This is a genomic window from Streptomyces sp. rh34, assembly GCF_002551245.1.
Classification (GTDB): Bacteria; Actinomycetota; Actinomycetes; order Streptomycetales; family Streptomycetaceae; genus Streptomyces.
The window spans coordinates 1-55218 of the sequence record NZ_NTGZ01000011.1; the positions used below are offsets into that span (position 1 = coordinate 1).

The 55218-nt window shown below is 71.7% G+C and carries 55 protein-coding genes and 1 pseudogene (1 of these 56 only partly in view); 17 read left to right on the forward strand and 39 right to left on the reverse strand.

Annotated features, from left to right (window positions below; genetic code table 11):
* Window positions 1–130: 130 nt before the first annotated feature.
* Window positions 131–1171, reverse strand: coding sequence for an NAD(P)-dependent alcohol dehydrogenase (locus CR470_RS04360; protein ID WP_097866252.1), 1041 nt, complete (start codon window positions 1169–1171; stop codon window positions 131–133).
* Window positions 1172–1333: 162 nt separating this feature from the next.
* On the opposite strand from CR470_RS04360, the pseudogene CR470_RS04365 reads away from it, so the two are divergent.
* Window positions 1334–2234, forward strand: a pseudogene (locus CR470_RS04365) (helix-turn-helix domain-containing protein); the annotation flags it as partial.
* On the opposite strand, the gene CR470_RS04370 reads toward CR470_RS04365, so the two are convergent.
* From CR470_RS04370 to CR470_RS04385, 5 genes are all read right to left on the reverse strand, one after another.
* Window positions 2141–2764: a class I SAM-dependent methyltransferase gene (locus CR470_RS04370; protein ID WP_257138414.1), complete on the reverse strand. Its 624-nt coding sequence runs from the start codon at window positions 2762–2764 to the stop codon at window positions 2141–2143. The pseudogene CR470_RS04365 and the gene CR470_RS04370 sit on opposite strands and share 94 nt — an antisense overlap.
* 264 nt (window positions 2765–3028) lie before the next feature.
* Entirely contained in the window at window positions 3029–3877 is an 849-nt protein-coding gene (locus CR470_RS04375; RefSeq protein WP_097866253.1) for an NmrA family NAD(P)-binding protein, read from the reverse strand.
* 12 nt (window positions 3878–3889) lie between these two features.
* Window positions 3890–4834 (reverse strand): 2-oxo-3-(phosphooxy)propyl 3-oxoalkanoate synthase, encoded by a 945-nt coding sequence (gene afsA, locus CR470_RS04380; protein ID WP_097866254.1) that lies wholly within the window; start codon window positions 4832–4834, stop codon window positions 3890–3892.
* Between the two features lie 73 nt (window positions 4835–4907).
* Window positions 4908–5219, reverse strand: coding sequence for a hypothetical protein (locus tag CR470_RS38635; RefSeq protein ID WP_143663765.1), 312 nt, complete (start codon window positions 5217–5219; stop codon window positions 4908–4910).
* A 125-nt stretch (window positions 5220–5344) separates the two neighbouring features.
* Entirely contained in the window at window positions 5345–5956 is a 612-nt protein-coding gene (locus CR470_RS04385) for a LysE/ArgO family amino acid transporter (protein WP_097866255.1), read from the reverse strand.
* A 67-nt stretch (window positions 5957–6023) separates the two neighbouring features.
* On the opposite strand from CR470_RS04385, the gene CR470_RS04390 reads away from it, so the two are divergent.
* Together CR470_RS04390 and CR470_RS04395 are read left to right on the forward strand one after the other, a co-directional pair.
* A complete protein-coding gene (locus tag CR470_RS04390) occupies window positions 6024–6944 on the forward strand; it encodes a LysR family transcriptional regulator ArgP (protein ID WP_097866301.1) in 921 nt (306 codons plus the stop codon).
* A 111-nt stretch (window positions 6945–7055) separates the two neighbouring features.
* Window positions 7056–7916 (forward strand): endo alpha-1,4 polygalactosaminidase, encoded by an 861-nt coding sequence (locus tag CR470_RS04395; protein WP_097866256.1) that lies wholly within the window; start codon window positions 7056–7058, stop codon window positions 7914–7916.
* A 24-nt stretch (window positions 7917–7940) separates the two neighbouring features.
* On the opposite strand, the gene CR470_RS04400 is transcribed toward CR470_RS04395, so the two are convergent.
* The 10 genes from CR470_RS04400 to CR470_RS04440 form a co-directional block, all read right to left on the reverse strand.
* Window positions 7941–8738: a VOC family protein gene (locus CR470_RS04400; protein WP_097866257.1), complete on the reverse strand. Its 798-nt coding sequence runs from the start codon at window positions 8736–8738 to the stop codon at window positions 7941–7943.
* A 395-nt stretch (window positions 8739–9133) separates the two neighbouring features.
* Window positions 9134–9799: a lysophospholipid acyltransferase family protein gene (locus CR470_RS04405; RefSeq protein ID WP_097866258.1), complete on the reverse strand. Its 666-nt coding sequence runs from the start codon at window positions 9797–9799 to the stop codon at window positions 9134–9136.
* Between the two features lie 140 nt (window positions 9800–9939).
* Window positions 9940–11541 (reverse strand): glycoside hydrolase family 13 protein, encoded by a 1602-nt coding sequence (locus CR470_RS04410; RefSeq protein WP_097866259.1) that lies wholly within the window; start codon window positions 11539–11541, stop codon window positions 9940–9942.
* Between the two features lie 162 nt (window positions 11542–11703).
* Window positions 11704–12657 carry a carbohydrate ABC transporter permease gene (locus CR470_RS04415; protein ID WP_179892137.1) on the reverse strand — a complete coding sequence of 318 codons (954 nt, stop codon included), beginning with the start codon at window positions 12655–12657 and terminating at the stop codon, window positions 11704–11706.
* Between the two features lie 17 nt (window positions 12658–12674).
* Window positions 12675–13643, reverse strand: coding sequence for a carbohydrate ABC transporter permease (locus CR470_RS04420; protein WP_097866260.1), 969 nt, complete (start codon window positions 13641–13643; stop codon window positions 12675–12677).
* 7 nt (window positions 13644–13650) lie between these two features.
* Complete coding sequence (locus CR470_RS04425) at window positions 13651–15003, reverse strand: ABC transporter substrate-binding protein (protein ID WP_097866261.1); 1353 nt, start codon at window positions 15001–15003, stop codon at window positions 13651–13653.
* Between the two features lie 701 nt (window positions 15004–15704).
* Window positions 15705–15866, reverse strand: a complete 162-nt coding sequence (locus tag CR470_RS39370) for a hypothetical protein (RefSeq protein WP_018956403.1) — start codon at window positions 15864–15866, stop codon at window positions 15705–15707.
* A gap of 174 nt (window positions 15867–16040) precedes the next feature.
* Entirely contained in the window at window positions 16041–16580 is a 540-nt protein-coding gene (locus CR470_RS04430; RefSeq protein ID WP_097866262.1) for a DUF6630 family protein, read from the reverse strand.
* Window positions 16581–16677: 97 nt separating this feature from the next.
* Window positions 16678–16893 (reverse strand): hypothetical protein, encoded by a 216-nt coding sequence (locus CR470_RS04435; RefSeq protein ID WP_097866263.1) that lies wholly within the window; start codon window positions 16891–16893, stop codon window positions 16678–16680.
* Entirely contained in the window at window positions 16890–17600 is a 711-nt protein-coding gene (locus CR470_RS04440) for an alpha/beta fold hydrolase (RefSeq protein ID WP_097866264.1), read from the reverse strand. The genes CR470_RS04435 and CR470_RS04440 overlap by 4 nt, the downstream gene beginning before the upstream one ends.
* A 227-nt stretch (window positions 17601–17827) precedes the next feature.
* On the opposite strand from CR470_RS04440, the gene CR470_RS04445 reads away from it, so the two are divergent.
* The gene (locus CR470_RS04445) at window positions 17828–19861 is read left to right on the forward strand and encodes an ATP-binding protein (RefSeq protein ID WP_097866265.1); all 2034 of its coding nucleotides are present in this window, start codon (window positions 17828–17830) and stop codon (window positions 19859–19861) included.
* A gap of 205 nt (window positions 19862–20066) precedes the next feature.
* Here CR470_RS04445 and CR470_RS04450 read toward each other — a convergent pair whose 3' ends face one another.
* Window positions 20067–21860, reverse strand: a complete 1794-nt coding sequence (locus tag CR470_RS04450) for an acyl-CoA dehydrogenase family protein (RefSeq protein WP_097866266.1) — start codon at window positions 21858–21860, stop codon at window positions 20067–20069.
* A 189-nt stretch (window positions 21861–22049) separates the two neighbouring features.
* Between CR470_RS04450 and CR470_RS04455 the strand changes: the two genes are divergently transcribed.
* Window positions 22050–22553 (forward strand): GNAT family N-acetyltransferase, encoded by a 504-nt coding sequence (locus tag CR470_RS04455; protein ID WP_097866267.1) that lies wholly within the window; start codon window positions 22050–22052, stop codon window positions 22551–22553.
* A 100-nt stretch (window positions 22554–22653) separates the two neighbouring features.
* Here the strand turns inward: CR470_RS04455 and CR470_RS04460 are convergent, their stop codons facing one another.
* Complete coding sequence (locus CR470_RS04460; protein ID WP_097866268.1) at window positions 22654–23469, reverse strand: PepSY domain-containing protein; 816 nt, start codon at window positions 23467–23469, stop codon at window positions 22654–22656.
* 197 nt (window positions 23470–23666) lie between these two features.
* Here CR470_RS04460 and CR470_RS04465 point away from each other — a divergent pair, with 197 nt between their 5' ends.
* From CR470_RS04465 to CR470_RS04490, 6 genes are all read left to right on the forward strand, one after another.
* Complete coding sequence (locus tag CR470_RS04465; protein WP_097866303.1) at window positions 23667–23915, forward strand: DUF6296 family protein; 249 nt, start codon at window positions 23667–23669, stop codon at window positions 23913–23915.
* Window positions 23916–24102: 187 nt separating this feature from the next.
* Window positions 24103–24864 carry a DeoR/GlpR family DNA-binding transcription regulator gene (locus CR470_RS04470; protein ID WP_097866269.1) on the forward strand — a complete coding sequence of 254 codons (762 nt, stop codon included), beginning with the start codon at window positions 24103–24105 and terminating at the stop codon, window positions 24862–24864.
* A complete protein-coding gene (gene pfkB, locus CR470_RS04475; protein WP_097866270.1) occupies window positions 24861–25808 on the forward strand; it encodes a 1-phosphofructokinase in 948 nt (315 codons plus the stop codon). Before CR470_RS04470 ends, pfkB begins: the two co-directional genes overlap by 4 nt.
* Window positions 25809–25949: 141 nt before the next feature.
* Window positions 25950–28013, forward strand: a complete 2064-nt coding sequence (locus CR470_RS04480; protein WP_097866271.1) for a PTS fructose transporter subunit IIABC — start codon at window positions 25950–25952, stop codon at window positions 28011–28013.
* A 50-nt stretch (window positions 28014–28063) separates the two neighbouring features.
* Window positions 28064–28333: an HPr family phosphocarrier protein gene (locus CR470_RS04485; protein WP_097866272.1), complete on the forward strand. Its 270-nt coding sequence runs from the start codon at window positions 28064–28066 to the stop codon at window positions 28331–28333.
* Between the two features lie 60 nt (window positions 28334–28393).
* Window positions 28394–28840 carry a protein-tyrosine phosphatase family protein gene (locus CR470_RS04490; protein ID WP_097866273.1) on the forward strand — a complete coding sequence of 149 codons (447 nt, stop codon included), beginning with the start codon at window positions 28394–28396 and terminating at the stop codon, window positions 28838–28840.
* On the opposite strand, the gene lepB is transcribed toward CR470_RS04490, so the two are convergent.
* The 11 genes from lepB to CR470_RS04545 form a co-directional block, all read right to left on the reverse strand.
* Window positions 28837–29541: a signal peptidase I gene (gene lepB / locus CR470_RS04495; RefSeq protein WP_097866274.1), complete on the reverse strand. Its 705-nt coding sequence runs from the start codon at window positions 29539–29541 to the stop codon at window positions 28837–28839. The genes CR470_RS04490 and lepB overlap by 4 nt on opposite strands.
* Window positions 29542–29633: 92 nt before the next feature.
* A complete protein-coding gene (locus tag CR470_RS04500; protein ID WP_097866304.1) occupies window positions 29634–29924 on the reverse strand; it encodes a hypothetical protein in 291 nt (96 codons plus the stop codon).
* A 111-nt stretch (window positions 29925–30035) separates the two neighbouring features.
* The gene (locus CR470_RS04505) at window positions 30036–30545 is read right to left on the reverse strand and encodes a mycothiol transferase (protein WP_097866275.1); all 510 of its coding nucleotides are present in this window, start codon (window positions 30543–30545) and stop codon (window positions 30036–30038) included.
* A gap of 83 nt (window positions 30546–30628) precedes the next feature.
* Window positions 30629–31657, reverse strand: coding sequence for an alpha/beta fold hydrolase (locus CR470_RS04510; RefSeq protein ID WP_097866276.1), 1029 nt, complete (start codon window positions 31655–31657; stop codon window positions 30629–30631).
* 161 nt (window positions 31658–31818) lie between these two features.
* Complete coding sequence (locus tag CR470_RS04515; RefSeq protein WP_097866277.1) at window positions 31819–32052, reverse strand: hypothetical protein; 234 nt, start codon at window positions 32050–32052, stop codon at window positions 31819–31821.
* 6 nt (window positions 32053–32058) lie between these two features.
* The gene (locus tag CR470_RS04520) at window positions 32059–32733 is read right to left on the reverse strand and encodes a TNT domain-containing protein (RefSeq protein WP_097866278.1); all 675 of its coding nucleotides are present in this window, start codon (window positions 32731–32733) and stop codon (window positions 32059–32061) included.
* Between the two features lie 243 nt (window positions 32734–32976).
* Complete coding sequence (locus tag CR470_RS04525) at window positions 32977–33492, reverse strand: lytic polysaccharide monooxygenase auxiliary activity family 9 protein (RefSeq protein ID WP_097866279.1); 516 nt, start codon at window positions 33490–33492, stop codon at window positions 32977–32979.
* Between the two features lie 276 nt (window positions 33493–33768).
* Window positions 33769–34473 (reverse strand): DUF4230 domain-containing protein, encoded by a 705-nt coding sequence (locus CR470_RS04530; RefSeq protein WP_097866280.1) that lies wholly within the window; start codon window positions 34471–34473, stop codon window positions 33769–33771.
* 133 nt (window positions 34474–34606) lie between these two features.
* Window positions 34607–35707, reverse strand: a complete 1101-nt coding sequence (locus tag CR470_RS04535) for a winged helix DNA-binding domain-containing protein (protein ID WP_097866281.1) — start codon at window positions 35705–35707, stop codon at window positions 34607–34609.
* 252 nt (window positions 35708–35959) lie between these two features.
* Window positions 35960–36751 carry a DUF4389 domain-containing protein gene (locus CR470_RS04540; RefSeq protein ID WP_097866282.1) on the reverse strand — a complete coding sequence of 264 codons (792 nt, stop codon included), beginning with the start codon at window positions 36749–36751 and terminating at the stop codon, window positions 35960–35962.
* Window positions 36752–36867: 116 nt separating this feature from the next.
* Window positions 36868–37452 (reverse strand): VanZ family protein, encoded by a 585-nt coding sequence (locus tag CR470_RS04545; RefSeq protein WP_373561388.1) that lies wholly within the window; start codon window positions 37450–37452, stop codon window positions 36868–36870.
* A gap of 147 nt (window positions 37453–37599) precedes the next feature.
* Here CR470_RS04545 and CR470_RS04550 point away from each other — a divergent pair, with 147 nt between their 5' ends.
* Window positions 37600–38100 carry a tetratricopeptide repeat protein gene (locus tag CR470_RS04550; protein ID WP_097866283.1) on the forward strand — a complete coding sequence of 167 codons (501 nt, stop codon included), beginning with the start codon at window positions 37600–37602 and terminating at the stop codon, window positions 38098–38100.
* 304 nt (window positions 38101–38404) lie between these two features.
* Here the strand turns inward: CR470_RS04550 and CR470_RS04555 are convergent, their stop codons facing one another.
* Together CR470_RS04555 and rpmG are read right to left on the reverse strand one after the other, a co-directional pair.
* Entirely contained in the window at window positions 38405–38665 is a 261-nt protein-coding gene (locus tag CR470_RS04555; protein WP_097866284.1) for a type B 50S ribosomal protein L31, read from the reverse strand.
* A 64-nt stretch (window positions 38666–38729) separates the two neighbouring features.
* Window positions 38730–38894: a 50S ribosomal protein L33 gene (gene rpmG, locus CR470_RS04560; protein ID WP_097866285.1), complete on the reverse strand. Its 165-nt coding sequence runs from the start codon at window positions 38892–38894 to the stop codon at window positions 38730–38732.
* Window positions 38895–39265: 371 nt separating this feature from the next.
* Between rpmG and CR470_RS04565 the strand changes: the two genes are divergently transcribed.
* Window positions 39266–40693 carry a PP2C family protein-serine/threonine phosphatase gene (locus tag CR470_RS04565; protein WP_097866286.1) on the forward strand — a complete coding sequence of 476 codons (1428 nt, stop codon included), beginning with the start codon at window positions 39266–39268 and terminating at the stop codon, window positions 40691–40693.
* 51 nt (window positions 40694–40744) lie between these two features.
* On the opposite strand, the gene CR470_RS04570 is transcribed toward CR470_RS04565, so the two are convergent.
* On the reverse strand, window positions 40745–42235 hold the full coding sequence (locus CR470_RS04570; RefSeq protein WP_097866287.1) for a DNA-binding protein NsdB: 1491 nt from the start codon (window positions 42233–42235) through the stop codon (window positions 40745–40747).
* Between the two features lie 231 nt (window positions 42236–42466).
* On the opposite strand from CR470_RS04570, the gene CR470_RS04575 reads away from it, so the two are divergent.
* The 3 genes from CR470_RS04575 to CR470_RS04585 all read left to right on the forward strand — a co-directional run bounded on the left by CR470_RS04575 (window position 42467) and on the right by CR470_RS04585 (window position 47214).
* Window positions 42467–43597, forward strand: a complete 1131-nt coding sequence (locus CR470_RS04575) for an aminoglycoside phosphotransferase family protein (protein WP_097866288.1) — start codon at window positions 42467–42469, stop codon at window positions 43595–43597.
* Window positions 43598–44162: 565 nt separating this feature from the next.
* Window positions 44163–44837 carry a transglycosylase SLT domain-containing protein gene (locus tag CR470_RS04580; protein ID WP_097866289.1) on the forward strand — a complete coding sequence of 225 codons (675 nt, stop codon included), beginning with the start codon at window positions 44163–44165 and terminating at the stop codon, window positions 44835–44837.
* A 163-nt stretch (window positions 44838–45000) separates the two neighbouring features.
* Window positions 45001–47214 carry a terpene synthase family protein gene (locus CR470_RS04585; protein ID WP_097866290.1) on the forward strand — a complete coding sequence of 738 codons (2214 nt, stop codon included), beginning with the start codon at window positions 45001–45003 and terminating at the stop codon, window positions 47212–47214.
* A 77-nt stretch (window positions 47215–47291) separates the two neighbouring features.
* Here CR470_RS04585 and CR470_RS04590 read toward each other — a convergent pair whose 3' ends face one another.
* The 7 genes from CR470_RS04590 to CR470_RS04620 all read right to left on the reverse strand — a co-directional run bounded on the left by CR470_RS04590 (window position 47292) and on the right by CR470_RS04620 (window position 53981).
* Window positions 47292–47849 carry a TetR/AcrR family transcriptional regulator gene (locus CR470_RS04590; RefSeq protein WP_097866291.1) on the reverse strand — a complete coding sequence of 186 codons (558 nt, stop codon included), beginning with the start codon at window positions 47847–47849 and terminating at the stop codon, window positions 47292–47294.
* Window positions 47850–47905: 56 nt separating this feature from the next.
* Window positions 47906–49165: an MFS transporter gene (locus tag CR470_RS04595; protein ID WP_097866292.1), complete on the reverse strand. Its 1260-nt coding sequence runs from the start codon at window positions 49163–49165 to the stop codon at window positions 47906–47908.
* Window positions 49166–49379: 214 nt separating this feature from the next.
* Window positions 49380–49880 carry a hypothetical protein gene (locus CR470_RS04600; RefSeq protein ID WP_003971159.1) on the reverse strand — a complete coding sequence of 167 codons (501 nt, stop codon included), beginning with the start codon at window positions 49878–49880 and terminating at the stop codon, window positions 49380–49382.
* Between the two features lie 76 nt (window positions 49881–49956).
* A complete protein-coding gene (locus CR470_RS04605) occupies window positions 49957–51123 on the reverse strand; it encodes a thiolase domain-containing protein (protein WP_097866293.1) in 1167 nt (388 codons plus the stop codon).
* Complete coding sequence (locus CR470_RS04610) at window positions 51116–52168, reverse strand: thiolase domain-containing protein (RefSeq protein WP_097866294.1); 1053 nt, start codon at window positions 52166–52168, stop codon at window positions 51116–51118. The genes CR470_RS04605 and CR470_RS04610 overlap by 8 nt, the downstream gene beginning before the upstream one ends.
* Entirely contained in the window at window positions 52169–53125 is a 957-nt protein-coding gene (locus CR470_RS04615) for a Zn-ribbon domain-containing OB-fold protein (RefSeq protein ID WP_097866295.1), read from the reverse strand.
* Window positions 53126–53180: 55 nt separating this feature from the next.
* Complete coding sequence (locus CR470_RS04620; protein WP_097866296.1) at window positions 53181–53981, reverse strand: crotonase/enoyl-CoA hydratase family protein; 801 nt, start codon at window positions 53979–53981, stop codon at window positions 53181–53183.
* A 167-nt stretch (window positions 53982–54148) separates the two neighbouring features.
* Between CR470_RS04620 and CR470_RS04625 the strand changes: the two genes are divergently transcribed.
* On the forward strand, window positions 54149–55218 hold the 5' portion of the coding sequence (locus CR470_RS04625) for an acyl-CoA synthetase (protein ID WP_097866297.1). Its footprint extends 553 nt past the window's final position; the window shows 1070 of its 1623 coding nt (coding positions 1–1070); the start codon lies at window positions 54149–54151; its stop codon lies beyond the right edge, outside the window.

Genomic DNA, 55218 nt, shown 5'->3' on the forward strand with positions numbered 1-55218 from the left:
GCCCGAGGCCGCGCAGCAGCGCCGGCGGCGCGCTGCTGCGCGACTCGGGCCCTACGCCGCCGGGAGCAGGCCGGCGGGTGGTGGTTCGGGACGGGACATGCGCGTGGGGGGCGCCTGTCGGCCCCGCTCCTCAGATCGTCGCCGTGTCGATCACGAAGCGGTAGCGGACGTCGCTGGCGAGAACCCGCTCGTACGCCTCGTTGACCTGGCCCGCGCCGATCACCTCGATCTCTGCGCCGAGCCCGTGCACGGCGCAGAAGTCCAGCATCTCCTGGGTCTCCTTGATCCCGCCGATCGCCGAACCCGCGATCGACTTGTTGCCCAGGATCAGGGAGAAGAGGTTCAGCGAGATCGGCTCCTCGGGGGCGCCCACGTTGACCAGCGTGCCGTCGGTGCGCAGCAGAGCGAGGTAGGCGCCGAGGTCCAGCGGCGCCGAGACCGTGGAGAGGATGACGTCGAACGTGCCGGCCAGCTCCTCGAAGGTCCGCGGATCGCTGGTCGCGTAGTAGTGGTCGGCGCCCAGCTTGAGCCCGTCGTCCTTCTTCCGCAGCGACTGGGAGAGGACCGTGACCTCGGCGCCGAGGGCGTGCGCGATCTTGACGGCCATGTGGCCGAGACCGCCGAGACCCACGACGGCGACCTTCTTGCCGGGGCCCGCGCCCCAGCGCTTGAGCGGGGAGTACGTGGTGATGCCCGCGCACAGGAGCGGCGCGGCCTCGTCCAGGGCGATGCCCTCGGGGATGGAGAGGGCGAACGTCTCGGCCACCACGATGTGCGTCGAGTAGCCGCCGTACGTGGGCTCGCCGGCGCGGTCGAGAGCGTTGTACGTCTGGGTGTTCCCCTCGGCACAGTGCTGCTCGCGGCCCATCAGGCACGCGTCGCACGTTCCGCAGGAGTCGACCATGCAGCCGACGCCGACGCGGTCGCCGACCTTGAACCGGGTGACCCCGGGGCCGGTCTCGGCGACGATCCCGGCGATCTCGTGGCCGGGCACCATCGGGAAGATGCCCTCGCCCCAGCCGTCGCGGGCCTGGTGGATGTCGGAGTGGCAGATCCCGGCGAACTTGATGTCGATCAGGACGTCGAACTCGCCCACCGGGCGGCGTTCGATCGTGGTGCGCTCCAGCGGAGCCTTGGCACGGGGAGCGGCGTAGACGGCAACGGTGGTCATGCCGGAGGTTCTCCTCTGGGTGATGCGGTAGGAACGTCTCCCAGCATCACGCCGCGACGGATGTTTACCCAGGTCACCGCTTTGCCTACGTCCAGCGGTCCTACTACTGACGGGGACAGGCTCCGGCACGTACGACCAGGAATCACAGGAATAATGGAAACCATGGACGATCGACCAGAGGCCGCCGCCCCCGAGCCGCTGGACGGGCGCGCCGAGCTCAGCGAGTTCCTGCGCACCCGGAGGGACCAGGCTCCAGCCGGGCGACGTGGGACTTCCGGAGTTCGGCCGGCACCGCCGGGTGCCCGGTCTGCGCCGGGAGGAGCTGGCGCAGCTGGCCGGGGTCTCCGTGGCGTACTACACGCGCCTGGAGCAGGGAAACGGGCGCAACGTGTCGGCCGAGGTCCTCGACGCGATCGCTCGGGCCCTGCGGCTCACGGACGCCGAGAGCGCCCATCTGACGCACCTGGCCAAGCCCGCGCGGCACGGGAAGAAGCGCCGCCCGGCCCGGGTGCAGCGCGTGCGCAAGGGCCTGCTGTACCTGCTCGACAGCATGGACGGCATCCCCGCGTACGTGACCGGGGCACGCTCCGACGTCCTCGCCTGGAACCCGATGGCGGCGGCGGTGTTCGGCGACTGGGGCGCGCTGCCGCCGGGCGAGCGCAACTGGGCACGGCTGGTGTTCCTCTCCCCCGACTACCGGGACCTGTTCGTGAACTGGGACTCCAAGGCCTCGGACATGGTCAGCTATCTGCGGCTGTACGCGGGCTGCCACCCCGACGATCCGGAGCTGTCGGCGCTGGTGGGCGAACTCTCGGTCAAGAGCGACGAGTTCCGGCGGCTGTGGGCCACGCACAACGTCAAGGAGAAGGGCCACGGCAGCAAGGTGCTGCGGCATCCGCTCGTCGGGGAGCTGACCCTGTCGTACGAGACGCTGAACCTTCCCGACGACGAGGAGCAGCATCTGGTGACCTACCACGCGGAGCCGGGATCGGAGTCGTCCCAGGCCCTGCGACTGCTGGCGAGCTGGGGAGCGGACGCGGGCCGGGCCGGCGCTGTCAGCGAGGCGGGCCGAGGTCCGGCCGACGAGCGATGAGGACGAGCTCCCTGCCGGGGGATGGTGGTGACGCGGTGGGAACGCTCCCGGTTCCACGCCTCCCAGGCGCGCCGGGCCGGATCCCGGGTCTCGAAGACCAGATGCCCGCCGGGCCGCAGCGCCTCGTGGGCGCCGCGCAGGGTCGCCTGCCAGTCGTCCGGTGCGACGATCTCCTGCGCGACGTTGGCCGTCATGGTGACCAGGTCGACCCGCAACGGCGGAAGGGCCGCGGCGTCACCGCGGATCCAGCGGACCCGGTCGCCGCCCGGCTTGGCGCGCGCCACGTCGAGCGAGGCCCGAGCGGGGTCGACCCCGACGACCTCGATCCCACGGTCCGCCAGCAGCAGAGCGAACACGCCCGTACCGCAGCCGATGTCCAGCACGCGCCGCGCCCCGAACTCCTCGGCGAGGCGGACGTACGGGGCCAGGTCGCCCCGGTCTGGTTCGAGTGGGTCGTAGAGAGCAGCCAGCCGGGGATGTACGAAGATCTCGTCAGCCATGCGGCAGAAGGTACCGGGTGCTGTCGCCGGAGCAGCGCGCGAACCCGGAGCCGGGCCCTGTGTACGCCGATACCGGGAGTTGTCGAACCAACTTTCCGGTTTCTTTTCGGAGAACGGAAGAATTACGGCAGAGAAGCGCGAGCACTTTCCGGCCGAGCATCTCCCGTGAGCCGCCATAACGGACCGGAAAGGAAATACGCGAGTCGTCGCGCCCATCCGCGGTCCGCGAGTGTGCGGGGCCTCCACTCGCCCCGCGAAGCGGCCTCATTCCGGCGCGAACGCCTCCGCGTGCTCGGCCGACCAGACGCGGTACGGCCTCGCCGGGCGGTCCGTCAGTTCCTGGATCGTGGGCACCACGGCTGCCTTCGCTCCCGCCCGCTGCCGCTCCGCGCTCTGCAGGAAGGCCTCCGTGACGGGCGGCGGATACTTCGCCAGCAAAGCCGTACGCGCGGCGTCCAGGCCCAGTTCCTCGAAGCGCAAGGGCCGCCCCAGCACCCGGGAGAGCTGGGCCGTCTGCTCCCGCGCGGTGATCGCCTCCGGGCCCGACACGGCGTACGCCCTGCCCTCGTGCCCCGTACCGGTGAGGACGGCGACGGCCGCCGCGGCGACGTCGCGCGGGTCGACGCACGCGACCGGAGCGTCACCGTACAGGGCGCGCACCACTCCCGCCGACCGGATGCCGGGGGCCCAGGAAAGGGTGTTGGACATGAACGTCCTGGGGCGCACGAACGTCCACGGGACCCCCGACTCCCTCACCGCCTGTTCGTTCTCCCGCTGACGCCGGGTGATGAAGTCGTCGGCGTCCGGCTCCTCCACCGCCATCATGGACAGCTTGACCAGGTGGCGTACGCCCGCCGCGGCCGCCGCCACGGCGACCCTCTCGTCGTCGGGCTCCGTGGGGCTGTTCGTCACCAGGAACACCGAGGCGACGCCCCGCAGGGCCCGGTCGAGAGCGGCGCGGTCCCCGTACTCCCCCTCGACGATCTCGACCCCTCCCCCCCGTACCGTGAGCCGCTCGGGGCGGCGCGCGAGAACCCGCACGGGGCCGGCCGCCGCCAACTGTCCGGCGACCTCACGGCCCACCGCTCCGGTCGCACCCGTCACGAGAATCACTCGGGAAACCTCTCAGCCGTGGGCCCGCGGGCCGGACAGGACGGTGGAGAACACCGTTTCGCCGTCCTGATGGCCTGTCACCTGTACCGTCACCGTATCCTCGGCCGTCCCCGGCAGGACCACCGCCCCGATCCAGCACGGACTGCCGAACTCGGAGTACCGGTGGAACCGGGTGCGCGCCTCGGCCGGAACGACTCCCGCGGGCCCGGCCGCGAGGCACGCCGCCTGGCGGGCCGCCTCCAGCAGCAACATGCCCGGGACATGGTCATTGGGTCGCTGGAACAGGGTGGGATGCCGGGTGTCCACACGCAGTTCCCAGACTCCGTCCCGCCCGGTCTCCGAGAGCACCACGTCCTCGACGCGGGCACGGCCCGCCCGGACCGCCGGGACCGGCACGGTCTCCGGTATGGATATCCCCTCGGCCGGGGCGTCGCCGCGCATCCGCCTGTACGCCTTGGGAGTGCTGAAACGGGTCTCTCCCCTTCCCGTCGCGGCGAGCTGACCGTCCCGGTGCACCGCCCAGCCGACACTCCCCTGCGCCGGGAGCCCGCCCCGCCACTTCAGGTCGGAGCAGAACACCTCCACGTCGATCTCGGTGGGTGCGCCCCCGACGGCCAGGTGCTCCTGATGACAGACGTAGTCCAGTCCCGTCATCAGGAACTGATAGCCGAGCGGGATCCCGTACCCGGCGTGGAAGGCGAGCATGGCCGCCTGCCGCATCGCCTCCGCGACCAGCAACGGGTCGTGCCGGTCGTCACCCACCGGAGCGAAGAACGGATGGTCGTGCGGAAGAACCGCCCCCACCGAGAACCGGTCGTGCTCCAGGCGTACCCAGTTGCGCGGAAAGGCGTCCTCCGGCCTGGTCCGGTGCACCATGTCGATCCCCACGGGATGCACCACCTCGGCCTCCGCATCCATGGTCGGCACCGAATCGATCAAAACTGCTGCTTCGGGCATAACTCCCCCCAGGGGTCATGTAGTGGCGAGCCGTTCCTGCGATGCTTATACCGGTAGAATAATAAGATAGAGACTACTCGGTCATTTTCCCTTTACGGGCGGGCCGGATCCCCCACACCGCCCCGCCCGGAATACCGGGTCCCGCCCGGGATTCCGGATGACAGCGGCGCGGCCATCCGGGAAACGCGTCGGCCTGGCCGCGACGTTCGCCGGAATTCGCCAGAGCGCCGACTTCGCGAAATGTGCTCGCCGCTCCCCTTTTCCGTGCGCCCATCGGCGCCTGGCCCGGGATGCCGAGCTCGAAGGGATGCACCCCGTCCAGGGCGAGAACGACGGCCCGTTGCACGCTTCCCATGGCACGATCCTGTCGAAAGATGGCGATCATGGCATGGTACGCCGGGTGTGCGCCCTCGACCCTGGACGTGTCGAGTGCCCAGGGAGACCCCTGGGCACTGGCGGAGGCCCGAACGCTCGCCCTCGTGGCGTTCAGGCGTTCAGGCGTTCAGGCGTTCAGGCGTTCAGCGCCAGCTTCGCGCCGAGCCCGATCATCATCACGGCGACCAGACCGTCCAGCACCCGCCACGCGGAGGGTCGCGCGAGGACTCCGCTCAGCAGCCGGGCGCCGAACCCGAGCGCGGCGAACCAGCACACGCTGGCGAGGATCGCGCCGAGGCCGAAGGTCCAGCGCAACGGTCCTCGGTCGGCGGCGACGGACCCGAGCAGGAACACGGTGTCGAGGTACACGTGCGGGTTGAGCCACGTCATCGCCAGGCAGGTCAGCACCACCCTCCCGCGCGAGGCGGCCGGGGCGTCCCCCGCGTGCAGGGCCGACGGGCGCAGGACCCGGCGTGCGGCGAGCAGACCGTAGCCGATCAGGAACACGCCGCCGAGCAGCCCCACCACCGTCAGCGCCGAAGGCCAGGCCACGACGAGGGCGCCGACCCCCGCGACCCCCAGTGCGATGAGCACCGCGTCGGACAGGGCGCAGATTCCGACCACCGCGAGCACGCCGTCGCGGCGGACGCCCTGGCGCAGCACCAGGGCGTTCTGGGCTCCGATGGCGACGATGAGCGAGAGGCCGGTGCCGAATCCGGCGGCCGCGGTGGTCAGGGCGTTCGTCATGCGGGCGACGGTACGGAGCGGGGTAACTTGGTGTCCAGCTAATGATTCTTACGTATCATTAGTGTTCATGATGTCCGAGCTTCCTCTCGACCAGGTGCGGACCCTGCTGGCCGTGGTCGACGAAGGCACCTTCGACTCCGCGGCGAACGCCCTGCGGCTGACGCCGTCGGCGGTCAGCCAGCGGGTGAAGGCGCTGGAGCAGCGCACGGGCCGCGTGCTGCTGATGCGCACGAAGCCGGTGCGGCCCACCGAGTCCGGTGAGGTGGTGGTGCGCTTCGCCCGCCAGCTGGCCAGGCTGGAGCAGGACGCGCAGGTGGCGCTCGGGATGTCCGGGCCGGGCGAACCGACGCTTCTGCCGATCGCGGTGAACTCCGATTCCCTGGCGACCTGGTTCCTGCCCGCTCTGCGGCGCGTGCCGGAGGAGCTGGGGCTCTGTTACGAGCTGCGCCGGGAGGACCAGGACCATACGGCCGCCCTGCTGCGGGAGGGGCTCGCGATGGCAGCGGTGACCTCGTCGCCGGAGGCGGTCACGGGCTGCTCGGTACGCCCGCTGGGCCGGATGCGGTATCTGCCGGTGGCCAGCCCCGGTTTCGCCGACCGGTGGCTGGGGCGGCGGGAGGGCACCGCGCTGCGCGAACTGATCGGCGACGCCCCGGTGATCGGCTTCGACCGGCGCGACGACCTTCAGGACGCCTTCGTGCGACGGCTCGGCCCCGGCCCCCGGCCGAGCCCCCGGCGCCACCTGGTCCCCACCTCGGAGGGGTTCGCGAACGCCGTGGCGTCGGGCATGGGCTGGGGCATGGTGCCCGAGGTCCAGGCGGAGCCGTTGCTGAGCGGCGGCCGGCTCGTGCGGCTCACCCCGGACCACACCGTCGACGTCCCGCTGTACTGGCAGCAGTGGAAGCTGGAATCACCGGCCCTGGCGGCCGTCGCCGAGGCGGTGGCGGCGGAGGCGGCCGAGGCACTCGACAGCGACTGGCCGGACTGACCGCCGCACCGCCCGGTCACGGGCGGTGCCGGGCGGGCACGCACGATTCGCTCATGATCGGCCGTCCATGATGGGGGGGCAGGTTCCGAAGTCCACGCACGGGAGTCACGTATGTCCGAGCACGCCGTCCGTCCGTTCCTCCGCCGTGGGAGCACCCTCGCCGGTCTGGCCGTCGGCGTCGCGACCGCGACGGCAGCGGGACTGCTCCTGTCCAACACGTTCGCCTCGGGCTCCACGGCCGATGCCGCGCCCGAGGTCGTGCCGCCCGAGGCGAACGTGACCTTCGACTACCAGATCGGCGGCGGGTACTCCCCGCCCGCCGGGGTCGGGGCGGTCTCCCGCGACCGTGGCGACGAGCCGGCCGAGGGCCTGTACAACGTCTGCTACGTCAACGCCTTCCAGACCCAGCCCGACGCGCTGGACCGGTGGGAGAAGAACAACCCCGATCTGCTGCTGCGCGACGGCGACGGCCGGCTGGTCAACGACGAGGACTGGGGCGAGGCGCTGCTCGACACCTCGACCGCGGACAAGCGCGCCCGGCTGGCGGATATCGTCGGGGGCTGGATCGACGGCTGCGCGAAGTCCGGTTTCCAGGCGGTGGAGCCGGACAATCTGGATTCCTTCGAGCGCTCCGAAGGTTTGCTGACCCGGGAGCACAACGCGGCGTTCGCGAAGCTCCTGGCCGACCGGGCGCACGCCGCCGGGCTGGCGATCGGCCAGAAGAACACCACCGATCTGCTGGAGCAGCGGGGGAGGATCGGGTTCGACTTCGCCGTCGCCGAGGAGTGCGGCCGGTACGACGAGTGCGCCGACTACGCCTCCGCGTACGGCGACAGGGTGTACGTCGTCGAGTACACCGACGGCGACTTCGCGAAGGCGTGTTCGTCCGTGGGGGCGACGGTCTCGGTGGTGCGCCGGGACCTCGACGTCCGGCCGGCCGGACAGCCGGGTCACGTGTTCCGCACCTGCTGAACGGCCCTTTCGGAGGATGGTGGCTCAGGGGGCGTCCGGCGGGTGGGCGCAGACGGTGAAGATGCCGCCGTCGGGGTCCCTGATCACCGCTTCGGTCCCGTCGGCGGGCGAGTCCACCGGCGGTCCCGCCGTACCGCCCGCCGCGCGGGCCGCCTCGGTGGCCGCTTCCAGGTCCGCGACCGGGAAACGGACGTGCCAGCGCGGGCGCAGCCGGGGGTCGGGGGAGGACGCGTCGCCGCCTCCGCGCAGGGTGGCCACGGTGCGGCCGCCCTGCCGTACGACGACCGTGTCCTGCTGGTACGCGTAGCCGACCTCGCAGCCGCCGGGTACCTCGGAGGCCCAGCCGAACACCTCGGCATAGAAGATCGCGCAGTCGAAGGCGTGGCTGGTCCGCAGTTCGATGGAGGCGGGAGGGTTGTCGCGGCCGAACGACCAGGGCGGGGTCCTGCCTTCCCAGAAGCCGAATCCGGCGCCTTCCCGGTCGGCGGCCACCGCTCCCCGTCCGGGGCCCACCCGGATCGGGCCGACGGCGATGGTGCCACCCCGTTCACGGACCCGGGCCGCTGTGGCGTCGACGTCGTAGACGGCGAAATACGGTGTCCAGGAGACTTCCGTGGGCAGGCCGGGGGCGATCTGCCCGATCCCGGCGACCGGCAGGGCGTCGGCGTGGGCGACGGTGAAGCCCTCGCCGAGGGTGCCGGAGCGGAAGGTCCACCCGAGAACGGTCCCGTAGAAGTCCTTGGTGGCCCTCAGGTCCCGGGTCATGAGACTGACCCAGCACGGAACCCCGTGCACCGGGGTGCTCTGCTCTGCCGCGGTCATCGGGTTCCGTCTCCTCGTCCCCGGGTGGCGAGCCGCCGGACGTGGACGTCGGTCCGGCGGGTGGGCCTGTTGGTCACCGGCCGTCGCAGGCCGGTGCGCTCCGTGGCGTCGCACGTCCTCCGGAGCGGCACGCCTCCATACCTACGCCGCCGGGGTTGCCGCCGCCACCCGGGCCGCGTCCCGGAACGGTGCGGAGCGCACGGCTCCGGCTGTCCCGGACGGGACCCCGCACGTCAGTGGCCGGTGACAGGATGCCCGGTCGACCGCCTCGCAGCCGAGGGCCGACCCGCAGCGCTGTCGCCGGGCGACCGCGTCCGGTGGGAGGAGCACCGGCAGCGCCTGGGAACAGGTGGCGCGGGAGGCCGGGTAGCCGTTCCGAGGGTTTCGTCGCCCGTTCAGCGTCCGGCGAGCGCCGCGGGTTCGCCGAGCTGGTGCGCGGCGGTGCGCCAGGCGGCGGTGACGGCTTCGCGGGCCGTGGCGGTCGCCGCCCGGACCTCCGGCGGGAGCTGCAGCGGGGCGCCGACGTGGACGTGGAGCCGGGGGCGGCGGGCCGGAGCGGTGAGGATCCCGGAGATCTGCTTGACGCACGAACCCGAGGTCACACGGCGGGCTCCCGCCTGGCCGAGCGGCACGACGGGCGCGCCGGACGCGTGCGCGAGACGGGCCAGGCCGCTGCGGAAGCCTTCCGGCGGGGCCTCCGCCGCGTCCGTGCGGCAGGGCAGCCGTCCTTCGCCGTAGATGAGCAGATGACGGCCGTCCCTGAGTGCGCCGGCCGCCGTGTCGAGGGCGCCCGCGGCCCGGTCGGTGTTCCGGTGCACGGGCACGTGCCCGCCACGCTCCAGGAGACGGCCGAGTACCGGTATGCGCCACAGGCCCGCGGTGGCCATGACGACGGGTTCGACGCCGAGGCGCAGCAGTGCGGCGAGGACGATGCCCGGGTCGGCCAGGGAGGTGTGGTTGGCGACGATGATGCTGCCGGCGGCCGGAGCCGCGGCGTGGTCGGACGTGACCGTGAGTCGTCCGAGCGAGGGGACGATGGCGGCGGCGACGCGGCTGAGCACGGTTCTCCCGGGGTTCGGCGGGCGAGGCCGTCCTGGTGACGGCGGGGCGGGTGCGGGGTCTCAGGCCCCCCGGTCGATCACCCCAGCGTCGGGACGCTCCCGGGCTGCCGGGACTCCCCTGGGCGGTGCGCCGTGCCGGTTCAGAGGGCCAGCCACACCGCCGTGTCCCGGGGCAGCCGGCCCTCGGCGTCCAGGGGGCCGCTGGTGAGCAGGACCTCGGTGTGGGCGGGGAGCCCGGCGGAGCTCCCGGCGAGGTTGACGGCGCAGACCAGGCCCTCGCCGCGGGCGAACATCAGGAGGCCGGGCTCTTCGCTCAACCAGCGCAGCGGTTCGGTGTGCAGCGCGGTCAGGGTGCGCCGCAGCCGCAGGGCCTCGCGGTAGAGGGCCAGCATGGAGTGGGGGTTCTGTGCCTGGAGGTCGGCCGCGCGGGCCGGCCAGTCGGCGGGGAGCGGGAGCCAGGGTTCGACGGTGGAGCCGAAGCCGGCGAACGGTTCGCCGGCCGCCCAGGGCAGCGGGGTGCGGCAGCCGTCGCGGCCGGGGGCCCGGCCCTGGGAGCGGAAGTACATGGGGTCCTGGATGCGGTTTGGCGGTACGTCGGCCTCGGGCAGGCCCAGTTCCTCGCCCTGGTAGAGGTAGACGGAGCCGGGCAGGGCGAGCGAGAGGAGGGCGGCGGCGCGGGCACGCCGGGTGCCCAGTTCCAGGTCGCTGGGGACGCCGAACGCTTTGGCCGTGAAGGCGAAGCCGGTGTCCTCGCGGCCGTAGCGGGTGACGGTGCGGGTGACGTCGTGGTTGCAGAGGACCCAGGTGGCGGGGGCTCCGACCGGGGCGTGTTCGGCGAGTGTCTCGTCGATGGCGCGCCGGAGAAGACGGCCGTCCCAGGGGCAGGTGAGGAAGGTGAAGTTGAAGGCGGTGTGCAGTTCGTCGGGGCGGAGGTAGCGGGCGAAGCGCTCCGAGTCGGGCAGCCACACCTCACCGACGAAGATGCCGCCGAACGCGTCGGCGATGGCCCGCCAGCCCCGGTAGATCTCGTGCAGCTCGTCCCGGTCGATGTACGGGTGGGGCCCCTGGTGCCCGTCGAGGTCCGGGAGCGCCGGGTCCTTGGCGACCAGGGCGGCGGAGTCGATGCGCACCCCGGCGACGCCGCGTTCGAACCAGAAACGCAGGACGTCCTCGTGCTCCTGGCGTACGACCGGGTGCGCCCAGTTGAGGTCGGGCTGCTCGGTGGCGAAGAGGTGCAGATACCACTCACCGTCCTCGACCCGGGTCCAGGGGACTCCGCCGAACTCGCTCTCCCAGTCGTTGGGAGGCAGTTCGCCGTGTTCGCCGCGGCCGGGCCGGAAGTGGAAGAGTTCGCGCTCCGCGCTGCCGGGGCCCGCCGCCAGGGCGGCCCGGAACCAGACGTGCTGGTCGGAGACGTGGTTGGGAACGATGTCGATGATGGTCCGGATCCCCGCCTCGCGGGCTTCGGCGATGAGTTTCTCGGCTTCCGCGAGGTCGCCGAAGGAGGGGTCGATGGCCCGGTAATCGGCGACGTCGTACCCGCCGTCCGCCATCGGGGACAGATACCAGGGGGTGAACCACAGCGCGTCGACGCCGAGTTCGGCCAGGTAGGGCAGCCGGGACCGCACGCCCGTCAGGTCGCCGGTGCCGTCGCCGTCGCCGTCGGCGAAGCTGCGGACGTAGACCTGGTAAATGACGGCCGAGCGCCACCAGTCGGCGGCGGCAAGCTGGCTGCCTTCCATGAGGCGGGTTCCTTTCGGGCGGGGCGCGGTCGCCGGCGGGGTGGGCCGGTCCGCGCAACAGAGGACGGGAGGTTCTGACGCCGCCGCCCCGGAGCGGGGCGGGAAGGCCGGGGACGGCGGCGGGTCCGGGATGGGCGGCACAGGTGGTGCCGCCCGGCGCGGTCAGCCTTTTGTGCTGCCGGCGCTGATTCCGGCGATGATGTGCCGCTGGAAGACCAGGAACATCAGGACCATCGGGATGCTCGCGATGACCATGGCCCCGATCAGCACGGTCAGCGGGACGTTCTGCGAGAGCTGCACCAGTGCCACGCTGATCGGTTGCTTGTCGGTGTCGGAGAAGACCATCAGCGGCCAGAGGAAGTCCTGCCACACGGCGACCAGCGCGAAGATCGACACGACGCCGAGGACGGGTCTCGACAGGGGCAGGACGATGGACCACAGGGTGCGGAGCTTGCCCGCCCCGTCGATCTCGGCGGCTTCCAGGACATCGCGCGGGATCTGGTCGAAGAACCGTTTGAGCAGGTAGAGGTTGAAGGCGTTCGCGACGGCCGGCAGCCAGATGGCCAGCGGGTCGTTCAGCAGGTTGACGTGGATCAGCGGCATGTCCGCGATCGTGAGGTACTTGGGTACGACGAGTGCCTGCACCGGGACCATGAGGGTGGCGAGGATGCCGCCGAGGATGATGTTGCCGAAGGCCGGCTTGAGTTTGGACAGGGCGTAGGCGGCGGCCGTGCAGAAGACGATCTGCAGCACCCAGGCGCCGGTCGCCTGGACGACCGTGTTCCACAGGTGGGTCGGCAGCCGCATCAGGTCCCAGGCGTCGGTGTAGCCGCTCGCCCGCCACTGCTCGGGGACGAGGGTGGGCGGGGTGCGCACCACTTCCTCGGGCGGTTTCATCGCGCCCGTGACCATCCAGTAGACGGGGAAGAGGAACGCGAACGCGAAGAGCAGGACGACGAGGGTGAACACCGACCAGTAGGCGGCCTTGCCGCGGCGTCCGGCGAGTGCCAGCGGCGAGATGACGGTACGTGACGACCGCTCGGCCGGGGCGTCGCCGGACTTCCTGGCGCGGACGGTGGGCGGTTTCCGTACGGGGGGCGGAGCTGTCTGTGTCATGGCGGGCGACGCTCCTGTCAGTCGGTGCGGGTGAGTCGCAGATACAGGGCGGAGAAGGCGCTGAGCACCAGCAGGAGCATCACGCTGAGGGCGGACGCGCCGCCGAAGTCGTTGTAGAGGAAGGCGTACTTGTAGATCAGGTAGAGCACGGTGACGGTGGAGTTCTCCGGGCCGCCGCCGGTGATGACGAAGGGTTCGGTGAACACCTGCATCGTCGCGATGACCTGGAGGAGCATCAGCATGAGGATGATGAAGCGGGTCTGCGGGATCGTGACGTGCCGGACGCGCTGCCAGACGGACGCACCGTCCAGCTCGGCGGCCTCGTACAGTTCGCCGGGTATGCCCTGGAGGGCGGCGAGGTAGATGAGGACGGTGCCGCCCATGTTGGCCCAGGTGGCGACGATCACGAGCGAGACGAGCGCGGTGTCGGCGCCGTTGGTCCAGTTCGACGTCGGCAGGTGGAGGGAGCCGAGCACCTCGTTGGCGAGGCCCGCGCCCGGATCGTAGAACCACTTCCACAGCAGGGCGCTGACCACCGGAGGGATCATCACGGGGAGGTAGACGACGACCCGGAAGAAGGCCTTGGCGTGCCGCAGTTCGTTGAGGACGAGTGCCATGAGGAACGGGACGGCGAACCCGATGACCAGGGCGAGCACGGTGAAGGTGAGGGTGTTGCGCCAGGCGGCGGCGAACTCCGCGTCCTGGAAGACGCGGGTGAAGTTCGCGGTGCCGACCCATTCGGGGTCGGACCCGGGGGTGTACTTCTGGAACGCGATGATCACCGACCGGACGGCCGGGTACCAGGAGAACAGGATGAAGCAGAGCAGGCCGCCGATCAGGAAGCCGTAGGCGGTGGCCTGGTCGGCGATCTTCCTGCGCAGCGGGCCGAGGGGTCCGCGGCCCGCCGGGCGCACGTCCCCCGGGGGAGGCGTCGTGCCGGCGGACCGCGGCTTCACGCGCGCCGCGGGCTGGGACGTGGTCTTCATGGCCCTCTCAGCCCCGGGCCAAGATTCCGTCGATCTTGGACTGGGCGTCCTTCAGCAGGGCGTCGATGTCCGCGTCCTTCTTCGTCAGGACCGCCGAGACGGCGCCGTCGAGGACCGTGTAGATCTGCTGGCCGTGCTTGGGCTCCAGCTTCATGTCGAGCTGCTGGCCACCGTCGATGAAGGCCTGGTAGTTGGCGACCGGGACGTTGGCGGACGCCTTTTTCAGCTCCTGATCCTTGGCGTCGGTGGCGCCGGTGAACAGGCGCGGCTCGGGCAGGCCGACCGGGGACTTGTCCTCGGCGGCACGGGCGTAGTTGTTCATGAACCCCTGGCCCGGAGTGAGGAAGGTCCACTCCAGCCACTTGAGACCGGCCTTGATCTGCTCCGGGGTGGCCTTCTTGTTGAACATGTAGCCGTCGCCGCCCATGAGGGTGCCCTTGCCGCCGGGCATCGGGGCGAAGGCGAGGTCCTCGTACGCTCCGCCGGCCTCCTTGACGATGCGCGGGACGTTGTCGGGAGCGGCCAGGTACATGCCGAGCTTGCCGGAGCCCATCATCTGGAGGGTGTCGTTGATGATGAGCAGTTGCTTGGCGCCCATGGAGTTGTCGCGCCAGCGCATGTCCTTGAGGTTCTGCAGGACGGCCTTGCCCTCGGGAGTGTCGACCGTGGCCTTCTTGCCGTCCGCGCTGACGACCGTGCCGCCCTGGGAGTAGATCGAGGCGGTGAAGTGCCAGCCGCCCTGGTTCTGGGCGCTGTACTCGGCGAAGCCGACGGTGCCGTCGCCGAGCGCGGCGATCTTCTTGGCCGCGGCCCGGACCTCTTCCCAGGTGGCCGGCGGCTTGTCCGGGTCGAGACCGGCCTTGACGAAGAGCGGCTTGCTGTAGAGCAGGCCCATGGAGTAGTTGGTGCGCGGGATGCCGTAGATCTTGCCGTCGACGGTGTAGGCGTCGCGCAGGGGCTGGGCTATGTCCTTGTACGCCTTCAGGTCCTTGACGTACGCGGTGATGTCCGCGGCCTGGTTGATGGAGACGACGCGCTCGGTGTCGGTGAAGTACGTGTAGAAGACGTCTTCCATCTGGCCGCCGGCCAGCTTCGCGTCGAAGGTCTTGGGGTCCTGGCACGGGAAGGCGTCGTGCGCGGTGACGTCGATGTCGGGGTTCTGCTTCTCGAACGTCTTGACGTCCTCGTCGAACCGCTGGTGGTCGATCTTCGCACTCGGCTGGGGCCGGCAGTTGACCGTGATGCGCGTCTTGCCGTCCGCGGAGCTGTCGCCCTCGGCGCCGCAGGCCGCCAGGCCGGTGATGGTCAGGGCCGTGGCGACGGCGGTGACGCAGGTACGACGAAGAACAGAACTTCTCATCGGTGGACCCCTCTTGGGCAGGAGTGCGGGAAGCCCACAGCCCCGAGCTGTGCGGCGAGCCACACTCAACCACCGCCGACGAATGTCCGCAAGATCTCACGTTCATTTCGTAAATCTTTGACAGGTTCCGCTCTCCATGGATCGCGACGGCTGACGGAACCATGGGGAACCATGGGGCCGTGACCCGTACGAGATGCCACCAGAAGGCTGCGAGGACACCGCGAACGGGCCCGTCACCGCCGGGCAGCCGCGCACGCGGGAGCGGCCGAGTCGGCAGGGTCCGCGGGGCGGGAAGCCGAGACCGTCACAGGCGCCGGGGGGGGGGTGTTTCGCGGGCGCGCGACGCCCGCGAGGGCGGGCACCGGCGGCGGGTATCACCGCGGGAAACACGCGGCAACCCGCCCGGAAGGGCGGAGGCCCGGCCGGCCGGCTGGGAGCGCTCTCCACGCGGCTGCGTGGACCGCTCACCGAAGCACGGCCGCCCGGGCGATCGCGGTGGGTGGCCGGGGAGCCGCGGCGGCATCGGGCGCGATGTCGGACGCCCGGCCTGCCGCGGCCTCGCCCGCTCCCCTGACGACGGCTTCAGCAAACCGTCGCGTCACGAACGCAAGAATATGGCAATAGTTGCAGGACGTTTATCGTCCCGTGATGAACATGACCGCCCCGAGGCGGCCGGGACCGGGGTTCCGGCCCGCGGGCCCCTAGCGGGCCGCGGCGGCCGTCCGCACCGTGCCGAAGTCGATGGCGCGGTCGGCCTCGCGCAGGACCTCCTCGGCCACCCTGCGTACTTCGGCGGGTACATCGCCGTGCTCCTCCACGAGGCCGGCGTAGATCGGTGCTTCGGTGCTGTCTGCGGAACTCATACGGTTCTTCCCCGTCGGTCTGGTGTGTGAGAAGCCCCTGCCGGTCGGCGGAGGCGGGGGCGAGTGTACGTGCTGGGCGGCAGCGGTCGCGATTCCATTCCGGCGCGCGGACCCCGCCGCATCTGCTGAAACAGCGCCCCGCCCCGCCCCGGAGGGCGCGGGGCGGCTGCTCCGTCACCGCCCGCGTCGGCCCGTGCCGAGGTGCTGCACGGGAAAGCCCGCACGGCCGGCGAGTGCGGTCAGCTCGTCGGCACGGGCCGCCCGCAGGCCCACCACCGGACAGCAGTCGGACTCGATGTCGAGGACGGCCAGCGCCGCACCGATCTCCCGGTAGCGGCGGCCGCAGACGTGCAGGAACTGCTCGGTCGGCAGGAGCGTCTCCTCGGGCTCGAAGAGCACCCAGGGATCCACGGAGGGCCTCGATTCGAGCTTCTGCAGCCGTACCCGGATCTCCCGCGCGTCCTCCTTCCAGTCGAACTCCGCGAGGAGCCCCCGTGCGTCCAGCGCGTCGATGAGCGCGATCCAGGCGAGGTTGTCCACCGGCTCGTCGATGCCCCGCTCCGCCAGGCGGCCCCCGAAGGCGCTCACGTAGTCGTGCGGGCTGTCATGGGCGCGCAGCACCTCTTCGGCCACGGCGGGGTGCGCCGGGGCGAGCAGTGAGGCGATCTCGGCCAGGGCCGTGCGGATCGCGTCGGCGTCGTGCGGGTCGGGCATGGCGTGCTCTCCTCCGAGGAAGGGGGGGCGGGTCCGGTCGGGTCCGAGAAAGGGGGCGGGCCGAAAGCCGGGAGCCCGGGCGCGGGACCGGGCAGCTCTAGGTCGGGCCCGCCGAGCGCCGTCCCCGGGCCTCGGGCAGGGGTCGGTGGCCCTCGGTCCACTCGTTGACCCAGCCGCAGCCCGAACAGGCGTACCGCCCGTCGAGGCCCGCGATCAGGGTGCCGCAGCGCGCGCACCCGATGTAGGTGATCTCCGGATGCTCCGTGGCCGCTTCGTCCGGGGAGCGCCGCTCCCGGCGGGCTGAGGCCGTCATCGTCCGGCGTCCGTTCCCGCGGCGTCCAGCAGGATCCGGGCGAGCTCGCGCGGCTGCGAGAACATCGGCCAGTGACCGGTGTCCATCGTGACCAGCCGCCACCGCTCGCCCGTCAGCAGCTCGGCCACCTCGGGGCTCGGCTCGGGCTGGTCGAGCAGGCACTTGACGTACGTCGCGGGCAGCAGGCCCAGGGGACGGGTCAGGGCGGCGGGATCGGTGAGGGTGGCGCCGGGGTGGGGCGTCGAGCCGCCGAGGAACCGGGCGAGCTGTTCCTCGGTGAGGCCCTGGTCCGCGCAGTCGGAGGCGGCCGGCGGCGGCCAGAAGCCCCCGTTGGCGGCGATGGCGGCCTCGACGCCGGCCCGGCCGTCCGGCCAGCCGGAGACGAAGGACTCGCCGTCGGCCGGGACGTTGGAGTCGACGAACACGACGCGGGCGAGCCGGTCGCCGATCCGCTCGGCGGCCTGCCCGACCGGAATGCCCGCGTAGCTGTGGCCGACCAGCACCACGTCGCGCAGGCCGAGGCGCTCGACCTCGTCGACGACGTCCTGGACGTGCGTCTGCTGCCCCGCCGCCGCTTCCCTCTTGTCGGCCAGGCCCGACAGGGTCAGCGGGTGGACCCCGTGACCGGCCGCGCGCAGGCCGGGCTCCACGTCGTGCCACGCCCACGAGCCGAGCCAGGCCCCTGCCACCAGTACGAATTGCGTCATGCCAGCAACGTAGCGCAGGGGTACGACAGAGCCACCCCGCCGCCGCCCCGTCGGCGCCTCGCTGCCTTCGCAGCACCGGAACGGGGCGGCGGGCGCTGCGGGCAGCGGCACACCACCACCCTTTCGCTGTCACTTGCCGATCGAACAGGATGCGTTGTCGGCCGTTTCTGACTGCTTTTCGCTATGAACGGAGGCGGCGGGCCGCAGCGAGGCAGGATGTCCCCGTGATGGGCAACCTCCCCGTCGTGACGACCAGCTTCGTCGGACGCGACAACGAACTGGCCGACGTCGAACGGGCACTTCGAGATCGTCGGCTGGTCACGCTCACCGGCCCCGGCGGGGTCGGCAAGAGCCGGCTGGCCCTGCGCACCGCCGAGCGTGCCCGGGACCGTTACGCCGACGGCGTCTGGTGGGCCGACCTTTCCCATCTGCACGACGAGCAACTGCTCGCCACCACGGTCTGCGACGGCGTCGGGCTCCTGGACCACAGCCCCCGCCAACCCGTGGCCGCGCTCGGTGAATGGCTCTCCGGCCGACGTCTGCTCCTCGTTCTCGACTGCTGCGAGCGGATCGTCGGCCCCTGCGGGCAGCTCGTCGCCGAACTGCTCGCCTCGGCCCCGGGGCTGACGGTCCTGGCCACCAGCAGGGAGCCGTTGGGCGCGGCGGACGAGAAGTGCGTCGAGGTGCCCCCGCTCTCCGCGGGCGACGACGGTGACGAGGCGGTCCGGCTCTTCCACGAGCGCGCGGCCGCCGTCGCCCCGGGTCTCTCGCTCGACGACCCGGAGAGTACGGCCGCCGTCGCCGAGATCTGCCGTCGGCTCGACGGCATACCGCTCGCCCTCGAACTGGCCTGCGTGCAACTCCGCGAGAGCAGCGCGCAGGAGATCACCGTTCGGCTGGCCTCCCGGATGGAGGAGCTCGCCGACGACACCCTCTGGCCCCGCCGTCACCGTGCCCTGCGCACCACGATCGGCTGGAGCCACGAGCTCTGCGCACCGCTGGAGCGGCTGCTGTGGGCACGGCTCTCCGTCTTCCGCGGCGTCATCACGACTCCGGACGCGGAGGCGGTGTGCGCGGGCGGGCCTCTGGACGCCGGGGCCATCGCCCAGGCCCTGGAACGCCTGGCCGACCAGTCCGTCCTCCGGCGGACCGGGGGCGGTTACCGGATGCTGGACACGCTGCGCGAGTACGGGGCGATGTGGCTGGCGGAGCTGGCGGAGGACGCGCTCCTCGCGGACCGGCACGCCCGGCACTTCGCCCATGTCGCCGTCCAGGCGTACGCGGGCTGGCTCGGGCCGTCACAGGTCCTCTGGTACCACCGGATCGCCGACACCCACGCGGACCTGTGCGCGGCCCTGGACCACCTGCTTGCCGAGGACCCGGAGATGGCGATGGAGATGGCCGGGTGCGCGGGTCTCTTCTGGAGCTGCTGCGGCCATCTGCACCAGGCCCGTACGTATCTGGAACGGGTGCTCGCCCTGCCGCTCTCCGCCGGCCCTCACCGCACCCGGGCACTGTGGGCCCTGGGCATCACGCTGACCCTGCAGGGCGACCACGAGGCGGCCCGCCGCATCGGCGAGGAGTGCCGGCACGCGGCACTCCTCGACGAGGACCCTGAGGCGGTGCTCCTCGCGGCCCACTCCATGAGCTTCACGTATCTGATGATGGGCCGGCCGCTCACCGCGTACACCGTCAGCGACCAAGCGCTGAGCCAGCACGACGGTGACCCCGCGGACGCGCCCTCACAACTGCGCTGCCGGGTGATACGCCTGTTCGCCCTGTCCGCGCTCGGCCGGCTCGACGAGGCGTACGAGGAGGCCATGCGGCTCCAGCGGATCAGTCTGCGGTTCGGCGAGCACTGGGCACGGGCGTACGCCGATCACCAACTCGCCCTCATCCACCTGCTCCAGGGCCGTCCTCGTCATGCCGAGAGTCACGCGCGCGCGATGCTCGCGAGCAAGCACGAGCTCCATGACAGCCTCGGCATAGCGCTCGGCCTCGATCTGCTCGCCGGAGCCATCGCCGCGCAGGGGAACGGAGTGGCCGCGGCCCGTGCCTCCGGTACCGGACACGCCTACTGGCGCATGATCGGCCACCCGCACCGGGGCACCCCGGAGCTCGGGGCGATCCGCGCGCAGTGGGAACTCCAGGCCCGGCAGGTCGCGGGCGACTCCGCGTACGAGCTGGCCTACCGGCGCGCCTCGGCCGACGACGCCGAACGCGGCCTGGCCCACGCACTGGAGCGCGGGCATCCCGGATAGCCGGAGCACCCGCCGCACCGGGCGTCCGCCGCCCGGCCGCCGGCTCCGTCCGCCCACCGCGCCGGCGGACGCCGGACACCCGGCGAGACCCCACCTGGGCCGTGTCCTGTGCGGGGTGACTCGCTGGCCGCTGTGCCTCTGACCCGTCCTTCCGGCCGCCGCCCCTGTCCGGCGGCCGGGGAGCCTGTTTCCCCCGTCGTCCTGGTCAGGCGCTGAGCATCGGGTGCGTCTCCAGCAGTGCCTCGGGTATGCCGAAGGCGCGGGTGAGGGTCAGCGCGTGCGGCTCCAGGAAGCCGAGGACCGCGTCGACCGCGTCGGGCAGGTCCTCGACCTGCTCGGCCGTCATGCGCCCCCGTGCCAGCAGGTCCCCGCTGTGCGCGGCGACCCGGCGCAGCGCGAACAGGGCGTGCAGCCCGCGCAGCAGGTCCGCCGCCGGCCCGGAGCGAACCTGGCCCGCGGCGGTCAGCAGGGACTCAGCGGCGAGCCAGTGGACGTGGGCGTCGGCCAGTGCCACGGCGGGCGTCACCGTCGCGTTCCAGCGGGCCAGCGGGGAGTCGGCGCGCTGCCGCAGCCGGGCTTTCGCACGGCCGTGGGAGATTCGCTCGATGTCGGCCAGGAGGTCCTGGAGGAACTGGGGGTCGGTCAGCTCCCGGTCCTCGGCCGCGATCTCGCTCTCCGGCTTGAGGTCGACGCCGCCGAGCAGCATCTCGCCCCCGGCCTTCTCCATGATGACCTTGTTATCGCCCTCGGCCGTGATCGCGCCCTCGATGGAGGCGAGCTGGAGCGCGATGCCGTTGGCCTGGATCAGGCCCTGGGCCCCGCACCGCTCGCGGCACTCGGTCATGACCGCCCGGGCCCGCCAGGTGATCCAGGCCTTGCTGATCGCCGTCAGCCGCTCGTACGCCTCGCGTTCCTCGCCGGTGGCCCGGTCCCACTGCCGCACCACCTGCCGCTGGAGCAGCGTGGCGGCGTAGGTCGTCGCCGCGGCGTCCAGCAGGGACGTGTGGTGACCGCGGTGGGCGATCAGCGGTACGCGCTGCCCGTTCGTCATGCCCGAGGTGACCCGCCTGTGGGCGTAGCGCATGGCGACGTCGAGAGCGTGACGCATGACGCCCAGGCTGTGGGCGGTCATGCACAACTTGCCCATCGTGACCCGTCCGATGGAATGGAGGAACCGCCGGCGGGGGCTGCCGAGCGCGCTGGTGAACTCGCCGTCCGGGGTGAGGCGGCCGTGGTCGCCCTGGAGAAGAGCGCTGAAGGGAAGCCGGACACCGTGGAACCGCGTGGCGCAGTGATCGACCGGGCTGCTGGCCGTCTGGGGCAGCGGCCGCACCTCCACACCCGGCAACGGGCTGCCGTCGCTGTTGCTGAGCGGCGTGAGGAACAGGAAGACGCCCTGGTCGGCGCCGTCCACTATCAGACGGGCCGCGACCACGGCCCCCTTCGCCCCTCCCGCCGGACCGGTGTTGGGCATGAACTTCTGCGCCCCAGCATGCGGGGTGTGCAGCACGAATGCGCGCGCCGCCCGGTCGAACGTCGCCGTGGTCTCCATATGCGCGGCGTCATTGCCATGGGCAACCTCGGTACAGAGAAATGTTCCGATGCGGTCCGCGCGGACGTACTCGCTCAGGTCGCGCCCGGCCGGTTCGTGATCGACCAGGCTCCCGAAGAAGAGGTTGTAGTGGATGGCGACGATGGTGGCCATGCCGGGATCCACCGCACCGGCCCACTCGTGGATGGCGGTGAGTTCGACCGGATCGCTCGCGAGAGCCTGTGGAGCCTCTGCGGCCTCGTTGACCAGCCGAAGCCGGTCGTAGCTCAGGTCTATGCGTTCTCCGTGGGTCAGGCCCTCCTCGAAGCGGAACGGGGCGGAGCTGAAGAGGCGCCTCCATCGTTCGTGAGTCGTGCCCAGCTGACCGGCGAACAGAACGTCGGCGAGCGCGGCGGAGACGGGTGCGGCTAAGTCGGTTGCGGTATCCGGAATCTGAGAAGCAGTCACACCCGAGAAAGCTAGCCTGATCGATCACGGTTGACGGAGTGAGGATCAACACGATTGAGCCGGGCGAAACACGGTAGGCGCCCGCTCCGTCACTCGCTTCCGCTGCTCGGCGGCCACCCGGAACGATCATGATCCCCACATCGGAGCCCTCGAGCCGCCCCCCATGGGGCACGGCCCTAGCATCCCCGTATGACGTCCATCAGCCGACTCCGTCCCGACCATGCCGAGGCTCTCCTCGCCTTCGAGCGGGAGAACCGGGCCTACTTCGCCGCGTCCATTCCCGACCGGGGCGACGACTACTTCGCCGCATTCGCCGAACGCCACCGCGAGCTGCTCGCCGAGCAGGACGCGGGGCTGCACCACTTCCACCTCATCGAGGACGACGACGGCGGCATCCTGGGCCGGATCAACCTCCTCGGGGTGCACGGGAACTCCGCCGAGCTGGGCTACCGGATAGCGGAGAAGGCCGCGGGGCGCGGGCTGGCCACCTGGGCGGTGCAGCAGGTCTGCGTCCTGGCGGTCCGGGAGTACGGGCTCACCGCACTGCGCGCGGAGACGACGCTGGACAACACGGGATCCCGCGCGGTGCTGGCGCGCTCCGGGTTCGAGCCGCTGGAGGACGTCATGTTCGGCGACCGCCCCGGGCGGCGGTACGTCCTGGACCTGAGCGGGGGCGCTCCCCCGGCGCCTTGAGCGGCGCCGCCACCCGAAGAAGCGGCGGCGCGCACCGGAAGGCGGGAAAGGGGTACGCCGGGCGTCCGGCGTACCCCTTTGCGGTCGGGCGGGGCGGAGGTCAGTCGTTGTCGGTCTCTTCGCGGACGATGGTGTCGTTCTTGGCGTCCACGTCGAAGGTCGTCCTCTTCCAGTCCGAGCCGATCACGTCGACCTGCCAGACGACGCCGTTGCCCTCGTTGTCGTCGAGGCCGACGGAGGTGACCGTCCCCTTCTTCTTCTCGGTGGCGACCTTGGCCGCCTGCTGCGGGGTCTGGGTGGCCTGGGCGAGCCGGTCGGCCGTCTGCTTCTTGTCGTCCGCGTCCTGATCCGCGTCGACACGGGCCTCGATCACCTTGCCGTCGACCGCGTTGATCCGGACGGTGTGGACCGTGCCGTCCTTCTCCGCGACCTCCGCGACCCAGACAGGGCCCTCGGTGCCCGGACTCGCGCTCGGGCTGGATGTGCCGGTTCCGGTCGGACTCGCGGTTCCGGTCGGACTCGCGGTTCCCGTCGGGCTCGCGGAGCCCGTGGGGCTGCCGGACCCGGTCGGGCTGGGGCTCTGGTCGCTGTCGTCGTCGTCCACGCCCTCCAGGTCCAGATCGACCAGCTTGCCCCCGGCCACCTCTCCGGAGGCGGTGGTGGCGGCGTCGTCGAAGGTGACCTTCGTGGCGTCGAGCACCTTCTTGCGCTCCTTCTGGTCCTCGGTCAGCTGGGCACTGGCCGAGGGCGACGTCGTCTGCTTCTGCGGGACGACCTTCGCGGCCTCGGAGGTGGCCGCGCTTGTCGCGCTGTCCGAGCTCTGACCGCATCCGGTCATCAGAACGGCTGTGGCGGCGGCCATGCCGAGGGCGCCGACCGTCTTGAGGGTGCGGGAACGGGAGGAGGCACTGTTCATGCGTCGAGGCTCAAGTCTCATGCACGCATGCCTAGCCCTCCGGACCATCGGTCATGTTGTCCTACCGGGGAGTCACCCGATCGACCGGGCGGGTCCGCCCGTTGGCCGCCGCTCCCCGGGCGGTGGACGCCGAGGTGCGAAACAATGGCGGCAGGGCCGTATTCCTTCCGCCCGGCCGGGAGGCCGTCATGGATCACATGGTGCACACCGAGTGTTACGAACTCATCTTCCAGATGTCCGGCGCCGCGGACGACGTGGTCCGCGTCCGGCTCACCGACCGCCTGGGGGCCGGCGGATTCCCGGTGTACGAGGACGAGACGGGGATCGTGCGCGCCGAGATCAGCGACCGGGGCGAGGTCCGCATGCTCGCCAGCGGCGGCCACCAGGCCCCGGGGGCTCCCCTGCTGGCCCGCCCCCTGAGCGAGGACTCCCCCGGAACGCCGTGAACTGACCGCAGGAAGGCGGGGCGCACCGTGCACGGTGCGCCCCGCCCCGCTGTGCCCGCGCGTCCGGGCGCGATCCCGTCCTTCCGTTGATGCCCACTCTTCGCCCGATTGTGTTTACATTCCCGCACCGCGAACGTAACCTGAGCGCGAAACCACAGACTCGGGCATGAAACGGATACGAAACCACATGTACGCACCGGAGCGTCAGCAGGAGATCCTCCGCCTCGCCCAGGAGAGCGGCCGGGTCGACGTGCTGTCCCTGGCCGAGGAGTTCCAGGTGACGGCCGAGACCGTCCGGCGCGATCTCAAGGCCCTGGACCGGGCGGGGCTGCTGCGCCGGGTGCACGGTGGGGCGATCCCCGTCGGGCGGCTCGACTTCGAGCCGGACCTCGCCGAACGCGACACCGTCGCCGCCGACGAGAAGGACCGCATCGCGCAGGCCGCCCTCGCCGAACTGCCCGTCGACGGCAACGTGATCGTGGACGCCGGGACCACGACCGCGCGGCTCGCCGCCGCCGTACCGGTCGAGGCGACGCTGACCGTGGTGACGCACGCACTGCCGGTGGCCGCGCGTCTCGCCGACCACCCCGGCATCGCGCTGCATCTGGTGGGCGGCCGGGTCCGGCACCGCACCCGAGCGGCGGTCGACGCCTGGGCGCTGGGTTCGTACGCCGAGATCAACGCCGACGTGGTCTTCCTCGCCACCAACGGCTTCTCCCCCGACAGTGGCCTGACCACACCCGACCTCGCCGAGGCCGCGGTGAAGCGGGCCGTGATCAAGGCGGCCCGCCGGGTCGTCCTCCTCGCCGACTCCGGCAAGTTCGGACAGGAACACTTCGCCCGCTTCGGCGATCTCACCGATGTGGACCTGCTCATCACCGACACGGGGCTCAGCCCCGACGACGCCCGCTCCATCGAGAGCCGGGGCACGGAAGTAGTACGCGCATGATCCTCACCGTCACCCCCAACCCCAGCCTGGACCGCACCTACGAGCTGCCCGGTCTGACCCGCGGCACCGTGCTGCGTGCCACGGCGGACCGCGTCGATCCGGGCGGCAAGGGCGTCAATGTCTCCCGCGCGGTCGCGGCGGCCGGACACCGCACCGTCGCCGTCGCCCCGATGGGCGGCCCGGAGGGCGCCCTGCTCACCCGGCTGCTCGGCGACCTGGGCATCGAGGCAGCCGGCGTGCCGATCGCGGGGAACACCCGGATCAACGTCACGCTCGTCGAACCCGACGGCACCCTCACCAAGGTCAACGCGGCGGGCCCGGAGCTGAGTCCGGCCGAGGCCGAGGACGTCCTGGAAGCGGTGCGGGAACGCTCGTCCACCGCCGACTGGATCGCCTGCTGCGGGAGCCTGCCGCGCGGACTGCCGCCGCGGTGGTACGCGGAGCTGGTCGAGCGGAGCCACCGCGCCGGTGCCCGGATCGCACTGGACACCTCCGGAGCGGCGCTGACCGCCGCCCTGGACCGGGCACCCGATGTGATCAAGCCCAATGCCCAGGAGCTCGCCGAGGCCGTCGGCCGGCCGCTCGCCACGGTGGGCGACGCGCTGAAGGCGGCCGAGGAGTTGCGTGCGCGCGGTGCCCGGTCGGTGCTGGCGAGTCTGGGCGCCGACGGGCAGCTGCTGGTCGAGGCGTCGGGCGCGTACTTCGCCACCGCACCGGTGGCCGCCGTGCGCAGCAATGTCGGCGCCGGGGACGCCTCCCTGGCCGGCTTCCTGGCAGCGGGCGGACACGGCCCGGAAGCACTCACCTCGGCCGTCGCCCACGGTGCCGCGGCCGTGCAGCTGCCCGGAAGCCTCATGCCTACCCCGGCCGACCTCGATCTGCCGTCGGTCGTGACGACCTCCGACGTGCCGCTGAACCGCGTGCTGACGGAGCCCGCCCCATGACCCCCGTACCGCCATCACCGACCTTCGTGCCGCCGACGCCGCCGCAACTCCCGCAACGTCCGTACGGACCCGACCCGTACGAGTCCGCCGCCCCGTCCCCCCGAGCCGCCGCACGGCGGTCCCCGAGCAAGGAGCACCGCGATGAGTGAGCTGATCACCGCGGAACTGGTCGACCTCGATCTGTCCGCCACCACCAAGGACGCCGCCGCGAGGTCCCTCGCCGAGCGGATGGTGGCCGCGCACCGCGTCACCGATCTCGACGGCTTCCTGGCCGACGTCGCCGCCCGCGAGGCGCAGATGCCGACCGGGCTGGACGGCGGCATCGGCATCCCGCACTGCCGCAGCGAGCACGTGAGCGCCCCTACGCTGGCCTTCGGGCGCAGCGGGGCGGGCATCGACTTCGGGGCGGCCGACGGTCCGGCCGACCTGATCTTCCTCATCGCGGCCCCGGCCGGGGCCGACGACGATCACCTCACCATCCTGTCGGGGCTGGCCCGCAGGCTGATGGACCCGCAGTTCACCGCCGCCCTGCGTGCCGGAACGGATCCGCGGGCAGTGGCCGCGCTGATCCGGGGCGAGGAGCCGCCGGAAGAGCCCGAACAGGCACCGCTGGAGGCGGAGAACCAGGAGCGGGAACGGGAGCGGGCGGAAGCGGAGACGGAAGCCGCGGGAGCCACCGAAGCCGCCGAGAGTGCTCCTTTCCGGATCGTCGCCGTCACCTCCTGTCCCACCGGCATCGCCCACACGTACATGGCGGCCGAGTCCCTGGCCGCGGCGGGCCGCGCCGAGGGTGTCGAGGTGACGGTGGAGACCCAGGGCTCGGCCGGCTTCAAGAAGCTGGATCCCGCCGTCGTCGCGGCGGCGGACGCCGTGATCTGGGCGCACGACGTGGAGGTCCGGGAGAAGTCCCGCTTCCGCGGCAAGCCGCTGGTCGACGTCGGGGTCAAGGCGGGCATCAACCGGCCCGCCGAGCTGATCGCCGAGGCCCGCCGCAAGGCGGAACGCGGGGAGACAGCCGCCGCGCCCGAGACCGGCGAGGCGGCCGACTCCGGAGACGGGGACGGAGACGGGGGCAAGTCCGGTGCGGATCACGCGCACTTCGGCGTCCGGCTCCGTACGTATCTGATGTCCGGCGTGAGCTACATGGTGCCGTTCGTCGCGGCGGGCGGTCTGCTGATCGCTCTGTCGTTCGCCATCGGCGGCTACGAGATAACGAGCGCCAAGTCGGTCGCCGACCACTTCGTCTGGGGCGAGGCGGACAGCTGGGCCGCGCTGCTCAACCAGATCGGCTCGGCGGCCTTCGGGTTCCTGGTGCCGGTGCTGGCCGGGTACATCGCGTACGGGATGGCGGACCGGCCGGCGCTGGTGCCCGGTTTCGTCGGCGGTGCCATCGCGCTCACGGTGAACGCCGGGTTCCTCGGAGGTCTGGTCGCCGGTCTGCTGGCCGGTGCGGTGGTGATGGCCATCCAGCGGGTCCCGGTCCACGCGACCCTGCGCGGCATCATGCCGGTCCTGGTGATCCCCCTGATCGCGTCGGCGGTCGTGGGGTTCCTGATGTTCGTCGTGGTCGGCAAGCCCATCGCCTCGTTGCAGAACGCACTCACGGACTGGCTGAACGGTCTGTCGGGCTCCAACGCGGTGATCCTCGGCGTCGTCCTCGGGCTGATGATGTGCTTCGACATGGGCGGCCCGCTGAACAAGGTGGCGTACGCCTTCGCGGTCGGCGGTCTCGCCGACCCGACGCCGGGCAGTCTCAAGGTGATGGCAGCGGTCATGGCGGCCGGGATGGTGCCGCCGCTGGCGATGGCGCTGGCCACCACCGTACGCAAGAGACTGTTCACGAAGACCGAGCGCGAGAACGGCCGGGCGGCCTGGGTACTGGGCGCCTCGTTCATCACGGAGGGCGCGATCCCGTTCGCCGCCGCCGATCCGCTGCGGGTCATTCCGTCGGTGATGGCGGGCGGCGCGGTCACCGGCGCCCTGTCGATGGCCTTCGGCGCGACCCTGCGCGCTCCGCACGGCGGCGTCTTCGTCGTCCCGCTGATCGGGGAGCCGTTCCTCTACCTGCTCGCCATCGCCGCCGGGACGCTGGTGGCGACCGCCCTCGTCGTCCTGCTCAAGGGCGCGCGCGGGACGGCGCCGGACCCGGCCGGGGACGCGGAGGCCACGGGCTCCGACGACGCCCGGGTCACCGTCACCGCCTGAACCTTCCGCACACCGATCCGTATCCGCAGGTACTCCCGAGGAGTGATTCCATGCACCAGCAGACCGTCGCCATAGCCTCCCGCAGTGGGTTGCACGCCCGTCCGGCGTCGCTGTTCGTCAAGGCCGCCGCCCGCCAGCCGGTCAAGGTGACCATCGCCCGCGAGGGCCGCGACCCGGTCGACGCCCGCAGCATGCTCGCGGTGCTGGCCCTGGCCGCCCCGCACGGGGAGACCGTGGTGCTCAGCGCCGAGGGCGACGGGGCGCGGGCGGCGGTCGAGGAGCTGGCGGAGCTGCTCGCGCAGGATCTCGACGCCACCTGATCTCCGGCCGGCGGCCCGATGCGTACTCCCGGCGGCTGCCGGGTCGTTAGGTTGGGACGCGTGACCGAGACGTGGAACGCCTCCGACCCGGCCGTCCTGGCCCTGCCCTCCGGACGCCTCGTGCGCGGCCGGGGTCTGCGCAAGCCCTTGCCCGCGGGCCCCGAACCGGACTTCGCCCTCCACCTTCTGGGGCGTACCCCGCCCCCGGTCGCCTGGGATTCGCGGTGGCTGCGGTGGCCGGACTTCCGGCTCCCGGCGGACCGGGCGGCGGCGCGGGACCTTCTCCAGGAGGCGTGGGAGCGGGCCGCCGGGACGCGGGTCGAGGTGGCCTGCGGCGGTGGGATGGGCCGCACCGGGACGGCACTGGCCTGCCTGGCCGTCCTGGACGGGGTCCCCGCCGGCGAGGCGGTGGCGTTCGTGCGCGCCGGCTACCACCCACGTGCGGTGGAGACACCCTGGCAGCGCCGCTACGTACGGAATTTCCCGGCGCGCCAGGACCCCTCCTAGGACTTGTCGGGCACGCTCTTGAAGGTCTCCGGCACCGGCAGGGTGCTCCATCGGCCGACCGGCCAGGCGATGACGACGGCCCGGCCGACGACCTCGTCGACCGGGACCATCCCCTGGTTCGGGTCGTCCTGGTGGTAGCGGGAGTCCGCGGAGGCCTGGCGGTGGTCCCCCATCACCCAGACCTTGCCGTCGGGCACGGTGACCTTGAACCGGCCGCCGTCCTCGTCGTCGCTGCAGGGGGTGTTGCCGGGGAAGACGTACGGCTCGTCCAGGGCGGTGCCGTTGACCTTCACCGGCCCGTCGCCCTCGCACTCCACGGTGTCGCCTCCGACGCCGATGACCCGCTTGATGAGGTCCTTCTCCTCGGCGGAGGGCATCACGCCGACGAAGCTCAGGACCTTCTGCACGGTGTTGGGCGGGTCCACGGGCACGTTGGCGAGCCAGTCCGCCGGGTCGTGGAAGACGATCACCTCACCGCGCTCCGGCTCCGACCCGAACCAGGGCGTCAGCTTGTCGACGAGGACCCGGTCGCCCTGCTGCAGGGTGTTCTGCATGGAGTCCGAGGGGATGGAGAAGGCCTGCACCAGGAACGTCTTGATGAGCAGCGCCAGCACCAGGGCGGCGCCGATGAGGAGCGGCAGCTCCACCCAGAACGGCCGGTTCTTCCGTGTCCTCGACCGCCGTGTGCCCGCCCGCCCCATCGCACCGCTCCTCGCCCGTGTACCGCCCGCCCGTCCCTGGGGGAACGGATCCGGTGATCCACTCTATGGGGCGTGGTGAGCGGTGCGGGACGTCAGACGGGTCCCGCGCCGACCGGAGGGACGGTCGCGCCCTCGCCGGCGCGGACGGCTTCGACCACGCTCTGGTGGAAGACGCGGCTCTCCTCCTCGGAGGGGCACGGCACGGGGCTGCCGGTGAGGGTGAACCAGTCCGACGAGCCGCTGTACTGCACGGCCACCGATGCCTGTCCGTCGGACCAGGTCGTATGCACCGTGAGGTCGCCGCTCAGGATGCCCGCTTCTTCCGTGCGTACTCCGCCGGTTCCCGCGAAGACACCGCTGGTCGTCCAAGATGCCCAGCTCATGACGGTCACCTTTCGGACGATGACAAGCCTGTCCAGCCGGCTTCCTCCGAGTATGGCACCGCTGGTGGGCCCGCGCACGGGTGTGCGCGGGCCCGGTCCCGCCGCCGGTCCTCAGGCGCGTTCCAGCATCCCTCGGACGAAGGCGGCCTGGCCCGCGTGCTGGAGATCCTCGGCGACGACGCTGATCAGCCGGACCCCGAGCGTCACCGGGGGCGACCAGCCCTCGTCGACGATGCGGTCGAGGGCGTGGCCCTCCAGTCCCGCGACGAAGTCCAGGGTCCGCTCGTGCACGGCGTCGAAGTAGCCGAGGAGGGGTTCGGCGGAGTCCACGCGGACGGCGGCGACCTCGTCGGCGCTGTGCCCGTAGCCGGTCGCCGTCTCGTCGAACGGGAGCCCGAAGGTGTCCGCCCAGCCTTCGGTGAGCCAGATCTGTCCGGTTCCGGCGGCGTCGGCGATGTGGTCGTCCTGGACGCGGGTGAGATGCCAGACCAGCCAGGAGATGGAGTTCGCCCCCGTGTCGAGGCGGGCGTTGAGGTCGTCGGGCGTGAGTCCTTCGACCGCAGCGTGGACCGCTTCCCCGACCCGGTCGAACGCTTCGGCCAGCATGCCTGCGGTGTTCATCCGTCCACCTTCGCCCGAGGGGTCCGCGGCTCCCGGGTACGACACACCGCCGGTCCGGCGGTCTGTCGCGGGCCGGGTGCCCCTCAGCGCGGGCCGTGCAGCCAGTCGGTCAACAGGCGGTTGACCTCGTCGGGGCGTTCCTGCTGGATCCAGTGGCCGCAGTCTTCGAGGATGTGGGCGGCGGACAGGCCGGGGAGGGTCCGCGGGTAGGCGTCGATGGCGTCGGACATCCAGGTGGTGGAGGCGTCCAGGGCGCCGCCGATGAAGATCGAGGGCTGGGTGATGGGTGTTCCGTCCCAGGCGGCGAGGTCCTCCCAGTCCCGGTCGATGTTGCGGTAGCGGTTGAGCGCGCCGGTCAGGCCGGTGCGTTCGAACTCCTCGCTGTAGACGTCGAGGTCCCGTTCGTCGAGCCACCCGGGGAGCCGGCCGGCGGGGAACCGGTCGGCCATGCGCGCGCCCGGCGGTACGAAGAAGAGGCCGGGGTGGTCCGTCGGGGCGGCGGTGTCGCCGGAGAGTCCCGCGTAGAAGCCGGCGAGCCAGCCGCGTACGTCCGGTTCGATCTCCGCCTCGGCGCGACCGGGGGTCTGGAAGTAGCTGACGTAGAACTCCTCCTCGCCTCCGATGCCCGCGAAGCCGTCGGTGGGGCGGGGGCCTCCCCGGGGCGCGTACGGAACGCTCAGCAGCGCGACCGCTGTGAAGACGTCCGGCCGGAGCAGGGCGCTGTTCGCGGCGATGGGCGATCCCCAGTCGTGTCCGACGACCGTGGCGGTCTCCTCGCCGAGGGCGTGGACGACGGCGGTGTTGTCGGCGACGTGGGCGAGCATGCGATAGGCGTCGGTGGCGGCGGGTGCGGAGGAGCGCCCGTAGCCGCGTACGTCGATGGCGACGGCCCGGTGTCCGGCGGCGGCCAGGGCGGGGAGCTGGTGGCGCCAGGAGTACCAGGACTCGGGGAAGCCGTGGACGAGGAGCACGAGGGGGCCGGTGCCCTGTTCGACGCAGTGGATCCGGCCGCCGGGAACGTCGACCGTCCGGTGCGTCGCGCCGGGCAGGAGGGCGGAGGGGCGGGCTGCTCCGGCTGCGTGCGGAGTGGGTACGGGGGTGGGCTCCGGCATGGCTCCTCCTCGGGCGCCCCGCACGGGCGGGGCGGTCGTGACGCTTCGGAGGGTGGCCGGGCCGGGGCCCGGCCACCCGGATCACGATCATTCGGCCGGTGCGACCGCCCGGACAAGGATCTTTGCCGGTCCGGCAAAAAAATAGGGGGGCGGGAACGGCTTCAGACGAGCAGACTCAGCAGGTGAGCGCAGGCGGTGGCCTCGTCCGGGTGGCGGGCGACGACTTCGTAGGTTCCGCGCTCGAACGCCCCGGTCTCCCAGCCGTCGTTCCCACCCCGCCGGACGAACAGGAAGTCCGGCGGGGTGGGAACGGGCTCGTGGACGCCCTCGATCCGGTAGTAGCCGCCAGGGATCCGTGCCTCGACGAGTGCGGCCTGCAATGCCCGGCGGTCCATGGCGGGTTACGCGTCCGCGGGCGTCAGGTAGGCGTTGTCCAGCAGCCACTTCACGTTGAGCCGCTGTCCCTCGCCCGGGTCGAGGAAGACCGCGTCGAGCTTGATCTGCCGGCCACCGCCGGGCTGCTCGAACCACGGGGCGATACCGCCCTGCCAGACCCAGAAGGGCTTGGCGACCTTGTAGACGCGGTAGTCGCACGGGGTGCCCGCGTCACGGGTGTTCAGGTTCTGCGGGGGCAGGGCGCGCTCGGCGTAGGCGTCGCCCGCGGGGGCGAGGTAGCCGCCGTACTCCGAGCCGAAGCGGTCCAGGCGCTGGCCGGTGCGGAGCTTCACGGGCTCCTTGTCGATCTCACCGTTCACCTCGGCGAAGCCGTCGTTGGGCGGGTACTTCCAGCTGCCGGTGTCCGCGGGCCCTTCCCAGTACTTCTTCAGGAAGTCCTTGGGGGTGAGGTCGCCCGTGCGCTGCCAGCCCTTCAGGAGCGGGCCCACCGGGGCGAGCCGCTTGTTCGGCAGCCACTTGGGGCCCAGGCGGGCGTCGCCGCGGAACTCTCCGGTACAGGGTTCGTGGCGCTCGGCGGCGGGTGCGGGCCGGGCGGGCCCCGGTGCGGCGCTCGCCGCCGGAGCGGAGATCAGTCCGGCGGTGACGCCGAGCGCGGCGAGTACGGTACGCATGCGGTTCATTCAGGAGTCCCCTCGAGCACTGATGATCAATCAGGACAGCTGACGTAGGGTAACCGCTCGACTACCCACCCCTTCCGCGCCATGCCGTTTTCCGGCCACCGCGAACAGCGCCACGCCCCGGCCGCGACGATGCGCGACCGGGGCGTGATGGACCGAGGGGCGAAACCCGACCGGCACGGAGCCCAGGGCCTTCGCGTGGACCAGGCCGGGCTCGCGTGCTCGACCTGATCCCGACGAAAGGCTCTAGCTGACGTTGACGTCGATGCAGGCGTAGAAGGCGTTCGAGGTGTCCGCGATGTTCCAGACGGCGAGCACCTCCTGCCGGCCGGTCTTGTTGCCGAAGTCGACCTGGTGGGTGACGGTCGCGCCGGGCCGCGCGCCGCCGTCGTCGAATTCGGCGATCTTCTCGCCGCCCACGAAGTACTGCCAGGTGCTGGTCGAGTGGCGCGCGGTGAGCTTCCACTCGAACTGCTGGGAACGGTTCACCGGAGTGACCGACCAGCCCTTGGAGTCGTCGTCCAACTCGGCGAAACCGCTGTTCCCGCCGCTGCAACTGGTGAGCCCCTTGGGGCCTTCGACGCTCTGCGGTTCGTACGTGATCGCACCGCAGCTGACCGTGCCCGCGGCGCACTGCGCCTGCCTGCTCGGCGGGTTGGAGATATAGCCGTGGGCGCCGGCGGAGCTCGCCGGAAGGCTCAGGGCGAGGACCGGGGCGAGCAGGGCGCCGACGGCGAGTGCGGTCTTCCTTTTCGCGTGCATGCTTCTCCTTCACATGAGGCCGCACCGCGCGGTGGCGGGCCGTGGGGGGCCCGGCTTCGACGGCGAGGCCTCGCGAGTGTGGGGCCAAGAGGCGCGAAGGGCTGCAAGTCCCTTTCCGGACACGCCTGATGACCGTGTCCGGAAAGGCCTTGCGCTTGGACTAGACCATACCGACCGACGCGTTCACGTCAAGGGCGGTGAGCGCGGTGGGCAGCCTGCCCGTCCGACGCGCGCGGACGGGCACGCACATCTGGCGCTTACACCCGTGTGACGCGATCACCCGTGGTCGTCCCCGTAGCGGACCGTGACGCGCTCGAAGCCGAGGGAGCCGAGGAGACCCTTCAGCATGTCGGCGGTGTTCTTCTCCGCGCGGGCGGTCAGTTCGCTCTCCTTCGCCGCTTCGGAGATGTGCTGGGCGGCGAGCTTGTTGACCGCCTGCTCACTGCCGGGATTGTCGGAGAAGAGATCGCCCAGCCGGTCGAGGAGACCGCGCTGTTTTGATACCGCGTAGGAACGGTCGGGATCGAGGGCCGGCCTGCCCAGCACCGCGTGCGGCAGCCGTAGTTCGGCGATGGTGCGGTCCTCGTTCACCACGACGCCGCCCTCGGTGACCTTGCCCAGGTCGACGGAGGCGCCGACCGTGCCCGCCCCGACGAACAGGGTGCGGGTGCCGCGCAGGGCGTCGGGGACGAACTTCGCGTCCTTCTCCAGATCGACGACGACCTGGAAGTTGCCCGAGGCGGCCTCGTACGCACTCATGTCCTGGATCGACTTGAGCACCGCGGGGCCCGAACGGTCGTGGGTCTCCTCGCCGAAGAGGTCGTCGAGTCCCGGCAGCAGGCTGAGCCTGCTGCCGGCGAACAACAGGACCAGTGCGGCCACGGCCGCGCCGAGGGCCTTCGGCCACCACCGGGAGGGGCGGGCGTCGCGCTTTCCGTCGCCGTGCGGCGCGGACTCTGTGGTTACGTCGCTGGACGTCATGTTCTGCGTGTGGCCCGCGTCTGGCCCTTTCAGTCCACCATTCCCCTCATCCTGAACGAACTCCCGCACAAAATAGGCCCGTTCCGGTACGACCGGGCAGACGCGAGGGCCCTTCCCCGGTGGCCGGGCCCGCTCAGAGCGGCGCGGCCGCCACCCGTACGCGATCGCTCTCCCCGTCGGAGAGGAACGACGCCAGCTCCCTCCCCTCATCGGCCACGGCGTCACGGTCGGCCCGGGAGAAGGCGCGCAGGGGTTCCACCGTGACGACCTCCTCGGTGACGCGCCAGGTGGCCGCCACGCGGCCGTCGACCAGCACGACACGCTCACCGGCGACCGAGAGGCCGCGGTGGGCGTCGTCGATGATCCGGCCGCGGTCCTGATAGCCGAGGATCGCGTTGTCGAAGGCCGGCAGGAACCGCACCGGGGCGGGTGTGTCCGGGGCGGGGCGGGGCGCGTCCGGCAGGTCGAGCAGCTCCCGCCCCCGCTCGTCGCGGAAGCGGACCAGCTCGTCCCGTACGGCGGCCACCGCGCCGGGCAGTCCGGCCAGCCCCGACCAGGCGCGCAGGTCGGCCGTGGCGGCGGGCCCGTAGGCGGCCAGATAGCGCCGGACCAGTGCCTGGCCGACCGGGTCGGCGCCGTCGGGAGCGGGCGGGTCGACCGGGCGGCCCAGCCAGGAGGAGAGGGCGACATTGCGCACCCCGCCCTTCGCCCGCCAGAGCCCCCGGGGCGGCGCCTGCGCCATCGGGACGAGAGCGGCGACCACCATCTCGCCCAGGGGGCGCGGCCCCGGACCGGGCCGACGGGGAGCGAGCGCCCGCACGATCTCGGCCGCGGTACGGGGCTCCCCGTCCGCCATCAACTCCCGGGCATCCGCGGCGAGTCCCTCGAGGTCGACCCCTTTCAGCTCGTCCCGGTAGACCCCGAGCACCCGTTGGCGCAGCATCGCGTCGTGGCGCGCCCGCCAGGTGAGCACGTCGTCGGCGGTGACGAGGTGGACCGTGCGTCGCATCAGATGGGTGCGCACCACGCTCCGCCGCGTCAGCAGGTCCGAGAGGACCGCCGGATCGAAGGCGCTCAGCCGGGACCAGAGCCCGACGAAGGGCTCCTGCGGTTCCTGCGCCTGGAGGCCGCAGAGGTGGGCCACGGCGTCCACGACCGGCAGATCGGCCCGGTCGAGCAGCAACTGGCGGCCCAGCATGGCGCGGTTGAGCGCCCGGTTGTCGAGGACGGCCACCGTGTGGTCCCTCCTTCTCCCTTGACTGCCGTCGATTTTCCGCGCGTCCGCGCGCGGTGGCGAGGATGCGGGGCGGGCCGGTGCGCTCGGCGTCGGGGAGGTGGAGACCGCGGCCATGGTGATCGGGTTCCTTCCGGTGTTCCTGTCGTGCGGTACAGGTCAACCCTCGCAAGGGAAGAGGTCAGGGGGTGACCTCTTCCCCGCGTCATACGCGCGAGATGCCGAAGACTTCAGACAGCCACGCGCCTCGCTTCAGGAACCGACGAGACGCGTGTCGGAGGGGTCATCGGTCGTCGAGGCGGTCACGGACGAGGTGATGTGCCCCACCAGGCCCAGCACCAGGAACAGCACGACGAGCCATTTCGCGGCGCTGCTCAGGACCAGCGGGCGGGTGGCGGAGCGCGACCGCCCGCCCGGGGCCACGGCCAGGTCGTCGTCGCCGAACAGGCCCTTGGGGTAGGCGGGCGTGAGCATCATGACGTACGCGGAGAACCGCATCCGGTAGCGCAGCGTGGCCGCCGTCGCCTCGAACAGCGGCCGGGGCATCCGGCCGAGACACAGCGTGATCAGCCACCAGACGAAGGCCAGCGCCCACCACCCGTACACGGCGAGGCTCTGCACGATCGCCGCCGGGATCATCAGGAAGACACGGAACAGCACCGCGAGGCGGTTGAGCGGGGTGGGCCGCACCTCGATCTGCGCCGGATAGTCGGCGGGCGGGGTCAGGGCGAAGGGCGGGTAGCGGTCGATGAGCAGCATGTCGCTCGCCGAGACGCGCATGTCGTAACCGAGGACGCCGGTCAGGAAGCGGAAGACGGGGCCGGGCAGCCGTCCCAGCGCCAGGGCCGCGAACCAGCCCACGATGACGGTGAAGAACGCCGCGATGTGCAGGACGAGCAGCACGATGAAGTGCGGGATGAGCAGCAGCAGTCGCAGGAAGACGGTAAACCGCCGCTGGCGTGATGGTTCCACGATGTCCAGGACGGGCCGGAACTCGTCCGCGTCCGTCTCCTTGCGGCCCGGGCTCCACTGGCCTTCGGCCATGTCGCTCCTCCTCGGCAGGGGATCCGATCCGTACGGCATCCGCGCGCAGGACGTGTCCCCACCGTGCGTCCGCTCCTGGCCGCCCGCAAACGGCCCGGCCCGAACGGGTGCCCGGCTCAGCGCCCGCGGAGGCGGTCGAGCAGCTTCGTAGCGGCGGTCTCCGTACGGGCGGCGTCGCCGGCCTCGGTGCGGGCGGCAGTCCTCGGCACGCGCTTGGACCCGGCCTCGCGCTTCTCCGTCGACGGGGCGGGGGAACCCGCGTCGTCGGCGTAGGCGTAGTAGCGGTGGCTGATCCGGCGGCCGAGCACGAAGTACCCCAGCAGCGCGCCCGCCGTGTTGAGGATGACGTCGTCGATGTCGAAGGCGCGCCCCTCGACCAGGGCCCCCTGGATCAGTTCGACGACGGCCATGGCGAGGGCTGTCAGCAGCGTCGTCCGGATCATACGCAGGCGGCGAGGCCCGAAGAACGGCAGCAGGAGTCCGAACGGCACGCCGAGCAGCAGGTTTCCGCCGGCCTGTTTGCAGGCGGCGAGGAAGGTGTAGTCCTCGGCGTACTGGCGCAGCGAGCGGCCGGGGCGGAGATTCGCGGTGACGAGGTCCTCGGAGGCCGGTGAGGGCGTGAGCGTCACCTTGGCCAGCAGGACGGAGAAGGCCACCAGCCCCAGCAGCACCACCGTCAGGACCGCCCCGCGCACCAGCACACGTACCCATGTCCCCTGGCGTGTACGGGGATTCGCCTCTGCTGTCATGGCCGACGGGTGCCCCCGCCGGCCCGGAACACACGCGTGGACCGCCCCGTGGGGCGAGGTTTCCCCCGGCCGACCGCGTCCGCCTGCGACGATGTGCGCATGAGCGCATCAAAGAAGAAGGACCTGCTGGACGAGGCCGACCGGTTGCGTACGGAAAGCCGGCCCGAGGAGGCGCGCGACCTGCTCCTCGCTCTGACCGCCGAGTACCCCGACGACGCGGAGGTGGCCTGCCGGACGGCGTGGATCCATGACGTGCTGGGCCTGGAGTCGGAGGCGGTGCCCTACTACGAGCGCGCTCTGGCGCATCCGGAGCTGGCCGCGGAGGACCGGCGTGGGGCGCTCCTGGGGCTGGGCAGTACGTACCGGATCCTCGGCCGGTACGGGCAGGCGGTGGAGACGCTGCGCCGGGGCGTCGAGGAGTTCCCGGACGACGGCTCGCTCCGGACGTTCCTGGCGATGGCCCTGTACAACGTCGACGAGCACCACGAGGCGATGCGCCTGTTGCTGGAGTTGACGGCCGCGACCAGCCAGGACCCGTACGTCCAGCGGTACCGGCGGGCGATCGAGCACTACGCGAAGGACCTCGACGAGACCGTGTGACCCGCGCGGGGGCCGGGGCGGCCGGCTACGGCCGGGCAAGGGGAAGCCCCGGCCGGATCGGGGGAATCCGGCCGGGGCGGTCTGAGTGCGGGTGTGAAGGGCGATCACCTCTCGGCGGACGGCTCCATGGGCTTCGGGCGTGCGCTCTTGCCCATGGGCCGCAGGTAAGACTCGGGGGACCGCTCCCTCGTTCCCGCATATAGATGAACGATAAACCATCCTGGGCCGCTCCCGGAAATCCACCCCGCGAGTGTGATCCACGGCACGGAATCCCGGGCCCCCTCCCCGGCCAGGGCTCCTTCGGTCAGCTCGCGGGCGTCTCGTCGATGCCGTAGCGGCGCCGGAACCGTTCGACGCGACCCGCCGGGTCGAGCACCTGGCTGCCGCCGGTGTAGAACGGGTGGCTCGCCGACGAGGTCTCCACGTCGATCACGGGGTAGGTATGGCCGTCCTCCCATGCCACGCGCTCGCCGGAGTCGGCGGTGGAGCGGGTCAGGAAGGCGACGTCGGCCCGCCGGTCACGGAAGACCACGGGACGGGACACGGGGTGGATGCGGGACTTCATGGATGCGTTCCTTCCTCACCGCGGACAGCGGTGACGTACGGGGGGACGGACCCCTTCCGGACGGTCAGCGGACCTCGCGGAACAGGACGTGCCGGCCGGCGACGGAGTCGAACTTGCGGAGCTCCAGCCGGTCGGGGGTGGTACGGCGGTTCTTGCGTGTCACATAACTCCGGCCCGTACCGGCGGTGGACCGGAGGGTGACGACCGGCCTGGTCTCACTGCGTGCCATGGGCGTCTCCTGATGCCTCTGCCGACCCCACTTCCCTTATCGGTCATGGGATTCGTTTTCATTCTGGTGAGGTAACGCGAGCCGTCCGCCCGGCATTCCCGGCCCGCCGCACCCCGGAGCCTCGCGGTCAACTCGCCCCAGACGTACGCCTGTTCGTTTCGCCGCCGCGTCGGAGAGCCGCTGGCATATGCCAGAAGCAAGAACCCATCGAGTGTTGCCAAAGCTCTTACAGGCCGCCGCGGCCTGTGCGACAGTCGGTAGCGGTCCACCCTTCAGAACCGGCTGGGGTCCTTCGTTCGCGTCAGGCCGGACCCGGGAGCCGACATGATCCAAACGAGAGGCCCTAGGCCGCGCCTGTATCGGAGTACGAGATGCCGTCCCCCCTCTTCGCGGACCACCCCGCACCACAGCTTCCCGCGCATGACGCCGTCGACGCCCTGATCCACCGGACGCGGCGGCTGCGCGGGGACATGGACGCCGTGCGGCGGGACGCCGTCGTGTTCGACGAGGACGACCCCCAGCTGCGCTGGCAGCGCGCCCTGTGCGAGCTCGCCGTGCAGCACCTGGACAACCTCGACGAGCACCTGGGCCAGCTCCGGGCGGGCCTGCCGGACCGGTGCGCCGACGACGCCCCCCGGGCTGTCGAGGCCCCCGACGCCCCGAGGGCCGGTTCTCTGCTCAACCGGGTGGGCAGCGCCGAGTGGAACCTCCTCACCGACGAGTCCTGCTGGTCCGAGGAGCTGTACGAGATCTTCGGCAGGCCGCCCGGCTCCACGCCCCTCTCCCTGGACGACCTGCCTTCCGTACTGCTGGCCGAGGACCAGCCGCTGCTGACCGCCATGGTGACGGGCTGCCTCGTCGACGGCCGGCCGATGGACGGCGAGTTCCGCATCGTGCGCCCCGACGGCCATCTGCGCACGCTGCACATGACGGGCGAGCCCGTCCTGGACGCCGAGGGCTGCACCGCCTCCATGTGGGCGGTCCTGCGGGACGTCAGCGAGCTGCGGCGCAGCGAGCAGGCCGTGAACGCGAACCGCGCGTCGGTGCGGCGCGCGGAGCACATCGAGCGCACCGAACATCGCATGGCCGTGGAGCTCCAGGAGGCCGTCCTGCCCCCGTGGCGCGGATCGCTGCGGCTTCCGAAGCAGGGCCCCGGCGCCCTGGACATCGCCGCGCACTACCTCCCTTCCGAGGCGAGCGGACTCATCGGCGGCGACTGGTACGACGCGATGGAACTGCCGGACGGGCGCACCCTCCTCACCGTCGGCGACCTCACCGGGCACGGCATCCCCGCCACCTCGGCGATGGCGATGATGCTGGGCGCGCTGCGTGGCATGGCCGTCGCCGGCATCGAGCCGGGCGCGCTGATGGGGCACCTCAACCAGGTACTGGAGACGTCGATGCAGCCCGCGCTGGGCAGCGCCCTGTGCTGCCGCTTCGACCCCGACACCTCCGTTCTGTCCTGGGCGCAGGCCGGACACCCCGCGCCGTTGCTCTTCCGCCACGGTTCGGGACGGCTCCTGCCCCCGCCGGACGGGATGCTGCTCGGTGCCGCGTCCAACGTCGCCTTCGAGCAGGACGAGGTACGGCTGTACCCCGGTGACGTGCTCGTTCTGCACACCGACGGCCTGATCCGACGCGGCGACCGGGGTGCGGGCCCGGAGGCGCTGCTCGCCCTCGCTCCTCGGTTCGCAGAGGCCCGTACGGCACAGGAGTGCGTCCGGAGCGTCGTCGAGGAGTTCGGCGGGACAGACCGCGTTGACGACGCGTGCGTGCTGGTCGCCCGTATCGGGGCATGAGGAAGCGCGGACGTGTCGGGGCGTGAGTGAGCGCGGAGTGGCGCTGCCGGGTCAGATCTGCGTGCCCTTGGCCTTCTTCTGGCTCGGCGGCATCGAGAGCTCGATCTGCTCGCGCAGATCCTGGATCCCCGCGTATCCGGCGAACTGACCGGTGAGCCGGTACATTTCGCGGAGCCGGTCCCAGGTGCGGTGCGAGGAGGTCTCCTCCATCGACACCAGCGCGAGCCGGGCGTACCGGTCGGCCTGTTCGGGGTCGTTGGCGATGAAGCAGGCCGAGGCCAGCGAGATGTAGTCGAAGATCTTCGACCGCTGGCGTTCCGTGCCCCTCAGCTCCAGCGCCTGCTTGGCATGGCGCTGGGCGATGACCGCGGCCCCCTGCTCGTGCTCGGCCAGCGTTCGGAAGGCCAGCGCCTGCATCCCGTGCAGATCCGCCTCGTCGAACATCTGCATCCAACTGGGCGGCGGCACATCGCTCTTGTCCGAGATGAAGAGCTCCTCGGCCTCGCCGAGGGTGCGCCGCATGGCCTGCCCGCGGCCCATCGAGGCCTGTGCCCAGGCCTCGATGGTGCGCAGCATCGCCTGTGTCCGGGGCAGGGTCTCGTCGCCGGAGCCGGACTTGGCGAGCTTCATCAGGTCGAGTGCGTCGTCGGGGCGGCCCAGGTGCACCATCTGGCGTGCCGCCCGGGAGAGCGCCTCTCCGGCGCGCGGCCGGTCGCCGCCCTCGCGAGCCGCGTGGGCCGCGATGACGAAGTACTTCTGGGCGGTGGGTTCGAGGCCGACGTCGTGGGACATCCAGCCCGCCAGGACGGCGAGGTTGGCGGCGACGCCCCACAGGCGGCGCTGAAGATGGTCGGGGTGGCGGTAGGCGAGCATGCCGCCCACCTCGTTGAGCTGGCCCACGACCGCCTTGCGCTGGAGTCCGCCGCCCCGGGAGGCGTCCCAGGCGCGGAACACCTCGACCGAATGCTCCAGGGCCTCGATCTCCTCGGAGCCGACCGGCGCCGCCTCGTACCGGTCGAAACCGGCGGGATCGGCGTGCAGGGGATCGTTGGCGCGTGGAGCGTCGGCCGCGGGAGCGGGGTCGCTGTGCAGCCAGTCGTACATGGGGCCGGCGATGGTTGAGCCGGCGGCGAGCGCGGCGCCCGCACCCACCAAGCCGCGTCGGTTGAGCATGAGGTCCATTCCCGTGAATTCGGTGAGGACCGCTGCCGTCCGTTCGGGCGCCCACGGCAATGCGTCGGGATGGTGTTCCGTCCCGGAGTCACGCCGCTTCCCCACACGCCCGCGTCGGCCGAACCCGAGGTCCTCGATGGTCACGACACGGCCGAGCCGCTCGGTGAACAGAGCCGCCAGCACTTCGGGCACGGGATCACGGGGGGATTCCCCCATGTCGATCCAGCGCCTGACGCGCGAGGTGTCGGTGGCCAGCTGCGGGTGGCCCATGGCCGCCGCCTGCCGGTTCACCATTCTCGCGAGTTCGCCCTTGGACCAGCCGGCCAGGCCGAACAGGTCAGAAAGGCGGGTGTTGGGTTCTCCGGTCACTTCAAGCCCCCAGGTTCTCGGCTGACTTGACACTAACCCCCTGTCAGATGCGCTGTGACTATTCGCCAGGGTTCGCCAGGGTCCGCCAGATGGTCTGCCACCCGCGCTCCGGTGTCAGGTAGGAAAGCGCCACCCCGCCCGGCAGCCCTAGGTACTCCCCAGGGTGCCGAACGGCCGTCGGCCGGGTTGGCGCACGTACCTTGTCGGCGCACGAAGGGATCTGTCTCGCCCATGTACACAGCATCGTCCTCCGTGTCCGCCCCGCCCCGTCCGCTCCGCCCGATGGGCGCGGGCGGCGGGCCCTATCTCGCTCCTCACGCCGGCGCACCGGTGCAGGGTCCGGGCCGGGCCCGACGGGCCGCGGGACCGGGCGCCGGACCGCTCAGTGGCAGGATCGACCTGTCCGGGCCCCAGGGCGCGCAGGTGCGGATGGCCATCGCCTCCGTGCAGCGCATCTGCCCCGAGTTCAACCCGGTCCAGGTACTGCGCCGCAGCGGCCGTTCGGTCCTGATCGTCGGAACGACCGGGCGGGCCACCGCCGTCGCGAAGTGTTTACTGGACCACTCACCGGCGTGGACCGAGCGGTTCCGGCACGAAATAGCGGCATACCGCGCGTTCGTCCGGCACCGCCCCCCGGTTCGGGTGCCCCGGCTGATCGCGGCGGACCCGGAGAACTGCACGCTGGTGATCGAGCGGATGCCCGGCCGGGTCGCCGCTCTCACCCGGCACCCGGCGGAGGCGCCACCGCGGGCCGACATCCGGGCCGCGCTCGGAGCGATCGCCCGGGTGAACGCCTGGCGGCCGCCGCCCGGACTGTTCGAGGTGCCGCTCGACTACGCGTCGCGGATCGCGCGCTACCACGAGCTCGGTCTGTTCACCGACCGTGACCTCGGCGACCTGCAGAAGCTGCTGCACGGTCTGGCCCACGCGGGCGGCAGGCAGGGCACGGGGCAGTTCTGCCACGGAGACGCCCTGCTCTCGAACATCCTGCTGTCGCCGACCGGGCCGGTGCTCGTCGACTGGGAGCACGCCGGCTGGTATCTCCCGGGGTACGACCTGGCGACGCTGTGGGCGGTGCTGGGTGACGCCCCGGTGGCGCGACGCCAGATCAGCCAGCTGGCCCAGGCCAGGGGGCCGGCCGCGCGGGACGCGTTCCTGGTGAACCTGATGCTGGTGCTGACCCGCGAGATCCGCAATTACGAGACGGCGGTCCAGCGCACCATGCGCGAGGCGCCCGGGGCGGGGGCCGACCGGCCCGGCGCACTCTCCTCGGGCGAGGAGCAGCGGCTGCTGCTGCGGAGGCTGCACGACGACTGCGCCATGGCGCGGCGGGCCGTGCGGGCCGCGGTGGGCACACGCTGAGACGGGAGGACGACGCGGGCGAACGGCCCGCCTGCCGAGAACCACAGTGATGAGACCACTGTGAAGAAGCGCGCTGCGGGACCGGTGCCGACACACCGGTCCCGCGGCGCGCTGTTGTGCGTTGCGAGGTCTGCCCGCCGCCTCCCGGCCGAGCTGACGCCGACCCTCCCGGGCCGAAGCCGCCGATGCTCCGCACGGCGGCCATGAGAGCCCCTTCCGTGCCGTGTCTCCCCGTGACCGGGCGTTGACCCTGTGCCGCCCCGGGGTCCCCCGCGGGTGAGGCCCGCCACGAGACCCACGTCACCTACGGCCTCCGGTAGTAGGCGCGAGCCCTCCCGTGCGGCGTAACGAACCGCCCAAATGGCTCATAAATTGGCATCTCACGATGAAGAGTAGTAAAGGCGGTCATTGCTTCCTATGTCGGTGCGCGCTAACCATGGATCCCGGCAAGCACCGAGTACGAGTCGACGTCGATCACCCATCGACGATCGCGGCCCGGACACCCGGTTCCCGCCGACGCGGCGCGAAGGCCGCGAAGCCCGTCCCCCATAGGAAGAGCTCACGCATGCCCCGCATCTCCACCCTGCGCATCACCCGCTCGCACAAGATCGCCACCGCCGTGCTCGTCGCGGCCGGTTCCGTCACCGCCATAGCCGCCACCGGCGCCCCGAGCGAAGCGCAGACCACGGCGACCCGGTCCTCCGTCTCCGTGGAGCCGGTCGCCGCCGCGGGCATCCCCACGGCGAAGGACGCGGCGGCCAAGAAGGCCGCCCAGGAGACCGCCGCCAAGGAAGCCGCCGCGAAGAAGGCCCTGGCCGCCCGCAAGGCGACCGCGGAGAAGGACGCCGAAGAGGCGCGCTCCGAGACCCAGGCCGCCAACCGCTCCACCGAGCGCAAGGCCGTCACGCCCAAGAAGTTCGCGAACAACCTCGACGGCTGGATCCGCGAGTCGCTCGACATCATGAAGAAGAAGAACATCCCCGGCTCCTACGAGGGGCTGCACCGCAACATCATGCGCGAGTCCAGCGGCAACCCGAACGCCGTCAACGACTGGGACATCAACGCGCGGAACGGCATTCCCTCCAAGGGTCTCCTCCAGGTGATCCAGCCCACCTTCGACGCCTACCACGTCAAGGGCACCCCGAAGAAGCTCACCGACCCGGTCGCCAACATCACCGCCGCCGCCAACTACGCCGCGGACCGGTACGGCTCGATCGACAACGTCGACTCCGCCTACTGAGCGACCGACTTCCGAACGACCGCCTTCCGAGCACGCACCAACGCCGCGATTATGTGACTAATCGCCGTCGTGCGTGCTCCGTATGGCCGAAGGGTAGTGCTGCGCGGACACCACCGGTCCGCGCGTTTTCCCGCGCGGAGGCTTCTGGAAAGGCCTGACGCACATGGCACAGCCCTTCTCACTGCCGGACTTCTATGTTCCGTATCCGGCGCGGCTCAACCCTCATGTGGAGGCGGCACGCACGCACACCCGGGCGTGGGCCCGCTCCATGGGGATGCTGGAGGGATCCGGCATCTGGGAGGAGAAGGACCTGGAGGCGCACGACTACGCCCTCCTGTGCGCCTACACGCACCCCGACTGCTCGGCCGAGGCGCTCTCCCTGGTCACCGACTGGTACGTGTGGGTCTTCTTCTTCGACGACCACTTCCTGGAACTGTTCAAGCGCACGCCCGACCGGGAGGGCGGCAAGCGGTATCTGGACCGTCTGCCCGCCTTCATGCCGATGGAGCGCGGCGCCCCGACGCCCAAGCCCTCGAACCCCGTCGAGGCGGGGCTCGCCGATCTGTGGGCGCGCACGGTGCCTTCGATGTCGGACGCCTGGCGGGCCCGGTTCGCGGAGGCGACGGAGAACCTCCTCAACGAGTCCCTGTGGGAGCTGGCCAACATCCACGAGGGCCGCATCGCGAACCCCGTCGAGTACATCGAGATGCGCCGCAAGGTGGGCGGCGCGCCCTGGTCCGCCGGTCTGGTGGAGTACGCGGCGAACGCCGAGGTGCCCGCGTCGGTCGCCGACGCCCGCCCGCTGCGGGTGCTGCGGGACGCGTTCTCCGACGGTGTGCATCTGCGCAACGACCTCTTCTCCTACCAGCGTGAGGTGGAGGACGAGGGGGAGAACAGCAACGGCGTACTGGTGATGGAGAAGTTCCTCGGGTGCTCCACGCAGGAGGCCGCCGAGGCGGTCAACGACCTGCTGACCTCACGGCTCCAGCAGTTCGAGAACACCGCCCTGACCGAACTCGGCCCGCTCTGCGCCGAGAAGGGCCTTGACCCGGCGCAGACCGCCGCCGTGCTGGCGTACGTCAAGGGGCTCCAGGACTGGCAGTCCGGCGGCCACGAATGGCATATGCGCTCCAGTCGCTACATGAACGGCGGCGGCGCGGGCGAGGCCGTCGTCGGCTTCGGCATGTCCGCCGCCTCCATCAGGTTCACGCTCCGCTCGGAGACCGCGCGTGCCCGGAGCCAGAGCCATGTGCCGTACCAGCACGTGGGCCCCTCGCTGCTGCCGGACTTCGACCTGCCGTTCGGGACGACGCTGAGCCCGCATCTGGAGGGGGCCCGGGTCCGGATCGTCGACTGGGCGCGGCGGATGGGCATCCTGGAGGCCCAGCCGGGCGTACCGGGTTCGCACATCTGGGACGAGGAGCGGCTCATCGCGATCGACCTGCCGCTGTGCGCGGCGGGGCTGGATCCGGACGCGACCCCGGACGAACTGGACCTGTCCTCGGGGTGGCTGGCCTGGGGGACGTACGGGGACGACTGGTTCCCGGTCGTGCACGGGCGGACCCGGGACCTGGCGGGGGCGCGGCTGGCCAACGAGCGGCTGTCGCTGTTCATGCCGCTGGACGGCGAGGGGACGCCGGAGCCGGTGAACGCCCTGGAGCGGAGCCTGGGCGACCTGTGGCGCAGGACGGCCGGTCCGATGGACCCGGGCGGGCGGCGCACCTTCCGGACCGCGATCGAGTCGATGACCGCGAGCTGGCTGTGGGAGCTGGCGAACCAGGCGCAGAACCGTATCCCCGACCCGGTGGACTACGTGGAGATGCGGCGGGCGACGTTCGGTTCGGACCTGACGATGAGCCTGTGCCGGCTCGGGCACGGCAGGAAGGTCCCGGACGAGGTCTACCGCAGCGGTCCGATGCGTTCCCTGGAGAACGCGGCGGCGGACTACGCGTGCCTGATGAACGACCTGTTCTCGTACCAGAAGGAGATCGAGTACGAGGGCGAGGTGCACAACGGCGTCCTGGTCGTGCAGAACTTCTTCGGCGTCGACTATCCGACAGGCGTGGCGATCGTGCACGACCTGATGAACTCGCGGCTGCGGCAGTTCCTGCATGTCGCCGAGGTCGAACTCCCGGTGCTGTACGACGACTTCGCCCTGGACGCCGAGGCGCGGGAGATCCTGGCGGGCTATGTGCGGGAGCTCGAGCACTGGATCGCGGGGATTCTGATCTGGCACCGGGGCTGCCGCCGCTACCGCGAGGAGGACCTGCGGCGCGGTCACGGCGCGCCCTGGCACCTCAGCGGCCCCACGGGCCTGGGTACGTCCGCGGCGCAGGTGACCCGGTTGGTGGCCCAACTGGCGGGCAGCCCGGTGTAGTTCGCGAGGCCGCGGCCCGCCGTCCGGAGGAACGCACGGCGGGCCGCGACCGGTGGCGGAACCGGCCGGGCGGGGGCTCAGAGCAGGACGTGCCGGAGCACGGCCTCGAACTCCGCCGCCGTCGGCGGGGTGTCGGTCAGCAGCCCCTGGAGCAGCAGGCCGTCGATCACGCCCTTGAGCACCCGCACCCGGACCGGGTCGTCGGTGTAGCGTCGGCCGTACGCGGCGACGGCCTCCAGCCAGTGCCGGGTGGGACCGCGCAACTCCGGGCGGCGGGCCGCGAGCAGGTACAGCTCGTACTCCGCGAGCAGCCGTCCGGGGCCTTCGACGACCTTCGCCATCAGCTCCGCCAACGCGGTGATGCCCTCGGGGCCGCCGTCGGCCTCCCCGGCCAGCCGGAGCATGCGCTGCGCGTCCTGCTCCATGCAGCGGGTGAGCGCGGCGACGAGCAGGTCGTCGATGCTCGTGAAGTGGTAGGCGGCGGCGGTGGCGGGCAGGCCCGCCTCGCGCGCGACCGCCCGGTGACTGACGCCGGCGACTCCTTCCCGGGCGACCACCTGGAGCGTGGCCTCGATGAGTTCCTCCTTCCGTCGCTCGCCTTTGAGCAGGCGTCCGTCGGTCTGCGGTGCGTGCACGGTGCCTCCGGGCGTCGTGGCGGGTGGGGCGGCGGGCTGGCTTCGGCTCCGGTCCGTCAGTGCGCGGACCTTCCGGGGGCCTCGACCTGTTCCTCGGTCGACTCCTCGGCGTCGCGGTCCGCACGCTCCTGGAGACTCCGCTCCAGCGGACGCCGGGCGTACGACGCCGTCAGCAGAGCGGCCGCGCCCGCGGCGACGGCGACGACGAAGCCACCGCCGGGACCGAAGCGGTCGACGACCGCTCCCGACACCGCGGCCCCGGACGCGACACCCACGCTGAGGCCGGTGATGGCCCAGGTCATGCCCTCGGTGAGTGCGGCGGGTGGCACCGTCCGCTCCACCAGCCCCATCACCACGATCATGGTAGGCGCGAAGAAGAGCCCCGGGAGGACGACGGCGGCGGCCAGCGTGACGAGGTCCCCGACGAGCAGCAGGGGGAGGGTCGTGAGCGCCGTCCCGGCGGTGCCGAGGACGAGCAGCCGGGGCAGCGGCGTCGTGAGCCTGAGGGTCCCGAAGACCAGACCGGCGACGGCGGAGCCGGCCGCGTAGACCGAGAGGACGATGCCGGCGCCGGCGGGCGAGCCCTGCTGCTCGGCGAAGGAGACGCTCACGACGTCGATGGTGCCGACGATGGCGCCGCCGGCCACGAGCGTGAGGGCCAGCAGGCGGAGCGCTCCGCCACGGATCGCCGAACCGCCTCGCGGGTGGCCGTGGGCCGCACGGGCCACCGGGGGCTCGGTGCGCTTCTGGGGGACGAACATGAGGACGCCGAGGATCAGCAGGACCCCGGCGACCAGCGGCCCGGCCTCGGGGAACAGCGCGGTGCACAGGGCCACCGAGAGCGCGGGGCCCACGACGAAGGTGAGCTCGTCGATGACCGATTCGAGCGAGTAGGCGCTGTGCAGCCGGTCGGAGCCCTTGAGGGCGTGCGTCCAGCGGGCGCGCACCATCGCCGCCATGTTGGGCATCGCGCCGGCCACCGCCGCGCAGCAGAACAGGGTCCAGGCGGGGGCGTCGTACCGGGCGCAGAGCAGCAGCGCGCCGAGCGCCATCACGCTCAGCCCGGCGACGGGCGGCAGCACCCGGCTCTGGCCCCGGCGGTCGACCGCCCGGGAGATCCGCGGACCGCAGAGGGCCATGGACAGGGTGAAGGTGGCGGAGACGGCTCCGGCGAGGCCGTAGTCACCGCGCATCTGGGACACCATCGCGATGATGCCGATGCCCGCCATGGACAGGGGCATGCGGGCGACGAACCCGGCGGCGGTGAAAGCCCTCGATCCGGGCGTCCTGAACAGGACGGCATAGGGGTTGGCCATGCGTGGACCTCCGGAAGGCGGACGTACGGGCGACCGTTCGCGGGGAACGACCGCCAGAATTGAACGGTCGCTACAATTTGAACAGTCGTTTCGTTTTTACTCTAGCCCTCCCCCGGGCCGCCTCCCGTCCAGGTCCGAAGAATGGCCGGATAGCCTCCCCGGACAACGGAAAAGGCCGCCCGGACGGATCCGGACGGCCTTGCGCAGGGACGTTTCAGCCCTGCTGGAACAGTTCTGCGGGCAGCGGCTTGAGCAGGGTGTACAGGTCGTCGGTGATCGGCCGGTCCCAGCTGGCGATGGTCACGAGGACGCCGTCGCTGCGGTCGAACTGGACGCAGGCGATACGGCTCTCGGAGAGCTTGACGCGGCGGACGATCAGCAGGTTGTCGCCCTGCATGACGGGGACGTCCTCGGAGCTGACGACCTCGATCGGCTCGTCGTTCTCCAGGGCGAGGAGCAGTTGGGCCACCTCGAAGGGGACCTGGCCCTCCTCGGTCTCGCGGGCGGGCGAGCCTTCCGGAAGATTGCCGATGATCATCGCCGGGCCCCGGCCGCCGTACAGGTCGTACCGGAGGAAGACGCCCTGACAGCTGCCGTCGGGGGCGGGGAGCAGACCGGCGCCGAGGTTGCCGGGCCAGTCCCCGGGATCCATGGCCAGGACGTCGAAGTCCGGGCCCGCGGGTGTTGCGGCGCTACGGCGGCGGAGGAAGGACATGCTGCCATGTTACGTGTCCCGGCTCACGTCGCGGAGCCGGGCCCGGGCCCCGCGGGACCGGGCCCGCCGCGCTCCCTCAGCCGGGCGGGGGCTCCGCTCCGACGAGCCACATGGCGAAGAACTGCGCCCCTCCGCCGTAGGCGTGTCCGAGCGCCCTGGTGGCCCCGTCGATCTGGTGGTCCCCGGCCCTCCCCCGCACCTGGAGGGCCGCCTCGGCGAAGCGGATCATGCCGGACGCGCCGATCGGATTGGTGGACAGCACACCGCCCGAGGGGTTGACGGGGAGGTCGCCGTCGAGTTCGGTGACGCCCGCCTCGGTGAGCTTCCAGCCCTCGCCCTCGTCGGCGAAGCCGAGGTTCTCCAGCCACATCGGCTCGTACCAGGAGAACGGCACGTACATCTCGACGGCGTCGATCTCCCGGCGCGGGTCGGTGATCCGGGCCTGCCGGTAGACGTCGGCCGCGCAGTCCTTGCCGGCCCGCGGGGAGACGAAGTCCTTGCCCGCGAACAGGGTCGGCTCGCTCCGCATCGCCCCGCCGTGCACCCAGGCCGGCGGGTGGGGCGAGCGGGCCCCGCCGTCGCGGTCGGTGAGGATCATGGCGCAGGCCCCGTCGGAGGAGGGGCAGGTCTCGGAATAGCGGATGGGGTCCCAGAGCATGGGGGCGGCCCGGACCTTCTCCAGGGTGATGTCGTGGTCGTGGAGGTGCGCGTAGGGGTTCTTCAGCGCGTTGCGGCGGTCCTTGTACGCGACGAGCGATCCGACCTCGTCGGGCGCCCCGGTGCGCCGCATGTAGGCCCGCACGTGCGGGGCGAAGAATCCGCCCGCGCCGGCCAGCAGCGGCTGCTGGAAGGGGACGGGCAGGGAGAGGCCCCACATGGCGTTGGACTCGGACTGCTTCTCGAAGGCGAGAGTGAGGACGGTGCGGTGCACACGGGCGGCGACGAGGTTGGCGGCGACCAGCGCGGTGGAGCCGCCGACCGAGCCCGCCGTGTGGACGCGGAGCATGGGCTTGCCGACGGCGCCGAGGGCGTCGGCGAGGTAGAGCTCCGGCATCATGACGCCCTCGAAGAAATCGGGCGCCTTGCCGATCACGACGGCGTCGATGTCGCCCCAGGTCAGCCCGGCGTCCTCCAGGGCCCGGACGGCGGCCTCGCGGACCAGTCCGGCGATGGACACGTCGTGCCGGGCGGCGACGTGCTTGGTCTGGCCGATGCCGACGACGGCGACGGGCTCCTTAGGCATGAGCGCTCTCCCCTTCCAGAACGGCGACCAGGTTCTGCTGCAGGCAGGGACCGGAGGTGGCGTGCGCGAGCGCCCGATCGGACTCGCCCCGGTGGACGCGGGCGGCGGCCTCGCCGATCCGGATCAGTCCGGCGGCCATCACGGGGTTGGCGGCGAGCGCACCGCCTGAGGGGTTGACGAGGACGTCGTCGCCGAGCCCGAGGGCCTTGCGCAGGACGACCTCCTGCGAGGTGAACGGCGCGTGCAACTCGGCTGTGTCGACGGGTCGTTCGAAGGCTCCGGCGCGCTCCGCGGCGAGCCGCGCGGAGGGCGAGTCGGTCAGGTCGCGGACGCCGAGGCCGTGCGCCTCGATGCGGTGGTCGATGCCCCGGATCCAGGCGGGCCGCGCGCACAGGGCGCGGGCGGTGTCCCCGGCGGCGAGGACCACGGCGGCCGCGCCGTCGCCGATGGGCGGGCAGTCGCCGGTGCGCAGGGGCCGCACGAGGTAGTCGCCGGCGGGGACGTCGCCGGTGAGCTGGGCGTGCGGGTTGCCGACGGCGGCGGTGCGGTTGCGGGCGGCGACCTCGGCGAGGGCGGGTTCGTCGGTGGCTCCCGCGTCGATGAGGGCCCGCGCCTGGAGGGCGGCGAGCGCGACGGAGTCCGGCCACAGCGGGGCGAGGTAGTAGGGGTCGAGCTGGCGGGTGAGGACGTCGCGGACCCGGCCGGGCGATGACTTTCCGTAGGAGTAGACGAGCGCGGTGTCCGCCTCGCCGGTCTGGATCTTCACCCAGGCCTCGTACAGCGCCCAGGCCCCGTCCATCTCGACATGGGACTCGGAGATGGGCGGGTGGGCGCCGACGCCGTCGAGCGCCATGGTGAAGGAGAACGCCCGCCCCGCGAGGTAGTCGGCGGAGCCGGAGCAGGTGAACCCGATCTCGTTCGCCTTGAGGCCGGTCGTGCCCAGGACCTCGTGGAGGACGGGCATCAGCAGCTCGACCTCGGAGAGTTCGTCGGTGCGCCGCCGGTGCGAGGTCTGGGCGAAGGCGACGATGGCCACGTCTCGCATCTACACCAGCTCCTTGTACGTGTCGTAGTCGGCGTCGGGCTCCCCGGTGGGCCGGTAGTGGTCGGGGTGGCGGGACCCCTGACCGGCACCGGTCCAGACGGGCTCGACGCGCAGTCCCATACGCACCTGGTCGTACGGGATTCCGGCGATGCGTCCGTGCAGGGCGAGGTCGGCGCCGTCGAGGGCGATGTGGGCGTAGACGTACGGGACTTCGATGTCGAGATTCTTCGCTTTGATGTTGACGACGCAGAAAGTGGTGACCGTGCCGCGCGGGCCGACCTCGACCTGTTCGGCGGTGGCGACCCCACAGGTGGGGCAGGCTCCGCGCGGCGGGACGTAGACCTTGCGGCAGGCGGGGCAGCGTTCGCCGACGGTGCGGTGGCTTTCGAGGGCGGTGAGGTAGGCGCTCTGGGCGCGGCCCGGGGTGTGGACGTAGTCGAGGCGGGCCGGGGTGACGATGTCGGTGACGGGGTCGACGAACTCCCCGGTGTGCGGAGCGGGTTCGGGGCTGCCGGGCTCGCCGTCGTACGGCTCGAAGCAAGCGATGTCGGTGATGGCTCCGGTGCGCGTCTCGGCCCAGCGGATGCGGACGCGCATCCCGGTGCGCACGGCGTCCGGGCCGGGCGCGTCGAGTGCGTGCAGGAGCGCGGTGCCGGCCCCGTCGAGGCGGACGAGCACCCAGGCGAAAGGGGTGCCGAGCGGCTGGTCGCGGCGCGGGTCCGGGTTCCAGGCCCAGGTGGTGACGGTGCCGGTGGGGGCGACCTCGACGAGGTCGCGGATCTCGTTCGCGGTGACGGGGTCGTACTCCACGGGCGGCACGAGCACCGTGCCGTCCTCCGTGCGGACGCCGAGGACGGTGCGTTCGCGCAGTCCGGTGAGGAAGGCGCTCTGGACGGGCCCGAGCGAGCGGGTGAAGGGGAATGCGACCACCAGCGGGGCGCTGAGGACGTCGGACATGGCTGTTGCCTCCTTGCTGAGAGGACTGGGGGCTGAGGAGCCGCGCGCCCAGCGCTCAGGCGCGCCGGTAGACGGGCGGGCGCCTCTCGGCGAAGGCGCGTGCGCCCTCCTTGGCGTCCTCGGTGGCGAACACGGGCCAGCCGCGCTTGAGTTCGGCGGCCAGCGCCTCGCTCTCGGCCAGCTCCGCGCCCTCGTAGACCGAGGCCTTGACGGCCTCGACGGCGAGCGGCCCGCACGCGTTGACCCGCTCGGCGACGACGAGGGCCTCCTCCAGTGCGGTTCCGTCGGGCACGACCCTGCCGATGAGCCCGATGGCGGCGGCCTCGTCGGCGGTGTACGGGCGCCCGGTGAGGAGCATTTCGAGGGCGTGGGTGCGGGGGATCTGACGGGGCAGCCGGACCGTGGAGCCGCCGATCGGGAAGAGGCCGCGGCGGACCTCGAAGAGCCCGAAGATGGCTCCCGCTCCGGCCACGCGGATGTCGGTGCCCTGGAGGATCTCGGTGCCGCCCGCGACACAGGGACCCTCCACGGCGGCGATCACCGGTTTGCGCGGGCGGTGGTGGCGCAGCATCGCCTTCCAGTGGAGGTCCGGGTCGGCCGTCATCCGCTCCCGGTACTCCTCCCCCTCCAATCCTCCGCCCGCCAGGGCCTTGAGGTCCATGCCAGCGCAGAACGCGCCGCCCGCGCCGGTCAGGACGACGGAGCGGACCGTATCGTCCGCGTCGGCCGCGAGCCAGCCGTCGTACAGGCCGACGAGCATCGGCAGCGATAACGCGTTCCTGGCCTGTGGTCTGTTCAAGGTGAGCACCAGCGTGGCGCCTTCGCGCCGCACGGTGAGGTGTTCCGTACCGCCCATGACCGACTCCTGTTCTCCAGACCTGGAACAGGTTGCAGGAGGAGGGGACGCAGTTCAATAGATTTCTGACAGCTCGTCAGATTGGTTCCGCGCCACCCCTTCCCACTTGTGCCGCCCGGCGCTCTAATGACGGCCGAGTCGCCAGTCACCCGGGGTCAGGAGGAACGGTGGAGTACAACCTTGCCGACCTGTTCGAGTCGGTCGTCGACGCGGTACCCGACCGCGAGGCGCTCCTGTACGTCGATCATCCCGGTACGGGCGCGGAGCGGCGGCTCACGTACGCGGAGCTGGACGCCGCCGCCAACCGGATCGCCCACCACCTGATCGACGCGGGGATCCGGCCGGGCGAGCACCTGGGGCTGCACCTCTACAACGGGGTCGAATACCTCCAGACGGTCCTGGGGGCCCTCAAGGCCCGGATCGTCCCGGTGAACGTCAACTACCGTTATGTCAAGGACGAGTTGGTCTACCTCTACCGGGACGCCGACCTGGCGGCGCTGGTCTTCGACAGCGAGTTCGACGAGCGGGTCGCGGCGGCCGCCCCGCAGGCCCCCGGCCTGCGCCATCTCGTCCGGGTGGGGCCCGACCCCGCCGCTCCCCCGGCCGTGCCGTTCGTGCCGTTCACCGAGGCGGAGGCGTTGGGCGAGGCCGGGCGCGGCTTCGCCCCCCGCTCCGCCGACGACCAGTTCATCATCTACACCGGCGGCACGACCGGGATGCCGAAGGGGGTGATGTGGCGTCAGGAGGACCTGTTCTTCTCGGGTCTGGGCGGCGGAGCACCGACCGGGGAGCCGGTGAAGGCGCCGCGGGAGCTGGCGGAGCGGGTCGCCGCGGGCGGCGACGGGATCACCTTCTTCCCCACCCCGCCGTTGATGCACGGGACCTCCACGCTGACCGCGTTCATCGGGTTCAACTTCGGCCAACGCGTCGTCGTGCACCGCAAGTTCGTGCCCGAGGAGGTACTGCGGACGATCGAGAGGGAGAAGGTCACCAGTGTGTCGTTGGTCGGCGACGCGATGCTGCGCCCGCTGATCGACTGTCTGAAGGGGCCGCTTCGCGGGACGGACTGCTCCTCGCTGTTCTCCGTCTCCAGCTCCGGAGCGATCATGTCGGACTCGGTGCGGGCGGAGTTCCAGGCGCTCGTGCCGACCGTGATGCTGCTGAACAACTTCGGCTCCTCGGAGTCCGGTTTCAACGGTACGGCCACCGCCGACGCGGGACCGGAGAGGGGCTTCCG

Bases quoted from the DNA above. Each gene is read 5' to 3' on its own strand.
- CR470_RS04360 (WP_097866252.1), bottom strand. From the start codon at position 1,171: ATGACCACCGTTGCCGTCTACGCCGCTCCCCGTGCCAAGGCTCCGCTG.
- CR470_RS04370 (WP_257138414.1), bottom strand. From the start codon at position 2,764: ATGGCTGACGAGATCTTCGTACATCCCCGGCTGGCTGCTCTCTACGAC.
- afsA (WP_097866254.1), bottom strand. From the start codon at position 4,834: ATGCCCGAAGCAGCAGTTTTGATCGATTCGGTGCCGACCATGGATGCG.
- CR470_RS38635 (WP_143663765.1), bottom strand. From the start codon at position 5,219: ATGATCGCCATCTTTCGACAGGATCGTGCCATGGGAAGCGTGCAACGG.
- CR470_RS04385 (WP_097866255.1), bottom strand. From the start codon at position 5,956: ATGACGAACGCCCTGACCACCGCGGCCGCCGGATTCGGCACCGGCCTC.
- CR470_RS04390 (WP_097866301.1), top strand. From the start codon at position 6,024: ATGATGTCCGAGCTTCCTCTCGACCAGGTGCGGACCCTGCTGGCCGTG.
- CR470_RS04395 (WP_097866256.1), top strand. From the start codon at position 7,056: ATGTCCGAGCACGCCGTCCGTCCGTTCCTCCGCCGTGGGAGCACCCTC.
- CR470_RS04400 (WP_097866257.1), bottom strand. From the start codon at position 8,738: ATGACCGCGGCAGAGCAGAGCACCCCGGTGCACGGGGTTCCGTGCTGG.
- CR470_RS04410 (WP_097866259.1), bottom strand. From the start codon at position 11,541: ATGGAAGGCAGCCAGCTTGCCGCCGCCGACTGGTGGCGCTCGGCCGTC.
- CR470_RS04415 (WP_179892137.1), bottom strand. From the start codon at position 12,657: ATGACACAGACAGCTCCGCCCCCCGTACGGAAACCGCCCACCGTCCGC.
- CR470_RS04420 (WP_097866260.1), bottom strand. From the start codon at position 13,643: ATGAAGACCACGTCCCAGCCCGCGGCGCGCGTGAAGCCGCGGTCCGCC.
- CR470_RS04425 (WP_097866261.1), bottom strand. From the start codon at position 15,003: ATGAGAAGTTCTGTTCTTCGTCGTACCTGCGTCACCGCCGTCGCCACG.
- CR470_RS39370 (WP_018956403.1), bottom strand. From the start codon at position 15,866: ATGAGTTCCGCAGACAGCACCGAAGCACCGATCTACGCCGGCCTCGTG.
- CR470_RS04430 (WP_097866262.1), bottom strand. From the start codon at position 16,580: ATGCCCGACCCGCACGACGCCGACGCGATCCGCACGGCCCTGGCCGAG.
- CR470_RS04435 (WP_097866263.1), bottom strand. From the start codon at position 16,893: ATGACGGCCTCAGCCCGCCGGGAGCGGCGCTCCCCGGACGAAGCGGCC.
- CR470_RS04440 (WP_097866264.1), bottom strand. From the start codon at position 17,600: ATGACGCAATTCGTACTGGTGGCAGGGGCCTGGCTCGGCTCGTGGGCG.
- CR470_RS04445 (WP_097866265.1), top strand. From the start codon at position 17,828: ATGGGCAACCTCCCCGTCGTGACGACCAGCTTCGTCGGACGCGACAAC.
- CR470_RS04455 (WP_097866267.1), top strand. From the start codon at position 22,050: ATGACGTCCATCAGCCGACTCCGTCCCGACCATGCCGAGGCTCTCCTC.
- CR470_RS04460 (WP_097866268.1), bottom strand. From the start codon at position 23,469: ATGAACAGTGCCTCCTCCCGTTCCCGCACCCTCAAGACGGTCGGCGCC.
- CR470_RS04465 (WP_097866303.1), top strand. From the start codon at position 23,667: ATGGTGCACACCGAGTGTTACGAACTCATCTTCCAGATGTCCGGCGCC.
- CR470_RS04470 (WP_097866269.1), top strand. From the start codon at position 24,103: ATGTACGCACCGGAGCGTCAGCAGGAGATCCTCCGCCTCGCCCAGGAG.
- pfkB (WP_097866270.1), top strand. From the start codon at position 24,861: ATGATCCTCACCGTCACCCCCAACCCCAGCCTGGACCGCACCTACGAG.
- CR470_RS04480 (WP_097866271.1), top strand. From the start codon at position 25,950: ATGAGTGAGCTGATCACCGCGGAACTGGTCGACCTCGATCTGTCCGCC.
- CR470_RS04485 (WP_097866272.1), top strand. From the start codon at position 28,064: ATGCACCAGCAGACCGTCGCCATAGCCTCCCGCAGTGGGTTGCACGCC.
- lepB (WP_097866274.1), bottom strand. From the start codon at position 29,541: ATGGGGCGGGCGGGCACACGGCGGTCGAGGACACGGAAGAACCGGCCG.
- CR470_RS04500 (WP_097866304.1), bottom strand. From the start codon at position 29,924: ATGAGCTGGGCATCTTGGACGACCAGCGGTGTCTTCGCGGGAACCGGC.
- CR470_RS04505 (WP_097866275.1), bottom strand. From the start codon at position 30,545: ATGAACACCGCAGGCATGCTGGCCGAAGCGTTCGACCGGGTCGGGGAA.
- CR470_RS04510 (WP_097866276.1), bottom strand. From the start codon at position 31,657: ATGCCGGAGCCCACCCCCGTACCCACTCCGCACGCAGCCGGAGCAGCC.
- CR470_RS04515 (WP_097866277.1), bottom strand. From the start codon at position 32,052: ATGGACCGCCGGGCATTGCAGGCCGCACTCGTCGAGGCACGGATCCCT.
- CR470_RS04520 (WP_097866278.1), bottom strand. From the start codon at position 32,733: ATGAACCGCATGCGTACCGTACTCGCCGCGCTCGGCGTCACCGCCGGA.
- CR470_RS04525 (WP_097866279.1), bottom strand. From the start codon at position 33,492: ATGCACGCGAAAAGGAAGACCGCACTCGCCGTCGGCGCCCTGCTCGCC.
- CR470_RS04530 (WP_097866280.1), bottom strand. From the start codon at position 34,473: ATGACGTCCAGCGACGTAACCACAGAGTCCGCGCCGCACGGCGACGGA.
- CR470_RS04540 (WP_097866282.1), bottom strand. From the start codon at position 36,751: ATGGCCGAAGGCCAGTGGAGCCCGGGCCGCAAGGAGACGGACGCGGAC.
- CR470_RS04550 (WP_097866283.1), top strand. From the start codon at position 37,600: ATGAGCGCATCAAAGAAGAAGGACCTGCTGGACGAGGCCGACCGGTTG.
- CR470_RS04555 (WP_097866284.1), bottom strand. From the start codon at position 38,665: ATGAAGTCCCGCATCCACCCCGTGTCCCGTCCCGTGGTCTTCCGTGAC.
- rpmG (WP_097866285.1), bottom strand. From the start codon at position 38,894: ATGGCACGCAGTGAGACCAGGCCGGTCGTCACCCTCCGGTCCACCGCC.
- CR470_RS04565 (WP_097866286.1), top strand. From the start codon at position 39,266: ATGCCGTCCCCCCTCTTCGCGGACCACCCCGCACCACAGCTTCCCGCG.
- CR470_RS04575 (WP_097866288.1), top strand. From the start codon at position 42,467: ATGTACACAGCATCGTCCTCCGTGTCCGCCCCGCCCCGTCCGCTCCGC.
- CR470_RS04580 (WP_097866289.1), top strand. From the start codon at position 44,163: ATGCCCCGCATCTCCACCCTGCGCATCACCCGCTCGCACAAGATCGCC.
- CR470_RS04585 (WP_097866290.1), top strand. From the start codon at position 45,001: ATGGCACAGCCCTTCTCACTGCCGGACTTCTATGTTCCGTATCCGGCG.
- CR470_RS04595 (WP_097866292.1), bottom strand. From the start codon at position 49,165: ATGGCCAACCCCTATGCCGTCCTGTTCAGGACGCCCGGATCGAGGGCT.
- CR470_RS04600 (WP_003971159.1), bottom strand. From the start codon at position 49,880: ATGTCCTTCCTCCGCCGCCGTAGCGCCGCAACACCCGCGGGCCCGGAC.
- CR470_RS04605 (WP_097866293.1), bottom strand. From the start codon at position 51,123: ATGCCTAAGGAGCCCGTCGCCGTCGTCGGCATCGGCCAGACCAAGCAC.
- CR470_RS04610 (WP_097866294.1), bottom strand. From the start codon at position 52,168: ATGCGAGACGTGGCCATCGTCGCCTTCGCCCAGACCTCGCACCGGCGG.
- CR470_RS04615 (WP_097866295.1), bottom strand. From the start codon at position 53,125: ATGTCCGACGTCCTCAGCGCCCCGCTGGTGGTCGCATTCCCCTTCACC.
- CR470_RS04620 (WP_097866296.1), bottom strand. From the start codon at position 53,981: ATGGGCGGTACGGAACACCTCACCGTGCGGCGCGAAGGCGCCACGCTG.